This window comes from Terriglobales bacterium, assembly GCA_035487355.1.
Classification (GTDB): Bacteria; Acidobacteriota; Terriglobia; order Terriglobales; family Acidobacteriaceae; genus QIAW01.
Genome location: DATHMF010000104.1, coordinates 57,672 through 115,342, shown reverse-complemented (window position 1 = coordinate 115,342; position 57,671 = coordinate 57,672). Strand labels below are relative to the sequence as shown.

At 55.2% G+C, this 57,671-nt stretch carries 53 protein-coding genes (1 of these 53 only partly in view); 26 read left to right on the top strand and 27 right to left on the bottom strand.

The window, feature by feature from the left end; all coding sequences use genetic code 11:
- Window positions 1-597: the start of a TonB family protein gene (locus VK738_18835; GenBank protein HTD24720.1), read on the bottom strand. It extends 783 nt beyond the left edge of the window; 597 of the gene's 1,380 nt are visible here — the first part of the coding sequence; the start codon lies at window positions 595-597; its stop codon lies off the left edge, out of view.
- A 186-nt stretch (window positions 598-783) separates the two neighbouring features.
- On the opposite strand from VK738_18835, the gene VK738_18830 reads away from it, so the two are divergent.
- Window positions 784-1,182 (top strand): hypothetical protein, encoded by a 399-nt coding sequence (locus tag VK738_18830; protein HTD24719.1) that lies wholly within the window; start codon window positions 784-786, stop codon window positions 1,180-1,182.
- A gap of 31 nt (window positions 1,183-1,213) precedes the next feature.
- Here VK738_18830 and VK738_18825 read toward each other — a convergent pair whose 3' ends face one another.
- A complete protein-coding gene (locus VK738_18825) occupies window positions 1,214-4,018 on the bottom strand; it encodes a hypothetical protein (protein ID HTD24718.1) in 2,805 nt (934 codons plus the stop codon).
- A 108-nt stretch (window positions 4,019-4,126) separates the two neighbouring features.
- Here VK738_18825 and VK738_18820 point away from each other — a divergent pair, with 108 nt between their 5' ends.
- The gene (locus tag VK738_18820; protein ID HTD24717.1) at window positions 4,127-4,852 is read left to right on the top strand and encodes an MBL fold metallo-hydrolase; all 726 of its coding nucleotides are present in this window, start codon (window positions 4,127-4,129) and stop codon (window positions 4,850-4,852) included.
- Between the two features lie 232 nt (window positions 4,853-5,084).
- Here the strand turns inward: VK738_18820 and VK738_18815 are convergent, their stop codons facing one another.
- The 3 genes from VK738_18815 to VK738_18805 all read right to left on the bottom strand — a co-directional run bounded on the left by VK738_18815 (window position 5,085) and on the right by VK738_18805 (window position 7,535).
- Window positions 5,085-5,468, bottom strand: coding sequence for a hypothetical protein (locus tag VK738_18815; protein ID HTD24716.1), 384 nt, complete (start codon window positions 5,466-5,468; stop codon window positions 5,085-5,087).
- 30 nt (window positions 5,469-5,498) lie between these two features.
- Window positions 5,499-5,987: a hypothetical protein gene (locus VK738_18810; GenBank protein ID HTD24715.1), complete on the bottom strand. Its 489-nt coding sequence runs from the start codon at window positions 5,985-5,987 to the stop codon at window positions 5,499-5,501.
- Between the two features lie 117 nt (window positions 5,988-6,104).
- Entirely contained in the window at window positions 6,105-7,535 is a 1,431-nt protein-coding gene (locus VK738_18805; GenBank protein ID HTD24714.1) for a reverse transcriptase domain-containing protein, read from the bottom strand.
- 86 nt (window positions 7,536-7,621) lie between these two features.
- Here VK738_18805 and VK738_18800 point away from each other — a divergent pair, with 86 nt between their 5' ends.
- Window positions 7,622-8,203, top strand: a complete 582-nt coding sequence (locus tag VK738_18800; protein ID HTD24713.1) for a zeta toxin family protein — start codon at window positions 7,622-7,624, stop codon at window positions 8,201-8,203.
- Window positions 8,196-8,387, top strand: a complete 192-nt coding sequence (locus VK738_18795) for a hypothetical protein (GenBank protein ID HTD24712.1) — start codon at window positions 8,196-8,198, stop codon at window positions 8,385-8,387. Before VK738_18800 ends, VK738_18795 begins: the two co-directional genes overlap by 8 nt.
- Window positions 8,388-8,884: 497 nt before the next feature.
- Here VK738_18795 and VK738_18790 read toward each other — a convergent pair whose 3' ends face one another.
- Window positions 8,885-10,345, bottom strand: a complete 1,461-nt coding sequence (locus tag VK738_18790; protein ID HTD24711.1) for a CapA family protein — start codon at window positions 10,343-10,345, stop codon at window positions 8,885-8,887.
- A gap of 199 nt (window positions 10,346-10,544) precedes the next feature.
- Here VK738_18790 and VK738_18785 point away from each other — a divergent pair, with 199 nt between their 5' ends.
- The 3 genes from VK738_18785 to VK738_18775 all read left to right on the top strand — a co-directional run bounded on the left by VK738_18785 (window position 10,545) and on the right by VK738_18775 (window position 13,568).
- Window positions 10,545-11,435: a tetratricopeptide repeat protein gene (locus VK738_18785; protein HTD24710.1), complete on the top strand. Its 891-nt coding sequence runs from the start codon at window positions 10,545-10,547 to the stop codon at window positions 11,433-11,435.
- A gap of 109 nt (window positions 11,436-11,544) precedes the next feature.
- Window positions 11,545-12,402 carry a zinc metalloprotease HtpX gene (locus VK738_18780; protein HTD24709.1) on the top strand — a complete coding sequence of 286 codons (858 nt, stop codon included), beginning with the start codon at window positions 11,545-11,547 and terminating at the stop codon, window positions 12,400-12,402.
- A 197-nt stretch (window positions 12,403-12,599) separates the two neighbouring features.
- Window positions 12,600-13,568 (top strand): MoxR family ATPase, encoded by a 969-nt coding sequence (locus tag VK738_18775; GenBank protein HTD24708.1) that lies wholly within the window; start codon window positions 12,600-12,602, stop codon window positions 13,566-13,568.
- 144 nt (window positions 13,569-13,712) lie between these two features.
- Here VK738_18775 and VK738_18770 read toward each other — a convergent pair whose 3' ends face one another.
- A complete protein-coding gene (locus tag VK738_18770) occupies window positions 13,713-15,203 on the bottom strand; it encodes a sialidase family protein (GenBank protein ID HTD24707.1) in 1,491 nt (496 codons plus the stop codon).
- A gap of 243 nt (window positions 15,204-15,446) precedes the next feature.
- On the opposite strand from VK738_18770, the gene VK738_18765 reads away from it, so the two are divergent.
- From VK738_18765 to VK738_18755, 3 genes are all read left to right on the top strand, one after another.
- A complete protein-coding gene (locus VK738_18765) occupies window positions 15,447-15,881 on the top strand; it encodes a DUF4149 domain-containing protein (GenBank protein HTD24706.1) in 435 nt (144 codons plus the stop codon).
- A gap of 113 nt (window positions 15,882-15,994) precedes the next feature.
- Window positions 15,995-17,080 carry a redox-regulated ATPase YchF gene (ychF, locus tag VK738_18760; protein ID HTD24705.1) on the top strand — a complete coding sequence of 362 codons (1,086 nt, stop codon included), beginning with the start codon at window positions 15,995-15,997 and terminating at the stop codon, window positions 17,078-17,080.
- 47 nt (window positions 17,081-17,127) lie between these two features.
- Window positions 17,128-17,856, top strand: coding sequence for a ZIP family metal transporter (locus VK738_18755; protein ID HTD24704.1), 729 nt, complete (start codon window positions 17,128-17,130; stop codon window positions 17,854-17,856).
- A 39-nt stretch (window positions 17,857-17,895) separates the two neighbouring features.
- On the opposite strand, the gene VK738_18750 is transcribed toward VK738_18755, so the two are convergent.
- The gene (locus VK738_18750; GenBank protein HTD24703.1) at window positions 17,896-18,648 is read right to left on the bottom strand and encodes a DUF3800 domain-containing protein; all 753 of its coding nucleotides are present in this window, start codon (window positions 18,646-18,648) and stop codon (window positions 17,896-17,898) included.
- Window positions 18,649-18,706: 58 nt separating this feature from the next.
- Window positions 18,707-19,906, bottom strand: coding sequence for a VWA domain-containing protein (locus tag VK738_18745; protein HTD24702.1), 1,200 nt, complete (start codon window positions 19,904-19,906; stop codon window positions 18,707-18,709).
- Window positions 19,907-20,097: 191 nt separating this feature from the next.
- On the opposite strand from VK738_18745, the gene VK738_18740 reads away from it, so the two are divergent.
- The 10 genes from VK738_18740 (at window position 20,098) to VK738_18695 (ending at window position 31,905) form a co-directional block, all read left to right on the top strand.
- Window positions 20,098-21,918 (top strand): SpoIVB peptidase S55 domain-containing protein, encoded by a 1,821-nt coding sequence (locus VK738_18740; GenBank protein ID HTD24701.1) that lies wholly within the window; start codon window positions 20,098-20,100, stop codon window positions 21,916-21,918.
- Between the two features lie 93 nt (window positions 21,919-22,011).
- Window positions 22,012-24,309: a hypothetical protein gene (locus VK738_18735; protein ID HTD24700.1), complete on the top strand. Its 2,298-nt coding sequence runs from the start codon at window positions 22,012-22,014 to the stop codon at window positions 24,307-24,309.
- A 128-nt stretch (window positions 24,310-24,437) separates the two neighbouring features.
- Complete coding sequence (locus tag VK738_18730) at window positions 24,438-24,806, top strand: four helix bundle protein (GenBank protein HTD24699.1); 369 nt, start codon at window positions 24,438-24,440, stop codon at window positions 24,804-24,806.
- A gap of 106 nt (window positions 24,807-24,912) precedes the next feature.
- A complete protein-coding gene (locus tag VK738_18725; protein ID HTD24698.1) occupies window positions 24,913-26,154 on the top strand; it encodes a lipoprotein-releasing ABC transporter permease subunit in 1,242 nt (413 codons plus the stop codon).
- 102 nt (window positions 26,155-26,256) lie between these two features.
- Complete coding sequence (locus VK738_18720; GenBank protein ID HTD24697.1) at window positions 26,257-26,865, top strand: sigma-70 family RNA polymerase sigma factor; 609 nt, start codon at window positions 26,257-26,259, stop codon at window positions 26,863-26,865.
- The gene (locus tag VK738_18715) at window positions 26,843-27,373 is read left to right on the top strand and encodes a hypothetical protein (GenBank protein ID HTD24696.1); all 531 of its coding nucleotides are present in this window, start codon (window positions 26,843-26,845) and stop codon (window positions 27,371-27,373) included. The genes VK738_18720 and VK738_18715 overlap by 23 nt, the downstream gene beginning before the upstream one ends.
- A gap of 188 nt (window positions 27,374-27,561) precedes the next feature.
- Entirely contained in the window at window positions 27,562-27,987 is a 426-nt protein-coding gene (locus tag VK738_18710) for a periplasmic heavy metal sensor (protein ID HTD24695.1), read from the top strand.
- A gap of 287 nt (window positions 27,988-28,274) precedes the next feature.
- Window positions 28,275-28,970: an ATP-binding cassette domain-containing protein gene (locus VK738_18705; protein HTD24694.1), complete on the top strand. Its 696-nt coding sequence runs from the start codon at window positions 28,275-28,277 to the stop codon at window positions 28,968-28,970.
- 145 nt (window positions 28,971-29,115) lie between these two features.
- On the top strand, window positions 29,116-31,560 hold the full coding sequence (locus tag VK738_18700) for an ATP-dependent Clp protease ATP-binding subunit (GenBank protein ID HTD24693.1): 2,445 nt from the start codon (window positions 29,116-29,118) through the stop codon (window positions 31,558-31,560).
- Window positions 31,561-31,647: 87 nt separating this feature from the next.
- Window positions 31,648-31,905 carry a glutaredoxin family protein gene (locus VK738_18695; protein HTD24692.1) on the top strand — a complete coding sequence of 86 codons (258 nt, stop codon included), beginning with the start codon at window positions 31,648-31,650 and terminating at the stop codon, window positions 31,903-31,905.
- A gap of 72 nt (window positions 31,906-31,977) precedes the next feature.
- Here the strand turns inward: VK738_18695 and VK738_18690 are convergent, their stop codons facing one another.
- A complete protein-coding gene (locus tag VK738_18690) occupies window positions 31,978-33,870 on the bottom strand; it encodes a chloride channel protein (protein HTD24691.1) in 1,893 nt (630 codons plus the stop codon).
- 50 nt (window positions 33,871-33,920) lie between these two features.
- Window positions 33,921-34,355, bottom strand: a complete 435-nt coding sequence (locus VK738_18685; protein ID HTD24690.1) for a MarR family transcriptional regulator — start codon at window positions 34,353-34,355, stop codon at window positions 33,921-33,923.
- A gap of 131 nt (window positions 34,356-34,486) precedes the next feature.
- Here VK738_18685 and purB point away from each other — a divergent pair, with 131 nt between their 5' ends.
- Window positions 34,487-35,833, top strand: a complete 1,347-nt coding sequence (gene purB, locus VK738_18680; GenBank protein ID HTD24689.1) for an adenylosuccinate lyase — start codon at window positions 34,487-34,489, stop codon at window positions 35,831-35,833.
- A 27-nt stretch (window positions 35,834-35,860) separates the two neighbouring features.
- Window positions 35,861-36,460 carry a UbiX family flavin prenyltransferase gene (locus tag VK738_18675; GenBank protein HTD24688.1) on the top strand — a complete coding sequence of 200 codons (600 nt, stop codon included), beginning with the start codon at window positions 35,861-35,863 and terminating at the stop codon, window positions 36,458-36,460.
- A gap of 90 nt (window positions 36,461-36,550) precedes the next feature.
- Here VK738_18675 and VK738_18670 read toward each other — a convergent pair whose 3' ends face one another.
- From VK738_18670 to VK738_18655, 4 genes are read right to left on the bottom strand one after another with little or no spacing between them, the layout of a single operon-like run.
- Entirely contained in the window at window positions 36,551-36,994 is a 444-nt protein-coding gene (locus VK738_18670) for an NUDIX hydrolase (protein ID HTD24687.1), read from the bottom strand.
- Between the two features lie 11 nt (window positions 36,995-37,005).
- A complete protein-coding gene (locus VK738_18665; GenBank protein ID HTD24686.1) occupies window positions 37,006-37,569 on the bottom strand; it encodes a hypothetical protein in 564 nt (187 codons plus the stop codon).
- Window positions 37,566-38,255 (bottom strand): CoA transferase subunit B, encoded by a 690-nt coding sequence (locus tag VK738_18660; protein HTD24685.1) that lies wholly within the window; start codon window positions 38,253-38,255, stop codon window positions 37,566-37,568. The genes VK738_18665 and VK738_18660 overlap by 4 nt, the downstream gene beginning before the upstream one ends.
- Window positions 38,256-38,285: 30 nt before the next feature.
- Complete coding sequence (locus tag VK738_18655) at window positions 38,286-38,981, bottom strand: CoA transferase subunit A (protein ID HTD24684.1); 696 nt, start codon at window positions 38,979-38,981, stop codon at window positions 38,286-38,288.
- Window positions 38,982-39,501: 520 nt separating this feature from the next.
- On the opposite strand from VK738_18655, the gene VK738_18650 reads away from it, so the two are divergent.
- Window positions 39,502-40,347: a hypothetical protein gene (locus VK738_18650; GenBank protein ID HTD24683.1), complete on the top strand. Its 846-nt coding sequence runs from the start codon at window positions 39,502-39,504 to the stop codon at window positions 40,345-40,347.
- Between the two features lie 785 nt (window positions 40,348-41,132).
- Here VK738_18650 and VK738_18645 read toward each other — a convergent pair.
- The 8 genes from VK738_18645 to trpC all read right to left on the bottom strand — a co-directional run bounded on the left by VK738_18645 (window position 41,133) and on the right by trpC (window position 47,679).
- Window positions 41,133-42,008: a prephenate dehydrogenase/arogenate dehydrogenase family protein gene (locus tag VK738_18645; protein ID HTD24682.1), complete on the bottom strand. Its 876-nt coding sequence runs from the start codon at window positions 42,006-42,008 to the stop codon at window positions 41,133-41,135.
- A 141-nt stretch (window positions 42,009-42,149) separates the two neighbouring features.
- On the bottom strand, window positions 42,150-43,169 hold the full coding sequence (aroF, locus tag VK738_18640; protein ID HTD24681.1) for a 3-deoxy-7-phosphoheptulonate synthase: 1,020 nt from the start codon (window positions 43,167-43,169) through the stop codon (window positions 42,150-42,152).
- Window positions 43,170-43,185: 16 nt separating this feature from the next.
- Entirely contained in the window at window positions 43,186-43,506 is a 321-nt protein-coding gene (locus VK738_18635) for a chorismate mutase (protein ID HTD24680.1), read from the bottom strand.
- Between the two features lie 160 nt (window positions 43,507-43,666).
- Window positions 43,667-44,464 carry a tryptophan synthase subunit alpha gene (gene trpA / locus VK738_18630; protein ID HTD24679.1) on the bottom strand — a complete coding sequence of 266 codons (798 nt, stop codon included), beginning with the start codon at window positions 44,462-44,464 and terminating at the stop codon, window positions 43,667-43,669.
- Window positions 44,465-44,513: 49 nt separating this feature from the next.
- Window positions 44,514-44,876, bottom strand: a complete 363-nt coding sequence (locus tag VK738_18625; protein ID HTD24678.1) for a four helix bundle protein — start codon at window positions 44,874-44,876, stop codon at window positions 44,514-44,516.
- A 78-nt stretch (window positions 44,877-44,954) separates the two neighbouring features.
- Window positions 44,955-46,187 (bottom strand): tryptophan synthase subunit beta, encoded by a 1,233-nt coding sequence (gene trpB / locus VK738_18620; GenBank protein HTD24677.1) that lies wholly within the window; start codon window positions 46,185-46,187, stop codon window positions 44,955-44,957.
- Window positions 46,188-46,189: 2 nt separating this feature from the next.
- Window positions 46,190-46,846, bottom strand: a complete 657-nt coding sequence (locus VK738_18615; GenBank protein HTD24676.1) for a phosphoribosylanthranilate isomerase — start codon at window positions 46,844-46,846, stop codon at window positions 46,190-46,192.
- A complete protein-coding gene (gene trpC, locus VK738_18610) occupies window positions 46,843-47,679 on the bottom strand; it encodes an indole-3-glycerol phosphate synthase TrpC (GenBank protein ID HTD24675.1) in 837 nt (278 codons plus the stop codon). Before trpC ends, VK738_18615 begins: the two co-directional genes overlap by 4 nt.
- 73 nt (window positions 47,680-47,752) lie before the next feature.
- On the opposite strand from trpC, the gene VK738_18605 reads away from it, so the two are divergent.
- Entirely contained in the window at window positions 47,753-48,196 is a 444-nt protein-coding gene (locus VK738_18605) for a hypothetical protein (GenBank protein ID HTD24674.1), read from the top strand.
- Window positions 48,197-48,388: 192 nt separating this feature from the next.
- Here the strand turns inward: VK738_18605 and VK738_18600 are convergent, their stop codons facing one another.
- Window positions 48,389-48,676, bottom strand: a complete 288-nt coding sequence (locus VK738_18600) for a hypothetical protein (protein ID HTD24673.1) — start codon at window positions 48,674-48,676, stop codon at window positions 48,389-48,391.
- Window positions 48,677-48,881: 205 nt separating this feature from the next.
- On the opposite strand from VK738_18600, the gene VK738_18595 reads away from it, so the two are divergent.
- The gene (locus tag VK738_18595; protein ID HTD24672.1) at window positions 48,882-50,348 is read left to right on the top strand and encodes a DASS family sodium-coupled anion symporter; all 1,467 of its coding nucleotides are present in this window, start codon (window positions 48,882-48,884) and stop codon (window positions 50,346-50,348) included.
- Window positions 50,349-50,350: 2 nt separating this feature from the next.
- Here the strand turns inward: VK738_18595 and VK738_18590 are convergent, their stop codons facing one another.
- From VK738_18590 to VK738_18580, 3 genes are all read right to left on the bottom strand, one after another.
- On the bottom strand, window positions 50,351-51,517 hold the full coding sequence (locus VK738_18590) for a mandelate racemase/muconate lactonizing enzyme family protein (protein HTD24671.1): 1,167 nt from the start codon (window positions 51,515-51,517) through the stop codon (window positions 50,351-50,353).
- Window positions 51,518-51,524: 7 nt separating this feature from the next.
- Entirely contained in the window at window positions 51,525-52,583 is a 1,059-nt protein-coding gene (locus VK738_18585) for a tartrate dehydrogenase (GenBank protein HTD24670.1), read from the bottom strand.
- A gap of 114 nt (window positions 52,584-52,697) precedes the next feature.
- Window positions 52,698-53,783, bottom strand: coding sequence for an NAD(P)-dependent alcohol dehydrogenase (locus VK738_18580; GenBank protein HTD24669.1), 1,086 nt, complete (start codon window positions 53,781-53,783; stop codon window positions 52,698-52,700).
- Window positions 53,784-54,004: 221 nt separating this feature from the next.
- Between VK738_18580 and VK738_18575 the strand changes: the two genes are divergently transcribed.
- Complete coding sequence (locus VK738_18575) at window positions 54,005-57,562, top strand: CHAT domain-containing protein (GenBank protein HTD24668.1); 3,558 nt, start codon at window positions 54,005-54,007, stop codon at window positions 57,560-57,562.
- The last annotated feature ends 109 nt before the right edge of the window (window positions 57,563-57,671 follow it).

The window sequence follows — 57,671 nt, the reverse complement described above, 5'->3', positions numbered from 1 at the left end:
CATGCCAAGCGACCAGATGTCCGAAGCGGGGGAGAGCACGCCGCTTGCCTTCTCGGGTGGATCGTAGACGCTGCGTTTCTCTGAGTCGAGACTTGATTCACCTGCCCGACTTAGCCCGTCGCTTGAGAGTTTGAGTCGGTCCCCGATCGCCATTATGTTTGGGGGTTTCAAGTGACCGTGTACGAGCCCTTGGCCGTGAAGATAGGCGAGGGCCTCCAGAGTGGGCTTCACCGTGTCGCTGGTTTCTGAGGGTGTGAGCGGCCGCTCGGGAAGGATTTGAGCGAGGTTTTCTTCGGCAGACTCCATCACCACGAATAACAGATCCACGCCCCCCAACTGGCAGCGTCCCATGTGCAAGAGCCGGATCAGGTGAGGATGCGACAATCCCATAGCCAGCCTCCATTGGGAGAGCTGGAGTTCCGCATTCGATGGGTTCGACGTTCCCGCCGGAATCAGTTTGATCGCGGCTGGTTGAGGGTTCTGCCCCGGGAGCTCCGTGAGGAACACAGCGCTTTGCTCCGAACCGCCCAGGTACTTCTGCAGGCGAAACTCACCATTGATAACTTGGCCTTGCCACTGATTCCAGGCCTCGGTCATCTGCACATCTTCCTTCCCCTTACATCAGTCGGCCCTTTGGGGGCCGTCATACCCACGGCAGGATATCACCTCCTGCAAGGGAGCATCACGCCGCTATTCATGATGCCCAGGGTAGGGCTTTCATTCCTCCTATCATCTACACTGAAACCTGCCAAATCAAGGTGGCGATCGTGCGAACAGGCAATCATGGATATTGATCAACTGATTTTCGAAATAGCGGAGCACAAGCGAGACAGCGACTACGAGAGCTTTTTCAAATTGCTCAAGGGACGCCCGTTTTTCTGCCCGGTTGATCCCGCCACGATCGCAGGTATACCAAAAGGAAGCAGCTACCGCGTACAAGCCAACGACGCCATACGAATTCCGTTCGCCAACATAAACGGAGTGAAGTTGGTTCCCTTATTTACGTTTCAAGGCGACAAACGCCTGGCCAAAGGCTACTTCGAGATTGAAGGTCTTGAAGCACTGCGGATGGCGACCAAGGCCCCTGGCATAGACGGAGTGCTTTTTCAGAACAAAGACAACTCCTGGGTTGGTCTTGATCTGAAGAAAATCAAATGGATCCTGGCCACCTACGGCGCATGACCTCGATTGCAGCTGCTCCAGCAATCGAATGTCAGTGCGATTCCGTCTTCGGCCACATACCCACAGCATCGGTAATTGAAACCGGACCGTAGCCATTGATCGTGTCGTTAATCGTGACCGTGATCGGGTGTTCAGGAGGAAGTCTGTAAGTGTGGCTGCCGGTGACAACGTAGCCCCCTGTGATCGTTCCCGCGTTGCTGAAGCCGTCGCCCCAATCAATGTTTGCGGAAAGGCCGCTGGGCGACGGATTGGCCTCGTCCGTGAAATCGGCGACGATCAATAAGTTGAATGGTTTACCCAGGCGCACATGCAGGAATCTCGCCGTGCCGCTCAGATGTGCTACGTTGATGATGGATGTCGAGCCCATGATTGAACCCGTAACCGTATCAGCGGCAGTCACAGTCTGCGCCCCGATCGTATTCAAGGTCACGCCATTCACAAAATAGCGGGCCCCCTGATCGCCGGCAACGAAAGTATAGTCACCCGGTAAGGTATGTGCGGCATCACTTGTAGTGAAGTGAATAGTGCCGCGGTAGCCGGTGGCAACGTTGTTGAACTGGTCTTGCGCAATCACAGAAACGGTGAACGGCTTGGTGCGGGTTACGCTGGCCGGCGCACTCACCATTAGATGATCGGCTGCAGCGGGAGTCACGTTCACACTCATGTTGCCCATAACGCTTCCCGCAGACACTATGATGCTCTGAGATCCTGCCCGTTTCAAAGTTGCACTAAAGGTATGTGTCCCGTTATCCACGCCCGGGTTGAAGGTATAGTTTCCCGGTAGTACCGCTACGGAATCACTGCTGGAAAACTGTACCGTCCCGCTGTAGCTGGTTATGGTGTTCTGGAAAGAGTCCTGCGCCGTGACGGAAAAGCTGAACGGAGTTCCTGCAACCGTCGTGGCAGGGCCGCTTACTGCAAAAGTGCCGAGCGGACCAGGCACAACGGTAAAATTCAATGTAGCTTGAACTGAGTTTGCCACATCGGTAAGTGTGATGCTCTGCGGGCCCGCCTTGAAAAGCGTTACATTGGCGAAGTGATGCGTGCTGTTTTCCGAAGCTGAAAACGTGTAGTCGGGCATCGAGAACAAAGAGTCGCTGCTGGTGAAGTGCACCGTCCCTGTGTAATTCACCACTGGATGACCATGCGCATCAACAACTGTAACTGCCAAGTCCGTCAGCGGCACGCCGGCCGTAAGCGTCGTGTTAGATGGAGTCAGGCTGATCTGAAAAGCCGCGGGCGGCAGCACAACCTGCCCCCACCATGTTCCCCAGGTGCTGCTGGGTGAGGCCGCATACTCCTGGATGGTCCAGAAAGAAGTGTCGTCGGTTGGATCAACCGAAGTATTGCTGTAATCTCCCCAGCGATTGAGGCCGCTGCTGCCTCCCGTTCTCAAGTACGGAGCTTCGCCGGTTTTGAGCGCGGCTTCACCCTGAAGCACGCTGGGAGGATCGGTACCGGCGCGAAACGAATAAAATCCCCCGACATACTCATTCGGCGAGTAACGCGCATATCCAATGACTGCGTCGTTGTACTGGTTGACGGCGATCGAAGGATAAGAGCGGAAGTAGCTGCCGTCAGGATTGTCAATCAGCCCGCGCTGCAATACGTTGCCGCTGGTATCAATTTGCCACCACTGGACCGCGCTTCGATTGGGTGAGGTGCTGGGCAGGAATACTGGGTGCGTCGTCCAAAGGGTCCCGTTGCGATAAATCACGTTGCCGATGCGGGCGTCTCCTGTGTCAACGCCGGTGGCATTGCCTAACTGCGGTCCAAAATTATTTGTCCCATTCTCAGCCCAGGTAAGCGTCGTGGCCGGAAACGCGATCGATGGAGACAGCGTAGGCGATCCTGCCGAGCCGTTGATGCCCCATAGCCGCAGTAACCCCATTCCGCTTTGATTTCCGTTGTATTCTTCGACCAGATATTCGGTCGCAACACTGTTGTCATAGGTGATAGCTGGGGTTACGTTGCTGTCGCCACCGGTATCAAATACCGTGTGCGCGCCCGTCCCATGGTTGTAAAGGTCGAACTTGTCAAAGACATAAATACTTCCCGCAAAAGAGTTCGAGTTCGAGGCGTTGGCAAAGACATTGCACATCACCACAACCCACGTCTTGTTGAAACCCAGAGTGGGAAAATCGCAGAAATGCAAGCCGGTGCTGTCCACCGCAACTTTGTATAAATTCCAGTTGCCGGTAGGGTCACCGGTCTGCGAAACGCCTACCAGCACACCGGAGGTAGATAGCAGATAATCCCCCGAGGTGGAGATGATCCAGCGATCGTTAAAGGGATCGTAAACAACCCTGGGGTCGGTGGTGCGTGAGTTGTTGGTTGGTGCCCAAAAGTTGTCCAAAGACACGGTTTTGAGATTGTTGCCGGAGCGGTCCTGGACCACAATGTTGCTGTTCAGTGTTACCACCAGATGGTTCGGGCCGGCCGTACCTTGCGTATCGGGTGGAATTACCGTGCCATTATCAGCCTCAGCTAGAAAGCTGTTTGCCAGCTCGGCCGTGAGTTGACGGGGAGGCCCGACAGCTCCCGTCGCATTTGGCTTGGATATATTCGTCTCAAGTTTAATGACTGCGTCTGCGGGCAGCACCTTCGGAGGGGCATCGCGCTCAGGCGCCTCCACTTTTTGCACCGGAAGTTTATTTGGATGCAACGCCTCGCGCCGGGCCAGGTCAGAAAAATTCACCACACCTTGCGATGCAACCACGCCGGGCCTGCCGGAAATAGGCTTGGGTGCCGGTGTCTGCCAGGCAGACGCGCAGATGCTGGAACATACCAACACCCAAAGGGCGACCCGCCTGCCTGCCGCTTGCTGAACTTTCATAAAAAGCGTAATGAACAATTTGACGAAAATACTAAGCCAAGAGATTACATTACCATTGGGCGGGGGAGTCCGGCTTGAAATCACGCGATTACCCGTTATTCTTGGCCTATGGTGAGGTCCTATTCCATCGATTCGTCGGATTCGCCGTACCGGATCTATCCCATCCGTGGGCTTCTCGGCTATTTTCATCTTTTGTTGGATGCCTCGCGCCGCGAAGCGATAATTATTGACACCGGGCTCATCGGGGAAATGTCGCAACTGGCTCAAGCTCTTAAGGATAGCCGCCTCGACTGGCACGATATAAAAGCCATTCTTCTCACCCACGGACACCTCGATCACACCGGCCACCTCTTCCAAATCAAGCAACTCACCGGCGCTCCGGTGCTTGCCCATCCTTTGGAGCAGGCGCATATCAATGGAACGTTCCCCTACCGTGGTATCAGCCGCGTCTGCGGGGCGCTCGAAGCCTTCGGACGCTGGGTGCTCCGCTATCGGTCCGTTGCTATTGATGAACCACTACAGGCGGAAATGGAATTGCCGTACTGGGGCGGCCTTCGCGTCATTCATCTGCCGGGACACACGCTCGGTCACTGCGGATTTTACAGTCAGCGCTTTGATCTGCTTTTTAGTGGAGACCTGTTCGCCAGCTACAATTTCATCACCCATCTGCCGCCCGGATTTCTTAACAGTTGTCCTGAATATTTCGATGCCAGCCTTGACCGGGTGAAGCAGCTCTCACCCAAGCTGATGGTTCCCAATCACTACTTTAAGTTCGATGCAGCGATGCACCGCAGAAAGTTTGACGCTCTCGTTGCGCGGCGGAAACATGCTTAGCGTTGCGCTCTTTTCTTACACCTTTACTTGCACCTTTTAAGTCTTGCTGCATCTCGTTTCTGTCCATGCTCCGAGCGCTGGAAGCGCGACCAGAGGTTAGCCCACCGCGAAGCGGTGGGCTAAGCTGGAAGAGAGAACGCCAGCCCCAGCGGGGCGACACCAACTACGAGATACAGCCGTCCTTAAAATCGTCTAGCCCCTGCGGTCCTTGCCCTGTCAAAACCCTGGCCCCTTACTGTTTCCTCAAACGATAAATATGCGCAATGAACAGAGCAGCAACGGCCAGCGAAAGAACCGCCGGCATCACTACGTGTGAAGCTCCGAACTTTGAAATCGAGAGGGCTTTAACGACCACTGTCATGACGCCCGCCAACGTCACCAGCGTCAGCAGCGGAGCGTAATGACAAAAGATGGCGAGATCGCGGCCAAGGTACAGGCCGGCAAGGATCCAAACCACCAGCAAGGGCCGCAGCATGGGATGAGGCCAGCAAAGCATGAAGCCAATGAAAATGCTGGCGGCAAGCAGCGGAATGTGCACCACCACGCCGGGCATGCGATACGCAGAGAAGCCCTTGGCCGACGGAAAGGGTGCCCGGAAATATGAGAATACAGACAATGATTGATCTCAGGTCCACTTCATTCCGAATCACCAGTTCGGATACTTAGCGCGAATCTGTTCGTAGAGCGGCGAAGTGGTCTTGTGTTTCCTGTGATAGCCCAGCACCTGCCACTCGCGCGGGCTGGGTCCGGAGGATACAGGCTCAGCCAGTCGCGGCACGGCTTGCTCTACCTCGCGCAAATTCTGGATGCGGTCGCGGGAGAGCGAGATTCTCAATCCGGTAGGAGCTACGCACGCGCTAATGTGATTTTTCCGGCGTCGAAGAGACCCGGCGTCGACGGTAAAAATCTTTTGCTGGCCTTGAAAATTGTTGTAGTGAATCGCAAGCGGCTTCGCTGGCGAATAATCAAAGGACCTGCGGAAGCTGGTGGCCCAACTCCCTCCCAGGGTTGCGTCGTAGTATTGGCATGAGGGATTGGGGCAACGGATCGGAACCTCCGATGTCCGCGCGCCTTTGGTCCCACACGCGGGGCATAACGCTTTGCTCTTGCCGAAGAGAAAATCCAGGAATCCCATGTTCAACCTCCTTATGATGCGATCCAGAGCACTCAGGGGGACGGTTGATGAAAACGACCACTGCGCTTCAGCGTCAGTGATATTCCATAACCCCCATCTACAGGCAGCCACCCTCTCTCACGGGCGTTTGCCGGCTGCTGCTTCTGGGAACGAAGAGAAAGCTGCTTCGCTTTTTGGGCGGTGCAGCCTGGCAACCGTCCCCCTGAATGCTCTGATGGTCTTTTCTTTCTGCCAAATAAAAAACGGCGACTCAATGCACCCCCGGCAAATCAAGCGGCGCCGGTGCACGAGTGAAGGCAGCCCCATGCCCCGAAGCTGCTCAAAGCTGATCCGACGAAAATGGCCTTTCTTATGTCCACCGAAAACCAGGCTCAGTATCTCTTCCGCCAGCCACCGGTCCAGGATGCGCAGTTGTTCTTCATCATCCACATGCTTGAGGTAGTAGTCGAGAATGGCGACATTACGAACGCCCTTTTCGATCGTTTCTGCAGCCACAGTTACTAGGGCCTGTGCCTTTGCCTTTGGATCAGAGATTTTCTTCCAACGGCGCCGGCCTCGGCGAAAAGCAAAGCTGAACAAATTTTGGATTTTGTGCAATTTGTCACGCGAAAGCGCAACCCCGCCCCCGGCGCGGAACAACAGACCTAGGTGCCGGAAATCACGCACCGCGGTAAAGTGCGCATCGGGTATAGGTGTGCTGGTTAATAACAGGTCGGCACTATGGCTGGCCTTCATTTTTAATTTCAGTTCAGCCAGCGTCAGCTCCAGATGTTGCTCTGCTCGCATTGCCGTCTCGCGAGAAGGCGAAAGCAGCAGGATGTCATCGGCATAACGAAAATAATCAACCTGCGCAATGCTTTCGATGTGGCGATCTAAATCCGTAAGGTAGACGTTCGCCAGCAGGCAGGCAATCGCTGTGCCGAAGGGAATGCCAACCGTCGCCTTTTGCGTGCACCCGTCCTCTTGATAAAGAAAGTGAACACGCTGAGTCAAAAGCTGGAAAAGATAATCAGCAGGATCTACGAGTAAAGCCAATTTTGCCAGCAACCGTTCATGATTGACCGTGGCAAAGTAGTCGGCAATATCGCGTTTGATGGCGTAAAGCGGACTCGTTGCCGAGCTGATTCGTGCTGCGATCCGCGTTTGACAGGAATCCAACCCGTAGCTGCGGTCGCGATAGGCATAAGAATTTACTGAGAACCAGGCATGAAGCTTGCGGTTCAGAACACGGTAGAGCAGCAGATCAACCATGCGCTCTTCCCAGGGCGGAATATAAAGAGTGCGATGTTTTCCGTTGAAGTTATAGCGCAGCGCCACCGCCGGACGAAACTCGAATTCTTCCCGCCGCAGTGAACGATGGATATCATCCAAACGGCGCAGCCCATGCGCCGCGAAGTCGTAGAGCGTCTTTCCATCCGTGGAAGCGCACAGCGCCTTGCGCCACTGGAACACCGGCTTGGTATAGACACGAACCGCCGCCTTGTAGAGTTCGGCTTCGCTGTAGATGTCTCTCCAGCGCAAAAGGCGTGTTGCTTGAGCGATGAGCATTTTCGGCAAAAACCTGCGCGGCCATTATAATCAACGAACTTGCATGAGCTGCCACAGAGTTCTGCCGCCATCCCTTGAGACCTATTGTGAGCCCTAACGCCTACATCATTGCGGGACCTAACGGCGTCGGCAAGACCACCTTCGCAAGGAAATTTCTGCCCAATTACGCTGACTGCAAAAACTTCGTTAATGCGGATTTGATTGCCCAGGGCATGTCGCCATTTTCACCGGAAACTGCAGCCTTTCGTGCCGGCAGGGTCATGCTCAGCGAGATCAATTTACTGGCGCAGCACCGCGCCGATTTTGGCTTCGAGACAACGCTCGCTGGCCGGAGCTACCTGAACTTGATCCGCAACCTGAAAGGTCAGGGGTATGCGGTGCATTTTTTCTTTCTTTGGGTGCCGGGTGTTGACCTTGCCCTATCAAGAATTAAAGACCGGGTTTCAGAAGGTGGCCATGACGTGCCTGAAGCTGACGTCCGCCGCCGGTTTGACCGGTCAATTAGAAACTTCTTCGTCCACTATCGCCCTCTGGCAGATTCGTGGATTTTATTTAATAGCTCGGACAAACCGCCTTCTATTACTGCCTTTGAGAGGCAAGGAAAGCTTCGTATAATTGAACCTGGAGCATACGACAGGTTGGTTACACAATATGGGAAACATGACTAAACCATCCGCAGACATCCTCAATTTGCCGTTGGAAGTTCGGGCCGAGATGGCCATGAAGGCAGCCTTCGAGAAAGTCGTAGAGGAACACATCCGCGACGGGCGGCCGCTCTACATCTGGCGCGATGGCAAGGTGGTTGCGCTATCGCCACAGGAACTGCGGGAATCCTCTCCTAAGCCGCACTAATCCTTCAGTTCGTCATATTGGGCTTTGGCCCAAGGTACCATTCTGGTATCAAATTCTTAACTTCTAAGAAAATGTGGATTATCATTTTGCTGGAAGCGTATCCGCATCCCAGGATGCAGGGCTTCGGCCCCAAAAGATCTTTGAAAAATTCTAGAAAAGCAGTTTTGCGTTTGCTCGAAACTGGAAACTCGAAACTTCTTTTACCAAAGAGTAAATAGCAAGCCATTTTGGCGCCCATTGAAAAATAAAGGGTTGTCGTTCACGCCCCCAAGCGCGCAAGGGGGAGGGGGCCACATTGCAAAGGTCGAAATACAAGTGCCGGAATTTACTACAAGGTAAACGGGAATGCGGCGCTGGGGACCGGAACTCTCGGGTTAAGCCTCTGCGTAACTCAGCGGCCTCTGCTGTGAGGCTTTTGTTTTCGCTTGCAGCTTGGAGCTGTTTTAAAAGACCTAAGCGAGCAGGGGGAGGGGTGCCTTCACTGAGTTCTCATGAATTCACGGGCTTGGTGGTGCAATCAGATATTCATCCCCGGTCCGCGCCAGCAGCAGTTCCCGGCGATGTTTCAGCAGCTCAAGCTGGCTGGAGATCTGCATCAGCTCTTTCTTTTGCTCTGCCGAGAGCTGGTCGCCCAGACGAGTCAGCTCGTCTACCCTGGCTTGCAGGCGCGGGATCTCCCGGTCCATCAACACCGGACGAATGCACGCAATCTTGGTTGCGCCGCTTTGCACTTGCAGGTGATTGTTCTCTCCCCACGCCGGTAAAATCCCCATTTGACCTAACTCAACCTGGACTCCTGCCGGACCATAATCTTTTTTGACCACGGCAAATTTCACCATCAGGGAATCGCGCGGGTCACCGGTCTTGTCGGGCATCAGGCCCTCCACATAGTTGCGCGACTGGTTGGAGAGAAAGTTCCCCAGCGAATAAATGATGACCGTGTTGCGCTGGTCCTGGGTGCGGTAGGTTTCAATGGGCTGCAGCACATGCGGATGGTGCCCAATCACAGCGCCGGCGCCGGCCTCAAGCATGTTATGCGCCAGCTCGACATCCTGCGGCAGCGGCGCGGTGGCATACTCGACCCCCCAATGAATCGAGACCAGAAGCAAATCGCATTGCGCGCGCGCCGCTTTGATGGCCTCCAGCACTCCGGCTTCATCCCGTGCCGGGGCCCCTTTCGATTCGCCCGTATCGCCCGGATAGGGATAAAAAGCCACGTGGGGCTCCTCGTTTTTATCCGGATTGCGACGTCCGTTCAAGTGGCGGGTCATGCCCAGCCAGCCGACTTTGATTCCATTCTTTTCCAGGATAAGCGGCTTCCAGGCGTCTTCCTCGGTCGCGCCCGATCCGACGAAGAGAATGCCTTCCTCGCGCAAGTGATCGAGGCTCTCCGCAAACCCAGCCTGCCCCTGGTCGAGGACGTGATTGTTGGCAAACGAAACCACTTTGACGCCGCTGAATTTCAGCGCCTGCAACAGGGCAATAGGAGCGTCAAACTGAAAGGCCTTGGTTCCTTGCGAATGTTTCGGGGCTACCGGGGTCTCTAAATTCACAAAACCGAAATCGGCTTGGCGGAAAATGTCGGCAACACTCGAAAACAGAAGGTCCCACCCGCCATGATCGTCCGCAGAAGCGGTTTGCGCAGAGGCTGTCTGAGACGCCGCGGCATCTTTTGCTTCTAGAGGAGCTGGCTCGGCAGGTGGGCTAGCTTGAACCACTTTTGGCGTCTGAGCTTTTTCTTGCGCGGCGGCTGCTTCCACCACCGATTGATGAGGAATCACATCGCCGGCCACCACAAAAGTAATTTTGCTGATCTCTTGCGGATAAGAAACCGCAGCCTTGGCTTTGCTTTTCGTCGTATCCTGCGCCCGAAGAATGCAAAGAAGCAACAGAACGAGCGCACACCCCGCAAGTACCCGCTTTCGTGGGGCAATATGATCCAGAATTATTTTTTTCATTCCCAACGGTCCTAAAGTGTTTCTCCGATGTTAATCCCGAAGTGCTGCCGTGGCAAAATTACGGTCTTGCATGTGGGTGGTAGAGGCGTTGTTTTAACTATTTCGCCCGAGTTTTCCACATTTGACACACTGATTTCACTTGCTATTTACCGTCAGGATTCCCCATAATAAGTTGAGAGGATTAGACATACACAGCACCGTGAACCGATATCACCGTTCAGATGTACTGCGTATTCTTCGCATCTCAGGACGCCAACTGGCAGAATGGCAACGCGCCGGGCTGGTTACTGAATCCGCTGACTATTCTTTTGTCGATCTCCTGCAACTGAAAAAAGTACGCGACCTGCGCGCCAAACGCGTGCGCTCGGCGGTGATCCGCCAGTCGCTCGAAGCCATGCAGAAGCAGGTGGCGGGCATGGAAAACCCGCTGCTCGAAGCCGGCGTCTACTCCAGCGGCTCGCGCGTGGTCTTCCGCCATCAAGGCAGGTCAGTCGAGCCGATTGCCGGCCAGTTTGTCATGGATTTCGCCCCGCGCCAGTTGGTCCAGCCGGTGAAGGTGCGCGCTATCCGGCCTGAGGAAACTGCGGCAGATCTGTTCGCCAAAGGCATTGGCCTCGAGGAAGATCCTGCAACCCAGGAAAATGCCATTGCAGCGTACAAGAAGACACTGGAGCTTGACCCCGAGCACGCCGCCGCCCATATCAATCTGGGCACGCTATACTATAATCGCCGCGATTACGCCGGCGCGGAACGCCACTATCGTCAGGCCATCGAAGTTGACTCGCGCTACGCCTTGGCTTATTTCGATCTGGGCAACGTCCTCGATGAAACCGGACGCCTTCCCGAGGCAATCAAATCCTACTGTTCGGCAATCATGCTGGCACCCACGTATGCCGATGCGCATTACAATCTCGCCCTGGCCTATGAAAAGCTCAAGCAGCCCCGCCGCGCGCTGCGCCATTGGCGGGCCTATGTAAAGCTCGACAGCATCGGTCCCTGGGCCATCCATGCCCGCACCCAAATCCAGAAAATTCTGGATGGTGACAAGCTGCGCATGGTCTTTCAGAAAAACCAGAGCACCCAGGAATAAAAGTTTTAAGCCTGCGACGTCTAACCTCTTCAGTTGTAAAGTTTTGTACAAACTGCCGCAGGATCTTCCCGCCTGAATCTTTACCCCAAAATCTATCGTCTAATGCAGTATGGGCAATACATTAAAAACCGCGTTTCTGCTTACCTTCATGACTTTGTTTCTCATGTTTGTGGGCCAGGTGCTCGGCGGTCAAAATGGCTTGATATGGGCGCTGATCATTGCCAGCGTCATGAACTTTGTCGCTTATTTCTTTTCCGACAAGATTGCCCTGGCCATGTATCGTGCCCAGCCAATTACGCGCGAGCAGTTTCCGCGGGTTTACAACGTGGTGGAGCGTCTGACCCAGCGCATCGGCCTGCCCATGCCAAAGATTTACCTGATCCCAACACCCTCTCCCAATGCATTTGCCACAGGCCGCAACCCCAAGCACGCGTCAGTGGCGGTGACGCAGGGCATCCTGGAACTGTTGGACGATGAAGAACTGGAAGGCGTACTGGCGCACGAGCTTGGACACGTGCGCAACCGTGACATCCTGACCTCAAGCATCGCTGCCACTCTGGCGGGAGCTGTCACGTTGCTGGCGCGCTCTGCGTACTGGGCGTCTCTGTTTGGCGGATACGGCGGGAGCCGTGACGATCGCAATCGCGGCAGCAACCCGATTGTCATGCTGCTGATGCTGATCTTCGCGCCGCTTGCGGCCATGCTGATCCAATTGTGGGTTTCACGCACTCGTGAGTATGCCGCCGACGAAACCGGCGCACACTTTACCGGCAATCCTGAGGCACTGGCGCGGGCGCTGCAGAAGCTGGACGCCTATTCCAAGCGCATGCCCCTGGTTGCTTCGCCCTCCACGGCGCATCTTTTCATCGTAAAACCCTACGTTAGCGACCTGTTCTCCAGCCTATTCTCCACTCACCCGCCAATTCCCAAGCGGATTGAGCGGCTTACCGGGAGATTGACGATTTGAGACTTGCGTAAGATTTACGATTTGAGATTTACGATTGACGATTGAAGTGGCTTAATTGAGGTCACTAACGCATCGTCAGGGACCTTCGAAGTTCTTCTTAAATCGTAAATCGAAAATTGCGAACCTTCTTTAGTTCCCAAATTGTCGTTCTTGGAATCTAAACTGCTATATTATTTTTAGGCTACAATCCATATTTCATGGCCCTGGAAACGACAACGGCTGCCGCAACCCTCTCCCAACGGGCAGCTCAACTGGAATCGGCGCTGCACAATGTAATCCGCGGCAATAATGAAGTGGTGCGCATGGCGCTGGTCGCAGTCTTTGCGCGCGGACACCTGTTGATTGAAGGCGTCCCGGGCGTAGGCAAAACTACGCTGGCACACGGCCTGGCGCGCAGCCTCGATTGCGGCTTTCAGCGCATCCAGTTCACCAGCGATATGCTGCCCAGCGACGTGCTGGGAATTTCCATCTACTCCGCCATTGAGCAGAAGTTCGAGTTCAAGCCCGGCCCGGTTTTTACCAACGTGCTGCTGGCCGACGAGATCAACCGCACCACGCCCAAAACGCAGTCGGCGTTACTCGAAGCTATGAACGAGCATCAGGTCACAGTGGATCGCGCCTCGTATCCGCTCCCCGAACCATTTCTGGTGATCGCTACCCAGAACCCGGTGGAACACCACGGGACGTATCCTCTGCCCGAGTCGCAGATGGACCGCTTCCTGCTGCGGGTTGCCATGGGATACCCCGAAGCCGGCAGTGAGCGCGCAATTATCCGCTCTGAAGTTGGCTTTGCTCGACTGGATGAGGTCCGCCCAGTGCTCAACGCCGCCGACGTAGTGGCCATGCAAAACGAGGTCATGCGCGTCCGCGTGGATGACGCCCTCGCTGAGTATGCGCTGGCCATGGTCCGCAAGACGCGCAACTCCGAACATTTGGCACTTGGCGTCTCACCGCGCGGCTCGCAAATGCTCTACCGCGCCTCCCAGGCCATGGCCTTCCTCGAGGGCCGCACCTTCACCACCCCGGAAGACTTCAAACGCCTGGCCGTACTCTGTTTCTCGCACCGCGTAGTCGTTAACGCGCGCTATGCCTCGACCTCGAAAAAATCACAGCAGGCGGAAGAAATATTGCGCGAGATCGTGGAAAAAGTGCCGGTGCCGGTGTAGAGAAACAGTTCTCAGTTGTCAGCTCTCTGCTTCTCAGGCAGCGGCCAGAATCCTAATGATAGAAATTCTGTTTGAACTTCGCACCCCGATGGAAAGGTGACGAAGTTTTAACGTGTCCCGCCGAAGAGAGGATCCTTTGTCGGCTCAGCGTAATCGTGCCGGTGGAAGGCGATGCTTCCGGTTGAGATTCAACACAGGGAAAGAAACGTCGCGGCTGAAGAAGATGTTCCACACGGGCGGGTTTTGGTGTGGGGAATCGTCTCGCCAAACGAAATACGCGTCAGCGAGAGAATCCACGGCCATGACTGGGGTCACGGAGTTACCCTGATCGTGGGAAATGTTTTGGGGAGACGAGAAGGTAGAACCGCCATCGCTGGAACGACTGAACAGGATGTCAAAAAACTGGCCGGTGTTTTGATCCCAGACGACGTTGATGTTGCCGCCGGGGTCCGCGATGATTTGCGGGTTTTCTATGTAGCCGAAACTGTCGTTCGAGACGTTCACAGGGTCAGAGAACGTAGCGCCCCCATCGGTTGAGCGCCGGTAGAAAATTTGCAATTGCGTAGGCTCCACCCAGACAACATTGACATTTCCAGCGGAGTCCAGCGCGATCTGTCCCTGAGTTGGACCGTTGGAGCCTGGGTTGTTGGAAATATTGGTCATCGAAAAGGTCGTGCCGCCATCGCTGGAATAGGCGAGCCAGACGTCACGGTCCACACCATTCTGAGTTGGGTCGAGGTTCTCGACAACATAAATATTGCCCTGTGAATCTACCGTCATCTGTTGCTCCGGTGGGAAAAACGTGTCCCCGGAGACGGTGATCGGCGTGGAGAAAGTAGCGCCTCGGTCGCTGGATTGGCTGAAGAAAACCGGATCGTGACCTCCACCGCCGTTCACTGACTCATACCAGACAACGTCAATGTTGCCGCTGGCATCGACTGCCACCTGCGCGCGTTGCGTCTGGTCGTTTGAAACCTGGACCGGGGGAGAGAAAGTTGCGCCACCATCGCTGGACAGGCTGAAGAAGACCGGACCATAGGTCAGACTGTTATTATCAAAAGAACCTGACCACACAAGGTACACGTTGCCGCCCGAATCCAGGATCATAGACTGACCAGATGCTCCTACTGCGGGCTGAGGGCCGGAGACATTCACAGGCGTTGAGAAGGTGCTGCCTCCGTCCGTCGAGCGGGTGAAAAAAATCGCCGTGGCCCCGTTAGCGAAGTTGGCAACTCCTGACCATGCCACGTAGATGTTGCCGCTTGCATCCAGCGCCAGGGAGGGCCCAATCGCGCCGCTTGGGTTGTTGGAGAGATTGATGGGCGTCGAGAAGGTCAGGCCACCGTCGATAGAACGGCTGAACATGACATTGGCGCTATTCGTTGATTCCAACCACACGATGTTGATGTTGCCCAGTGCATCGACGGCGATCAACTGCTCCCCGGCAAAGTGCGAACTGGCTGAATTGCTCGAGAGTTTCTGTGGCGGAGTGAAAAGCAATTGCGCCTGGACAACCGGCGCGATCATGACCATGGCCACAATCACGCCCAGGAATACCGCACGTTTCCTGGCTTGGTCAACAAGGGTGTTGAACTGAATCACGATCACCTCCCGCTCAATGGCCTTCGCGTCCACGGGGTTTACGATTTAGACTCGAACTTGTTTGCCTGCCTCATTACCACGGGTATGTTTATCGGTCTCTGCGTCACTCTTTGCAATCCGGTGAATTCTGGAAATGACCTGGGCAATAACATTGGGATTGGGCAGGGGTTGAATACTGATTGCGCCGGGAACAAAGCGCTACACTAGCAATGGCGTTGATAAGATTCTTGTTTTGCGGAATAAGCTGCAAAGAAAATGCGCTTCCTAAGATTCCTAATGTTGCTCGCTCTCTCCCTCTGGCTGGGCGGAATCATCTTCTTTACCGCCGTCGAAGCTCCAGTCATTTTGAATCATGTCCATGACAAGACCTTGGGCGGAGAGATCATCAACCAGTCGCTCGCGAAGCTGCACTGGCTAGGAATTGTCTGTGGGCTGGTATTTCTGTTGGCATCGTTGTTGCGTGGCTTCTTCTCCTCAGAGAACAGAAAACTGCTCACACTTCCCCACCTTCTTGTCGTTCTGATGCTCGCTGCTACAGCCGTCTCGCAGCATTTCATCTTGCCTGCCATCGCCCAACTCCGTGAAGCGCAAGCCAACTCCGCCGCTGAGATGCAGTTTCAGCATTTGCACAATTGGTCGGTAGGATTGGAAGGTGCCGTCCTGCTGCTGGGGCTCGTACTTTTGTATTCCCAGGCCGGTGAGTCACACTGAGCATCAAGAGTTGGGAACAGCAGCTCTCGTCGTTTGCTCATTACATCAATGCTCTTTATTATCTGTAAGGGCACGAACCCGATCACGAAATTACCCGATTACCCAATTACACAATGAAAACTGGCATTATCGGCCTGCCACAGGTAGGCAAAACGTCGCTGTTCAAAATTCTGACCAAGTCCAAGCTGGAAGCCGGGGGCTACTCCAACCCGCGCGAGGCCCATATCGGTGTGGCCAAGGTACCCGATGAGCGCCTGGACAAGCTGGCTGCTCTCTACAACCCCAAGAAGCTGGTGCATGCATCCGTCGAGTACGTGGACGTGGCCGCCATCGGCGCCGAGGCGCTGAAGGAAACCGCCTTCACCGCCAGCCTGCGCGAAGTGGACGCGCTGGCGCATGTCATCCGCGCCTTCGACGATCCTGCCATTGCGCACGTTGGCCCCATTGACCCGCTGCGTGACATCCGAAACGTTGATTTCGATCTCATGGTCAGCGACCTCGGCCAGGTGGAAAAGCGCCTGGAACGTCTGGAAAAAGACCTGAAGAAGCAGAAGACTGCCGAGATTGAGAAGGAATTTGATTTGATCAAACGCGCGAAAGCACACCTGGAGACGGAAAAACCATTGCGCGAGATGGAAATGTCTGCGGAAGACAAGAAGCGTGTGCGCGGCTTTATGTTCCTGAGCGAAAAACCCATTCTCTATGTGCTCAACGTAAACGAGAGCAGTGAACTGGGGCGCGACCTGGAGAACGCCGTGCAGAAGTTCGGTTTGAGTGAGATTGCATCCCGCCCGAATGCCGGGGCAACCGCCATCTGTGGCAAAGTGGAGGCCGAACTCGCTGAGATGAGCGACGCTGAAGCCGCCGAATTTCTCTCCAGTTATGGATTGCAGGAGAGCGGCCTGGCGCGTCTGATCCGCAAGACTTATGAGTTGCTGGGAATGATCTCTTTCTTCACCGTTGGCGAAGACGAATGCCGCGCCTGGACGGTGGAGCGCAACTCACGCGCACAGACCGCGGCTGGTGCAATTCACTCTGACCTGGAAAAACATTTCATCCGCGCCGAGACCATTCACTGGGATACCCTGCTCGAGGCCGGCTCCGAGGCCAACGCCAAGGCCCACGGCACATTGCGGCTCGAGGGCAAGGATTACATCGTGAAGGACGGGGACGTGATGCATATCCGTCACTCTGGATGACAAGGTACTCAGCACTGAGGACGTGAATTGAGAACCGAGAGCTTCGAATGAACATTCTTACCATCACGCTCCTTCTCGGCCTCACCGCCGCCGCGGCCAACGCGTTTGGCGGCGCGATTATTGTTCACCGGGATTGGGAGCGCCGCTATCTGCGCTACTTCGTGGCCCTGGGTGCGGGCTTCATGCTGGCGGTTGCGCTGGTGGAGATGGCGCCCGAGAGCTGGCGGCGCAATCCACCATTGGCGCCGGTATTTATTTTGGCCGGATATCTCCTCGTGCATTTCTTTGAGCACACGCTGGCCCCTCATTTCCACTTTGGGGAAGAAACCCATACCCACGAGTTTGCCCATTCTCATCGCACCTACTCGGTGCTGCTCGGTCTGATGATTCATACCTTCTTCGATGGAATTGCCATCGCATCCGGATTCATCGTCTCCTCGCGGCTGGGCTGGCTGATTTTCTTTGCCGTTATCCTGCACAAAATTCCTGAGGGATTCACGGTAGCTTCCGTGATGCTGGCCGCAGGACGCAGCAAGGCGGCCGCCTGGGGAGCTTCTGGCCTGCTGGGTGCAGCAACCTTCGCTGGGGTTGTCACCATGGTCTTTCTGAAAGGTTCCGTCAACGTAGGACTCCCGCTGGCCGCAGGAGTAACGGTTTACGTAGCTGCCTCTGATTTGATTCCCGAGGTCAACCGCGAGCCCGGCATGAAGATGGCACTGCTGGTGTTTGTGGGGGTTGCGGTGTTTTTACTGCTGGATCACTTTTTTCAAGTTTAGTACTCGGTACTCAGTACTCAGAAAAACTATCACTTTACGCTATGGCCTGTATATCAGCGGTCTGTACTTTCTTCTGAGAAGATCTTCATCCCAGAATGCTATGTGTGATGGCGACAGGCGAGTCAGCGCAAGCGCCAAGGATTCGTACCTCTGTCCTTTTTTTGTTTCTTCTCTGTTTCTCGCCCACGCCAACATATCAGCAACCTGGATTCCTATAGTCGAGCGCATTTGCGCTGTGCCAATATGCTTGATGTGATGCCATTTATTGTAAGCACCGGGTACTTCGCAGCCTTCAAGCTCTCTCTCCCATCTCGCTTTGATGATCGGCTCGAAAGGTTCATCCATATCGAAATAATAGTGCGCCTCTAAATCCATGCCCTTATATTCAAGAAAGTACCAAGACATGATGCGGTCAGTACAGCTTGTGACCAAAATGTCAGCGGGGGAATCCATCTGATAACTTTCTGCTTGCAATTTCCTATAGGCATTCATGTCAATCATGCAGACAAACTGACAGTATTTATCTTTTGGGGTCTGGGTTATATCGCTCAACAAAGCATTAATTAGGCCGTAAACCTTATCGTCAGTCCAGCCCTTGTCTGGGCTGAATTCACGATTCAGGTGGACAGCTTCAACCATGTGCATATATGAAGCTTTGGGGGTTCCAGTTTGAAGGCGACAGTTCCAATTTGCCTCTATCTCTCCCCAGATGACATCGTTCGTCGCAATCCCAGAAAGAGTTATGAACGGCGCATCATCTTTACCGCTACAGTCAAAATAAGATTTCAGCACAGTGAGAAATGTTCCTCGGTGTACAGATGCTCTGAGTACTGAGTACCGAGTACTTGTTTTATTCCACTTCATGCTTCGCGACGTAACCCTCGCGCGCAATGATGTTGTATTTAGCTGGTTTGCCGTTCACGTGCAGGTCAATCGGTCCGCCCGCAGGGTCTATCAGTTCAACTTTGATCTTGCGGTAGCTTCCATCTTCTCTGGGATTGGTGGAGTGATACGAGAGCAGATACTCATTGCGAATGGAGTAGCTGATATCGCTCATCACCTCGGGGAACTGCCCTTCAAAACGTGGAAAATAAGCTTTGCCGCCTGTGATCTGAGCGTAGGTCTTCATTTCATTATCGGCCTGCAGGTAGTCCATCAGGTCCTGGGTTCCCGGCATGGTGTTGCCGGGGGTGATTGCTCCATGGCTTTCAAGGTATTCGCGCAGCAGCCATCCGGTGCTGACCGTGTAGATGGTGGTGTTACGCGTGGCTTTGACCTTCTTCAGGATCTTGTCATAGTTCAGCTTGCTGAAAGTATCCACGCCGCTGGAGATCAGGATGACATACTTGTGGCCCTCAATACGCTCCAGCCGGTCGAGCGTGTCGTAGAGCGCGTCAAACAAGTTGGTCTCACGGAAACCGGGGATACGCATGTGGTTGAGTGCCCCCATGACCTTCATCTTGTCTTGTGTGAAGTCCTGCTGGATTTCGGGCCGCATGTCGTAGGAAATCACCGCCACCCAATCGTCACGCTTTAGAGTGCTGGCAAAGGTGTAGGCATTGGTCAGCATGTCATTGATGAAGGCGTAGTGATTGGCGGCAAACTCCAGCAACATCACGACCGTGACCGGCTTCTCCGCCTGCGAGAACTTGACGACCTGCTGAGGAACGCCATCTTCCAGAACCTTGAAGTTCTCTTTCTTGAGCCCAGGAATAAACTCTCCATTTTTGGTGGTAACAATCACATCAACGTCCACCTCTGGAACGTTCACATGCAGGGTGTAGTCCGGCATTCCTTCGGGGTTCTTGACCGTGCGCTTGGGTGGTTCAGGAGGGGCTTCTGTTTTCTTGGGCACCGCCACCGGGCTCACTTCGCCTTGTGGACCGCCGGCTTCCGGCGGGGCCTCTTGTGAGGGCGGCTTTTGTTGAGAACCGGTCTGTGTGTTATTGGAGGAAGAAGAGCTCGTCTGTCCGAGAAGCAGAGAATTAACCGGCAGGAATAAAACTGCCATCAGCAGAAAAAGGACGCTCCTGGCCGCCAGCTCCTTCACCGAAAAACACCTTACAAACCTGGAAAAACTTTCTGAATATGCCGAAATTCTATACACAGACATGCTTACTCCTCCGCCTATTGGGCCCAAAATCGAGTGGCTTGATGCTAATATAGATGCACCAAAGCCCTTCTTTGGATAGTTCTTTGCGAGGTCGGTTTGCACCTGCGCAAGGAAAAAGTGTGGTTTGCATGAAATATTCCGTCGTTGCGCTTCGTTTTATTTTACTCTTCCTGCTCTCAGTCTGTTGTTTCGCCCAAACACCGGTTTCTCAGCCCGGACCAAAGTCCGGACAGCATACACCTATTATGCCTCTCTCCGAGGTCCGTGCGGGCATGCATGGCACTGCCTACACGGTTTTCGAAGGGGTCAAGCCGGAGCCTATGGATTTAGAGATTCTCGGGGTCCTGAAAAATGTCAACGGCCCCAGGACTGATCTCATTCTGGTGCGCTTGCTGGGTTCAAAGCCCGAGTACACCGGTGTGGTGGCAGGCATGAGCGGCAGCCCGGTCTATGTGGATGGCAAACTCGTAGGCGCGCTCTCTTACCGCATCGGAGCTTTTTCCAAGGAACCTATCGGCGGAGTCACTCCCATCGAGCAGATGCTTGAAATTAACGAGTTTGATCGCAGCCAGCCGGCAAGAGGTGTGGCGCCAGCAACTTCTGCGCAACCTGCAGCCAGCACCACGTCAGCTCCCGGCCAAGCAGATTCCAGTCTGGGCAGCAACGACATTACCAGAATCCTCAAGCCCATTGAGGCGCCCCTGGTTTTCAGCGGATTCTCAGAAGAAGCGGTCCGCCAGTTTAGCCCGCAGTTCGCAGCTTTGGGGTTGACTCCCGTTATGGGCGCCGGTTCTGTAACCGATGAAAAACAGCCTGAGCCCATCGAACCCGGATCAGCCGTGAGCATGGTGCTTGTCCGCGGAGATTTGGATATCGCCGCCACCTGCACGGTGACCTACACAGATGACGATCGCCTCCTGGCCTGTGGACATCCGGTGCTGCAATTCGGCGCAGTGGATATCCCCATGAACAAGGCGCGGGTGATTGCAACCCTGGCCTCGCCTCTGAACTCTTTCAAAATCATTAATACCACCGAGCCGGTGGGATCATTCGTGCAGGACCGCCATACTGGAATCCTGGGACGCTTCGGCCAGAACCCGGAGATGATTCCGGTCACGCTTTCCGTTCACGGCACTCCACAACCTCGCGAGTATCACTATGAAGTCCTGAATAATCCCCAGCTCACGCCGCTGGCCATGATGGCTACGCTCTTCAGCGCGCTGCAGAACGCTAATGACTACGGCTCAGAGGTGACCTACCACATCAACGGCAAAATCCATGTGGATGGGTACCCCGACATTTCCCTGCAAAACATGTTTGCTCCCGCCGACGGTGGTTCGCCGGCTGCTTTGGGCGCGGCGCTGCTGCTGGGTGATCGCTTTAACCGCATTTTCGATAATCCTTTCTCGCGCCCCAAGGTCGAGGGCGTGAATCTGGAATTTGACGTCGTTCCCGACCGTCGTACCGCACACCTGGAGACCGCCCGCACAGATGTGACCGAGGCGCGGCCGGGCGATGAGATTGTCGTAGAAGCCGTGTTGCGTCCTTATCGTGGCGAGCGCATCGTACGGCGTATCCCGATTAAAGTCCCGACCTCGGCCCCGCAGGGCACGTTGCGGATTCTGGTCAGCGACAGCGAAGCGCTGGACCGCATGCGTCGCATCTATTCCAGTTTTTCGCAGCGACTCGATCTGGGCTCGACCATTGCGTTGTTGAACAAAGAACACGCCAATAACCATCTGTACGTTTCCATTTTGGAACCCAATCCGCAGGCCATGATTGACGATAAAGTCATGCCCAGCCTGCCGCTCTCGGTGATGAACGTCATGGAAGGCCTGCGCGGTACGCAGGACATGTTGGTGGTGGGAGAATCGGCGGTCAGCGAAGCCTCCACGCCACTCGATTACGTGGTTTCAGGCTCGCAGGTTATCAGCGTGACGATTAAGTAAGATTACCTTCCGCACGAATAGTTTTCCGCTGGCGGGAATCAATTCGTTAATTGGCGTACACTAATTGATTATTGTTCCAGTCCTCTTATACCCATGAAACTTTACATCTCGTGCTTTCTTCTTCTCTCAACTCTGTGTGCCTTTGCTGAAGGCACACAAACCTGGGAGCAAACCAAATTTGACGAATTTGAAAAGGGTACGGCCCGAGGCGTGGCCATACGCAGCGTAGGCACACTGGAGCTTGCGCCCCAATTCAAGCCTCTTTACACCTCTCCTTCCACGTATCTGTGGGCCATCACAACCGATGGCGCTGGCAATGTATATGCTGCCGCCGGCTCGCCTGCCCGGGTCTATCGCATCACCCCAGACGGCAAATCGCAGGTGATCTTTGAACCCAAGGAGTTGCAGGTACAGGCGCTGGCCGAGCGCGACGGCGTGCTCTATGCCGCTACTTCTCCCGATGGCAAGGTGTATAAAATTCAGCTCACGCCGGCACCGCCCGACCAGAAAGAAGAAAAAAAGAAGAAGAGTACCTCTGCTTCGAAATCCGCAGAAGCTGGAGCCAAGGAATCCTCCGGCGATAAAAGTTCTTCTGACAATACGGCTGCAAAGGTATTCTTTGATCCACAAACCAAATATATCTGGGACCTCGCTATTGATAAAAGCGGCCAACTCTACGTGGCCACCGGCGATAACGGCCAGATTTTCCGCGTAAGCCAGAATGGTGAAGGCTCAGTCTTTTTCAAAAGCGACGAGGCCCATATCCGTGTGCTCGCATTTGACCATCAAGGCAATCTGCTGGCCGGCTCCGACGGCAGCGGACTCATCTATCGCATCTCGCCCTCAGGAGAAGCGTTTGTTCTGTACAGCGCCTCCAAAAAAGAAATCACCGCTCTGGCAGTGGATGAAGACAACAACATCTACGCCGCTGGAATCGGAGAAAAGCGCCCTCCTGCGCCAACTCCCCTCCCTGGGGCTGCGCCTGCCGCCAATCCGTCTGCTTTGACAGCCGGAACTGCCACGATCACGATTGTGCCTAATCCGCAGCCGACAGGCTCCGCGTCTTCGATTTTGGGTGCAGCATCGAGCGGCGGCTCGGGGGTTTATAAAATTGCCGCGGATGGCTCGCCCACCGAGCTATGGAATTCGCGCGACGAGTTGGTGTATGCCCTGGCATTCGAACGTATTGCCGGAAAACAGAACCTGGTGGCCGGCACCGGCAATAAAGGGCGCATCTTTGCCATTCGTGGCAGCGGCGAATATACCGATTTGGTGAAAGCCAGCGCCAACCAGGTGACCGCAATGGCGAATGGGACCGACGGCGCGCTCTTTGCGGCCACCAGCAACCTGGGCAAAATTTTTACGCTGGGCCCATCGCTCGACGCGGAAGGAAATTACGAGAGCGACGTCTTCGATGCTCATCTGTTCTCGCAATGGGGACGGCTCGAAGTACGCGGCCAGGGCAACTTTGATCTTCTGGCGCGCAGCGGAAACGTTGATAACCCCGACCGCAATTGGAGCCCATGGGAAAAAATAAACTTCAGCTCTCCCGAAGGTCCTCTGGTGCAGGCTCCACCGGCACGCTTTATCCAGTGGAAAGCGGTTCTGCATAGCGGGCAGAAGACTCCACAAATTGAGAGCGTGATTTTGAATTACCGCTCCAAGAATGCCGCTCCTGTGATTGACGAAGTTGCGGTGCAGGTGGGTGCGCGCTTTCCTCCCAGCATCAAGTCTTCTTCGGAAAACACGCCCATCATTGTAGGCGGCGAGAGCAATTCGCAGCAACCTAAACAACGCATGGAAAGCTTTGCTACAGCCATGCGCGACAAGGATTCCATCGCTGTACGCTGGACGGCGCATGATGATAACAACGACGACTTGGTCTATTCCCTCTACTATCGCGGCGATGGCGAGACCCAATGGAAACCGCTGACCAAAGAGAAGCTAACCGATAAGTTCTATTCATTCGATAGCGACTTGTTGCCTGACGGAGGTTACACCATCAAAGTGATTGTCTCCGACGCGCCCTCACATTCCCCTGAAGACGCCCTGACCGCGGAAAAAGAAAGCACGCGCTTTGAGGTGGATAACACTCCTCCTCAGGTCGAAGACTTGAATGCTGCCTTCCTGGCCGATAACGGCGGAGAAATCCATGTGACCTTCCGCGCCCGCGACGGCTTCTCTCCTATCCGGCGGGCGGAGTATTCCTTGGACGCTAGTGACTGGCAGTTTCTCGAGCCTGTGGGGAAAATTTCCGATTCTAAAACCGAAAACTACGACTTCAACATTCCTCTGCCCGCCAGTTCTGCGGCAGGGGAGCATGTAGTCGTGGTCCGCGCCTACGACCAGTATGACAACGTGGGCAGCGCGAAAACGGTCATCAGGAAATAAGAAGGGATTTGTAATTTGTGATTTACGATTTTCGATTTACGATTTAAGAATTTGAGATTTAGGAAGTGGTTTTTAGGAATTGAGCGGCATGATTAAAATCTTCTCTTTGTGATTAAATCCTTCTCATAATGATTACGTCGGAGGAGCTACGCCAAAGAACAAAAGCTTTTGCCCTTCGAATCATCAAGCTATCCGAATCAATGCCCAAATCGCAGGCAAGCTATGTCATTGCCAAACAAGTGCTCCGAGCAGGAACTTCGGTAGCAGCCAATTATCGTGCTGCGTGTCGCGCACGTTCACGGGCAGAGTTCATCTCCAAACTTGGGGTTGTGAAACTTGGGGTTGTGGTTGAAGAGATTGACGAAACGTTATTCTGGCTTGAACTGATTGTTGATGCCCACCTTCTACCATCGAGCCGAATGAAAGCCATAATCGATGAAGCCAATCAACTGACCTCTATTTTCGTTGCAGCAAGAAAAACATCGCGCAGCCGCTAAAGCTCAAATTGCTAGAAGTACTTCCCAAATCGAAAATCATAAATCATATAAACTGTCATATTGGCTGCAAATCGTAAATCGAAATTCGTAAATCGTAAATTTCAACATGCGCTTTGAATTTTTCATTGCCGCCCGTTATCTCCGCGCCAAGCGCCGTCAGGCCGTCATTGGCGTGATTACTGTCATCTCGATTATCGGGGTGACGGCGGGAGTGGCTTCTCTCATTATTGCGTTGGCCATCACCAATGGATTCAGCCAGGATTTGCAGGAACGTCTGACTTCATCCACCGCAGACGTCAACCTGATGCGCGTCGCCAACGACGGCATCCGCGATTGGCGCGATTTGCTGGCGCGTATGGAAAAGCAGCCCCACGTGGTTGCCGCCTCTCCTGTGCTTTACGAGGAGGTGTTGGTCTCGCGCGGCGCGCGCTCCACCGGTGCTGTTGTCAAAGGTGTGCAGCCGGAATATGAAAACAAAGTCAGCAAGCTGCTTAAGTCGGTCGAACTGGGAACGGCCGACTCGCTCAATGCCGACGTTCGCCGTGCTGAAGGCGAACTTCCGCCGATTGTCCTCGGCAAAGAGATGGCCGATGATGTCGGCGCATCCCTCGGCTCAACCGTGCTGGTGGTCAGCCCCCAAGGTGAACTGACCCCCTTTGGCCTGGTGCCCAAGTACGTTCGCTTCAAGGTAGTTGGGATTTTCCACTCTGGATTTTATGAATACGACAAGACTTGGGGCTTCATCCGTCTCGATGATGCGCAACAGTTGTTCGGGCTGGGTGACATGATCTCAGTGATCGAATTCAAGCTTGACGATCTTTACCGTGCTGCCGAAGTCGGCCAGCAGTTGGAGCGCGCCGCCGGCACGGGCTTCATGTCCACCAACTGGATGGAACTCAACAAAGAGCTGTTCCGCGCGCTGCGCCTCGAACGCGTGGTCACGTTTATTACGATTGGGTTGATTGTGCTGGTTGCGGCCCTGAACATCCTGATCTCGCTCATCATGATGGTGATGGAAAAGACGCGCGATATTGCCGTGCTGCGTTCCATGGGCGTACGTAAGGCGCAAGTTCGTGGAATTTTTATCACGCAGGGATTGTTGATTGGCGTCATCGGCACTGTGCTTGGTCTGGTGATAGGCTACGGCGTTGCCTGGGCCGGCGGTCATTACCATTTCATCTCGCTCTCCGCCGAAGTTTATTCGATTGACTACGTTCCCTTCGCACCCCGCGTATCTGATGGCATTCTGGTGGCGGCCATGGCCCTGGTGGTGTCCCTGATTGCCACCCTTTATCCATCATGGTCAGCCTCGCACATTGCCCCAGCGGAGGCGTTGCGCTACGAATAACAGTTGCCACCTAATCACCTCAACGGATCAATTTCCTCAAAAAATCTTTATTAAGGACGTAAACTCAGGATAGCTTTCCCCCGTCCATATCAATGCCGGCCTATGGAAGAGACATTAGATAAGCCCGCAGCCTTCGCTGCTGCCGCCCAGGAGCACAGCTCCGAGGGTATCAGCCATGAAGAGTTCGATGAGATTGTGCGGCTGAATCAGCGGCGCATTTACCGTGTCCTGCTAGGCATTGTGCGGGACAGCGATCTGGCAGATACTCTCACGCAAGAGTGTTTTCTGCGGGCTTACAGGAACCGCAGCCGCTTTCGCGGTGAGGCCAAGGTTGGCACCTGGCTCTTCCGCATCGCGATCAACCTGGCGCGCGATCATTTGCGCAACCGGCGGCTGGCCTTCTGGAAGAAGTTTTCCAGCAGCGAGGAATATGACCTGGACTTGGCCGAAACCGTAGCCGATGAGCGCGCTACACCCGAGCGCCATCTTCTTGTCCAGGAGCAGTTGCGCCGGGTTTGGCAGGCCCTGGAAGAGCTTTCTGTCCGCCAGCGCGAAGTTTTTCTTCTGCGATTTATAGAAGAGATGAGCATCGAAGAAATTGCCGGAACCACAAGATTAAAGCCGGGCACGGTCAAAGCCCACTTGTTTCGTGCTATGAGCACGGTTCGCCGGAGAGTGAAGGAGCAGTATGCAGACCAAGCAGCATTGTAACGAAGACGCAATTACCGCCTATCTTCTGGGCATGGCCGACAGAGAAGACGCAAATCATGTGGATGCCTGCCTCGATTGCTATGCGCGGGTGGAGCGAGCACGCATTGAGATGGAGCAGCTGCGCGCCGCCACACAGAATCTGGCCTCGCGTCCTGAGCAGTTTTGGGACCGGCAGCGGCGCGCCATCATGGAGCGCGTGACGCCTGTGCAGCGCACACCTTTTCGCCGCTGGCTATGGGTGCCTGGTGTTGTCCTCGGAATGCTTGTGTTGGTTTTCCTGCTGCATCTGCTGCCAATTCTGCATCCTCGTCCAGAGCCGGGTGATATTGTAAAAACCCAACCTCAGCAACTGCAGCAGGATGCTGACGACCTCCTCCTCGTAGAGATCCAAAATGACTTGCAGCGGCCGGTGCCCCGTGCGCTGGAGCCTGCCACTTTGCTGGTTCAGGCCCGCAACAATATTGCTCAATCCAATAAACGACATACTTCGGGAGGAGTACAGGAATGAAATATAGAATTTTTATCTTGTCTGTCATGGCCTTGTTGCTTTCAGCAATAGCCTATGGACAATCTCCGCAACCGCCATCCGACCAACCACCGCCGCCGCCACCAGGGCAAGGAGAGGATCCAAGCGATCACGTAAGAGCACACCGTGTTCATCGTATGGAAATGCACCCAATGCCCTTTGGAGCGCCTATGGACGGAATACCGATGGGTAAATGGTGGAAGAACGCCGAGCTCGTGCAGAAATTGCAGATCAGCGACACCCAATTGCAGCAGCTTGAGCAGGTCTTCCAGGAGAGCCGTCTCCATCTGATTGACCTGCATGCTACTCTGGAAAAACAAGAGGCATTGCTCGAACCTCTAACCGAAGCTGACAATCCTGATGAATCTCAGGTTTACGCCCAAATTGATAAAGTGGCCTCTGCGCGTGCTGAACTGGAAAAAGCCCATACTCGCATGCTGCTCAATATCCGCAAGATACTGACCACCGACCAGTGGAAGAAGCTGCAGTCTTACCAGCCGCCTTTTGGGCCATTCCCGAGGATGCATTCCCCTGAGATGCAGCCTGAGCTTCCCGCCCCGCCGCCACCGGGAAAGCCTTCTGCACCTCAACCGTAGATTTCTTTCTACTCTCCTAGCTAAGCACTGTGCTTTAAGGGCCAGATTTTTTGGCCCTTTTTTATTTCCAAAAAGCAATGCCTAAAATCACAGATGTTTAAAACTTTAGTAACCTGAGAGTTTGGGAACCCTGGAAGCAGCATCGTGTTCTAATATGTAAGACACTGGCAACAGTCCTGAAATGAGCTTTTTAGGCCCTTTTCAAGCTGTTGTGTGCCAGGTTGTCAGGTTGACGGGTCGAAAAACAGAGACTTTGGAGATGCTAATTGCATCTAAAATGATACAGCATGGAGATTTTGCGGGTAGAAGGTCTCAAGAAGTCTTTTCGCTCCGGAAGCTCCGAGCTTGTGGTCTTTGAAAACTTGTCCTTCCAGGTGAAGAAGGGGGAAATGCTGGCCATTGTGGGCGAATCGGGGGCGGGCAAGAGCACCTTACTACACATCCTCTGTGCTCTTGATAGCGCTTCCGAAGGTGACGTATACTGCGCGCAGATGCGTCTCCAAGCGCTTTCCGATGATGCTGCTGCGGAATTCCGTAACCGCGAGATCGGGTTTGTCTGGCAGTTTCACTACCTGCTGCCGGAGTTTACCGCGGTCGAGAACGTCGCCATGCCGCTTTTGTTGCGTGGCATGCCGGCCCAGCAGGCGCGAACCGAAGCGTTGCAGTGGTTGAAAGAAGTGGGCCTGTCCGATCGTGCCGAGCATCGCTCCGGTGAGCTCTCCGGTGGGGAGCAACAACGCGTGGCCCTGGCACGGGCCTTGATCACGCGGCCGAAGATTTTAATGGCCGATGAGCCGACGGGAGATTTAGACGCACGCACCGCCGACTCGGTTTTTGAGCTGATTGACCGTTTGCATCGGGAATATCAGCTTACCTCCCTCATCGTCACCCACAACCTGGAGTTTGCGCGCCGCTGTGGACGCGTGTTGCGGCTCCAGCGCGGGAGGGCGGAAGAAATTCAGCCGGCGGCATTGCCGGCATAGGGCAGAGTTTGCGGGGCAGTTGGCTCCGCTTGAGGGTTTTACCTGAATGACAGCGGCACTCAAAAGCTGCGAGGATTCAGGTAAAGGGTGGGAGGTCCGGTGATGGACAATAAAGTCTGCACTGAGATTCCCAAATTGAGGGAACATGTTCGAACGGTACACGGAAAAAGCGAGACGCGTAATTTTCTTTGCGCGCTATGAAGCCAGCCAGTTTGGCTCGCCATATATTGAAACGGAACACCTGTTGCTGGGTCTTCTGCGCGAAGACAAGGCATTGACCAACCGTTTCCTGCGTTCGCACGCCTCCGTGGAATCGATCCGCAAGCAGATCGAGGGCCACACTACCATCCGCGAGAAGGTCTCCACCTCCGTGGATCTGCCTTTGAGCAACGAGTGTAAGCGCGTGCTGGCTTACGCCGCGGAAGAGGCCGAACGGCTTTCTCACAAGCACATTGGCACCGAACACCTGCTGCTCGGCCTGCTGCGCGAAGAAAAATGCTTTGCCGCCGAGATCCTGCACGAGCGTGGCTTGCGGCTCTCCAGCATCCGTGAGGAACTGGCACGTACCACGCAGGAAAAGGCGCAACCCCAGCGGCAGCGTGAGTCTTCCCTGCTCTCAGAGTTTTCCCGCGATCTTACCCAGGCGGCCATGGATAGCCAACTCGATCCGCTAGTCGGGCGCGAATCCGAACTGGAGCGCGTGGTGCAGATTCTGTGCCGCCGCACCAAGAACAATCCCGTACTGATTGGCGAACCCGGTGTAGGTAAGACCGCCATCGTCGAAGGCCTGGCGCAGCGCATTGCCGATGGTGAAGTGCCGTCGTTTCTCTCGGAAAAACGCATCCTGGCGCTCGACCTCTCTTTGATCGTCGCCGGCACTAAGTACCGCGGACAATTTGAGGAGCGGCTGAAAACCATCATGAAAGAATTGATGGATAATCAGAACGCCATCATCTTCATTGATGAGTTGCATACCTTGGTCGGGGCTGGCTCCGCTGAAGGTTCGCTTGATGCTGCCAACATTCTCAAGCCGGCGCTGTCACGCGGAGAGATTCAGTGCATCGGCGCAACCACACCCGGCGAATACCGTAAATCCATCGAGAAAGACCGCTCTCTCGAGCGCCGCTTCCAATCCGTGAAAGTACCGCCGCCCAATGAAATAGAGGCGGTCAAGGTAATCCAGGGCATTAAGGACCGCTATGAAAAATTCCATGCTGTCACTTATACCCCCGAAGCGGTAGAGTTTGCCGTTGCGCACTCTCATCGCTATATTCCCGACCGTTTCCTGCCCGATAAGGCCATTGACCTCATTGATGAAGCCGGCGCGCGTGTGAAGCTGCGTCAGACCACTCTTCCCGAGGAGATCACTGAAGTACAGAAGCGGATCAAATTCATCGTGCATCGCATGGAAAATGCCATTGCCAACCATGAATTTGAAAAGGCCCGTTTCTATTCGGATGAGGAACGCAAAGAGCGCGAGAACCTGCGCGCCCTGCGCGAAAAATATCATCTGGATGATTCCTCCACCGGCGTCGTAGGCCGCGAGGACATTGAAGACGTGGTTTCGCGGTGGACTGGCGTTCCCATCACTTCCATCAAGGAAGAAGAATCGCAGAAGCTCCTGCGCATCGAGGAAGAGCTGCATAAGCGCGTGATCTCGCAGGATCGCGCTATTATCGCGCTGGCCCGGGCCATTCGCCGCTCACGTGCCGGATTAAAGTCTCCTCAGCGGCCCATCGGCTCGTTCCTGTTCCTGGGACCAACCGGTGTCGGCAAAACTGAAGTCGCGCGTACCTTGGCGCATTTCCTGTTCGGAAGCGAGAAGTCGCTGATTCGCTTCGATATGTCCGAGTTCATGGAAAAGCACTCGGTCTCCAAGCTCATCGGCTCGCCTCCGGGATACGTGGGCTATGAAGAGGGCGGTCAGCTTACCGAGCGCGTGAAGCGTGCGCCTTACTCCGTGGTTTTGCTCGATGAAATCGAGAAAGCCCATCCTGATGTCTTCAATATCCTGTTGCAGGTCTTTGAAGACGGCCAGCTTACCGATGGCCTGGGCAACACCGTTGATTTCAAGAACGCGATTCTGATCATGACCTCGAACATCGGCGCCCGTCACCTGCAGAAGCGCTCCGGCATGGGCTTCCAGTCCGGTGAGGAAGAGTCCATCTCCACCAAGGTCGAGGACATGGTGAAGAACGAGGTGAAGCGCACCTTCAACCCTGAGTTCCTCAACCGTCTGGACGAAATCATCATCTTCAACGCGTTGAGCGAAGCCGACCTCATCCAGATCGTGGAGTTGATGGTGCAGCAGTTGAACCAGAACCTGGCGCAACGGCACATCACCATCACCGTGACCGAAGAGGCCAAGAAGTGGATCCTTGAAAAGACGCTCACCGACCGCAACTACGGCGCGCGTCCCTTGCGCCGTGCTTTGCAGCGCTACATCGAAGATCCGCTGTCGGAGGCGCTCATCCAGGGCACCATCCAGACACGGCCTGCGTTCATTGAAGTCTTCCTCGAAGGCGATAAGCTCTTCTACCGCCCGGTGGACTCCAAAGCGCAAGACGGTGTTCTGCTCTACAGCAATTAGATTGCTAGAGATGTATTACAAAGGACCGCCAGCTAAACTGGCGGTTCTTTATGTTCGCAGCTAGATTGATATATTTGAGACATAACTATGGAACTTATTGTTTATTCGTCCCCGTGGTGCGGTGATTGCCGCGAAGCCAAGAGATTTTTGGCCAAACATAACATTTCTTACAAAGAGATTAATATCGAAGAGGTCCCCGACGCCGCCCAGGAAGTGATTGCCCGGACCGGCAAGCGCGCCATCCCCCAATTCGTAATTGATGGCAAATGGGTGCAGCCCTACACACCAGGAAAAGGCTTCCACTACGAAGAAATGAGCAAACTGTTGGGCGTAACTGCCGATTGAGTATCGATTGATTTCCACGACAAAATTACGCAATTCTACAATTACCGATTACACAATGATTCAATGACCCAATCACTCAATGACCCGATTCTTAAAGATCCGTATCGGCAACACGCGTTCCCTCTTACGCTCGGCCTGTAAATTCAGGACCCGGGCTTTGAGCAAGTCATTCAAGGTAACCACCCCCACCAATTTAGGCACACCGGTTTGGGTACCGCGCTGCTGTTTGCTTCCATGCGCACGGTTCACACGGCGCTCTACCACCGGGAGACGCGTCAACCCGGTCTCGGCCATGCGATACACCACCGCACGCAGGGGCTCATCGGGATAAGTCACTACCGGCTGAGATTTTTTCGTGACAATGTCGGCGAGTTCAACATCACGCAGAGTTTTATCTGGCGGGCTCTGACCGATCAGGTTTTGCAGCTCCTTGCGCGTAATCACTCCTACCAGCGATTGGTCGCCCTCGACTACCGGGTAGAGCCATTGCCCGCTACGTCCGTGCTCAACGCGCAGTGATTGTGTCAGCTCCTGAATAGAAACGGTTCCCGGCAGCGCAATGATATTGCTGCGCATCACCTCCCGAACGAGCACGTTTTCCAGTGGATCGGTGGAGTATTCCCGGCTCAGGTGGTAACCACGCCGGCTGAGCTTTTCGGTCACGATGGAACGCGGCAGAGTAAGCGCAATAAAAGCATGCGAAAGGGTCACAGCCACCAGCAGCGGCAAAAGCATGTCGACGTCATGGGTCAGTTCCACAGCGAAGACCAGTGCCGTCAACGGAGAGCCTATAGCCCCGGTAAGCACCGCGGCCATGCCCAACAGCGGCCAGAATCCCGCGCCCTGGTAGGGCAGAAAGTATCCCAGCGCCGCTCCCAGCCCTCCTCCCATCATCAGCAAGGGAGCCAGAATGCCTCCTGAGTTACCCGAACCGAGCGAGATTACCCACATCGTGGATTTCACCAGCAGAATGCCAATGATCACGTAGCGAGTCGCGTCTCCATGCAACAGGCTCCCGATCACGTCATAGCCCACGCCCAACGCCGGAGGAAATATGTAGCCGCCAACACCGATAGCCACCGCGCCGATGGCCGGCCACCACATCGAGTGCACGCGCAGGCGGGGAAACATATCTTCGACGCTATAAAGACACTTGCTCAGCAACGCCACCAGCGCCGCCCCCAGCAGTCCCACAAGCGCGCAACCGGCAAGCGCCTTGGCTCCTACAAAAGTATTGTGTGCCGCCAAAGGCCCATCCATAGGAAAGATGGGGCCGGTGCCCAGCAATCCCCTGCGGGCGGCTGCGGCAGTCGCGCTCGCCAGGGCGACTGGAATCAAGCTGCGCGGCTTCCACTCGAAAAGTAAAAGCTCCACCGCCAGCAGCACCGCTGCCACCGGGGAAGCAAATATCGCTGACATGCCGGCTGCGGCGCCGGCGACCATGAGAGTCTTACGTTCTGTGTCGGTGAGGTGGAAGAATTGTGCGATCAGCGATCCCACCGCGCCGCCGGTCATAATGATCGGGCCCTCAGCGCCAAAAGGACCTCCCGATCCAATGGCAATGGCAGCAGAAACCGGCTTGTAGAGCGCCACCTTCGGCTCTACGCGCGCTCCCTTCAGCAGGATGGCCTCAATGGCCTCCGGAATGCCGTGCCCGCGGATACGCTCTGACCCATAGCGCCCCATCAAGCCTACGATCACCGCGCCGATAATCGGCACGACGAGCACCCAGGCCCCTAAGTGATTGCCGGCGGGAGAGGTCATGCTCGTGTCCAATCGCTGGTAGAAAAAAAGATTGGTGAACAGGCCGATCAGCTTGAGCAAACCCACGGCAACATAGGCACACACAACGCCGATCCCCACGGCCAGCAGTGCAATAGGAATTACTCGAGGTGTAGTGGTGAAATCACCCAGCCGGCCCGAGGTTTCCTTCTCTGTAAAAACTCTGTCTAAAAAATTGCGCATTTGAATGTTTTTCAAAGATCGATGACTCAATGACAAAATGACTCAATCACTCAATGGTGTCTGGTCAGTGCCTGCAATGCCTTCAGCAGATGTGGCGCAGCCGCCGCTATTTCTGCGCGGTGCTCGCGTGCAAGTTTTTTCAGCAGGCTCTCCCCTTTGGAAGTGAGGTGCACGATGACCTGCCGCCGGTCGTGGTGGTCACCCGTTCGCATCACCAGCCCGCTTTGCACAGCGCGGTCAATCAGTTCGACCGCGCTGTGCTGCTCAAGCTGAAGCCGCTCTGCCAGGTTGCCCACCCTGGCCTCCTGCCCCGGGGGCAAGCCGCGAATCGCCAGCAAAAGCTGGTATTGCTGGGGATGCAGTCCCGCCCGTCGTGCTGCTTCCTCGCTGAAGCGCAGGAAGCGGCGTATCTGATAGCGAAATTCCGCCTGGGCGATAAACGTTCTATCAAGCGCGGTTAAAGATTTTATTTTATATCGTGACACGATATAATTTTAGTCGAAAGACTTACCCGAGTCAAAATACACTTCTCGCTGGCTCATACCCAAGCCTGCCATTTACAATTCAAGGTTTGCACATACGCCAGCCGGACGTGCCAGTAGTGGAGGGCAGAAAAGTGATCTCACGTTATACGCGTCCCGAGATGGGGCGCATCTGGAGCGACGAAAATAAGTTCCGCATGTGGCTGAAGGTGGAAATCGCCGCCAGCCTGGTATTGGCGGAAGCCGGCATTGTACCGCCCGAGGCGGCCGCCGCAATTCGCGACAAAGGCGATTTTCATGTGGAGCGCATTCAAGCCATCGAAGCCGAAATCCGGCACGATGTCATTGCCTTTACCACCGCCGTCGCTGAAAAAATCGGGCCGCACTCGCGCTGGCTGCATTACGGGCTGACCTCCAATGATGTCGTGGATACCGCCCAGGCACTGCAGGTCCGTGATGCTTCCACCCTCATCCTCGCCGACCTGGAGCTGTTCGCCGAAGTTCTGAAGAAGCGTGCGCACGAGTTCAAGCACACTCCCATGATCGGACGCACCCATGGCATCCACGCCGAGCCCATCACCTTCGGTCTCAAACTCGCCAACTGGTATTCGGAAACGCAGCGCAACATTGCGCGCATGAAGTCTGCCGCCGAGCAGATGCGCGTAGGCAAGCTCTCCGGTGCGGTGGGGACGTTCGCCCATCTCGAGCCGGAGCTGGAAGAAAAAATTTGCCACCAGCTTGGGCTGGAGCCTGCCACCATCTCTTCGCAGGTCATCCAGCGCGACCGTCACGCCTATTACGTGACTACGCTGGCCGTGATTGCTTCGACTTTGGATAAGATTGCCACCGAGATCCGCCATTTGCAGCGCACCGAAGTGCGCGAGGCTGAAGAATTTTTCAGCGAGAAGCAAAAAGGGTCCTCGGCCATGCCCCACAAGCGCAACCCGATTACCAGCGAACAGATCAGCGGACTTGCCCGCGTGGTGCGTGGCAACGCGCAAGCCGCGCTCGAGAATGTGGCGCTCTGGCATGAGCGCGATATCTCGCATTCCTCGGTGGAGCGGGTCATCCTGCCCGATTCCACCATCCTGGTGGATTATCTGCTTAACAAGACCACCAACCTGATTGAAAAGATGTTCGTCTACCCCGGGCGCATGAAAGAGAACCTGGAAAGCACCGGCGGTCTGGTCTTCAGCGGGCAGCTTCTGCTCGACCTCGCCGAGAGCGGCATGTTGCGCGAGGATGCCTACCGCGTGGTGCAAAAAAATGCCATGCGCGCCTGGCAGCATGGGCTGAACTTTCGTGCCCTGGTGCGAAAAGATAAGCAGATCACCTCGCGCCTGACGCGCAAACAGCTTGATCACGCCTTCGATCTCAACCGGCAGTTGCGCAATGTAGATAAAATTTTTGATCGGGTCTTCAGCCCTAAGCACCACAAGAAGAAAGAACCGGCACAAAGTAAGGTGCCAATTCAAAACTGACAACCGCGATGTTGTGAAATTGGCGCGATGAAAACAACTCCTGAAAACCTGACCGTTGCCGTGACCGGCGCCAGTGGAGTGCTCTTCGCTCGTCATCTTTTAAAGACCGCCGAGGCCGACGCGCGCGTGAAGACCATCAACTTTATCGCCTCTGAAAATGCTCTGCGTGTGCTGGCGGAAGAGGTCGGCATCGGCGGGCGCGCCAATCTGGTTGAGCAATTGCTGGGAAAGAAGTCACGCAAAATCCAGCAACAAAATAACGATGATATCGGCGCCAACGTGGCCAGCGGCTCCTACCCGACCGATGCCATGATCGTGATTCCCTGCAGCATGGGCACCCTCGCCCGAATCGCCAACGGACTGGCCATCAAACTGACCGAGCGCGCCGCCGACGTTTGCCTTAAAGAACAACGTCCGTTGATACTCTGCGTGCGTGAAACCCCTTTGAACAAGATTCATATCCGCAACATGTATCGCGCCGCCGATGCCGGGGCCGTGATCTTTCCCTTGATTCCGACCTTCTATAACAAGCCAGCCTCCCAGGACGACATGGCCCGCCAGTTCGCCAACCGCGTCCTGGCCCATATTGGGCTGGAACAACCGAACGCCTACAGGTGGAAAGGTTAGGATAGCCTTGCTCTTAGCTTCGGCTCTCGTCGCTTACGTTGCATTAGCAAATTCGGCAATGAATCCACAATGAATCAATGACCCGATGATTCAATGACTCAATCTTTCAAACGCCTTTGCAATCACCTCGGCCCCGGGCTCAGTAACCTGCAATTCTTCCAACTGATCGAGCTTCACCCAACGGGCTTCCAGCGCATCGCCTCCGGCGCGTAGCTCGCCTGACTTCAGCCGGCAGAGAATATCAATGATGATGAAGTGAAAGCGCGCGCGGTCCGCATCGGGTCCCGTTCCGGGAATAATGCTCTCAACCACTTCCACTATCTCGCCGGCTTCGACCTCGAGCCCGGTTTCTTCGCGGGCTTCGCGGGCGGCGGCCTGGCGCAGGCTCTCTCCCAGTTCCACTACCCCGCCGGGGATGGCCCACCGGCCGCGGAACGGCTCAGCGCCGCGGCGGACCAATACGACCTGGTCATTTTCAATGATTACGGCTCCTACGCCGACAATAGGCAGGTCGGGATAGTCTCGCTTGAGCATAGGAGAAAGAATCAGTACTCAAAAAAGAAGCGCTCAGGATCCATGGCAACAATCCGCCACAGATTGCCGTGCTCGGAAGGAATCCGCTCGACTTCCAGGTGTAGCCGGGCGTGCTGGCGGTGCGGCACCAGGTCGGTTTGCTGAGGTCGCGACTCCAGATCGAAATCCGCGACGATGGTTCCCTTTTGCTCGCCCTCGCCGGTCAACTGAATGGTTTTATAGTAGAGATGAAAACTGTCGTAATAATTGAAAGCCGCTACCATGCGATCTTCAAAGCCAGAATCGAAGCGCGACTCCAGAAACATGGATTGCGTCTGCGGCAGATTGTGCCCTTGCATTCCCTGGATCAACCGGCGCAGCATGGCATCGGCAACCGCCGGGCTGAAGGTGGTCTGTTGCAGCGCTGATTCATCCGCCATATTGGGACGTGGAATCTTCTGGATGCTCGGTGCCTTCGTGCCTTGCGCAGGTGTGGCCGGTGCTGTATCGGGAGCCGGGGTGTTTTGCCCCAGGACCAAAGCCGAAGCTACAAGTAGAAGAACAGCAATGAATAGCGCCCGCAGGAAAATTCTCATAGTTCCATCCCCCTCAGGTTAGGACTCACGATCAACCGCGCTTCCGTCGCGCGCTGCACATCTTCCGCCTTCAGGCCGGGAGCAACTTCCTCCAGCACCAGGCCTTGCGCAGTCACGCGTATGTAGGCCATCTCTGTGACGATAGTATCTACTACTTTCACGCCGGTCAGCGGCAGCGCACATTTTTTTAAAATCTTGGGAGCGCCCTCGCGGTTGGTGTGCTCCATGGCCACGATCACGCGGCGCGCACCCGCAACCAGGTCCATGGCCCCGCCCATGCCCTTGACCATCTTGCCGGGGATCATCCAATTCGCCAGGTCGCCCTGCTCATCCACTTCCATCGCGCCCAGCACGCTCAGGTCAATGTGTCCGCCGCGGATCATGGCGAAAGAATCGGCGCTGGAAAAATACACCGTGCCGGGGACCTCCGTGATTGTCTCTTTGCCGGCGTTAATCAGGTCGGGATCTTCACACCCGGCAACCGGATACGGCCCCACACCCAGCATCCCGTTCTCACTCTGCAAGATAACATGCATGCCCGCCGGAACATAATTGGCCACCAGCGTCGGCATGCCGATGCCCAGGTTGACGTAGTATCCATCGCGCAGCTCGCGGGCGATGCGCTTAACGATGCGCTCGCGCTTGTCCGCGTCTTTCTGTTTGTCGGCTTTGGGTAATTTCGCCATTTTTTTCTGCGGTGCTTTGTTCTGCAGTGCTTAGGCCTGCCTTACCGTGCGCCGCTCAATTCTCTTCTCATATTTTTCACCCTGCAGGATGCGCTTGACATAAATGCTTGGGGTAATGATCTGCTCGCCGTCGAGTTCACCCACCTCCACCAGCTCTTCCACTTCGGCAATGGTCACGCGCGCCGCCGTTGCCATCATAGGATTAAAATTGCGCGCCGTCTTGCGGTAAATCAGGTTCCCCCACTTGTCACCCTTCCAGGCTTTAATCAGGGCAAAATCGGCCTTCAAAGCGCTTTCGAGGATATGCGGCCGTCCGTTAAACTCGCGGACTTCTTTCTTTTCCCCAATCACCGTGCCGTAACCAGCGGGCGTAAAGAATGCCGGAATCCCCGCCCCACCGGCGCGAATGCGCTCGGCAAACGTGCCCTGCGGATTTAGTTCCAGGTCAATTTTTCCGTTCAGTACCATTTCTTCCAGAAGTCTGTTCTCTCCGACGTAGCTGCCAATATGTTTCTTGATCTGGTGGTTGGCGAGCAGCAGGCCCAGGCCAAAATCATCAATGCCTACATTATTGGAGATGGTGGTAAGGTTTTTGACGTTCTTGTGCAGCAGTGCGCGAATCAGGTTTTCGGGGATGCCACACAACCCAAAGCCGCCGAGCATGATCGTCGCCCCGTCGGGGATGTCTTTGACCGCTTCATCGGGATTGGGGACTACTTTGTTCATCCGCTCCAATTTAACCACAAATTTGAAAACTTGCATTTTAATCAAGTTTTTTCAAGTCGGGATAAGGTGTTTAACCGCAGAGGACGCAGAGGAACGCAGAGAGGAATGAAGCGTATTCCGCGAGGAACAATTTTGGAACAAGGGATGTGAAAACCGTGTTCTGTTTGTGTCCTTTGTGGTTAGACTTTTTGTTCTTGCTGTTTGAATAAGCAGGGTCTAGACTGGATTCAATCTCCCCGATTCTTAAGGTGGCTAACTGTACGTGTAGCCATGCAACCTTAAGTATTCTTTTCTGCAAGGTTTCTATCTACACCCACCGGTGGATTCTCGACCCCGATTTGTTATCTCTAAGAAAAAACGAGTTGCTGTCCAAAACGAATGGGATTGCAATAAACATTCTGCAGTAATTTGGCTTTACGCTCCATGATGGACCAGGCTCTGTTTGTAGGGAAAAGCGAATGTACACAGAAGCGCAAGCTGGTTTCTGGTGCAGAGGCGCACCCCAAGAACGGAGGAAGCGATGAACGAGGATGAAAACAGTCAGGCGACCTTGGACACGGTAGCAGAAGAATTAAACGAGCGTGCAATCAACATGCGGGTTCGCAATCCCGAGGCCAACAAACTATCCCGGGAAGAGGCAGCCCTGCAGTTAACCACCGTACTGATTGGAGAGATGAAAGAGCGCGGGCAGAAGATCCCCTATACGACGGAGTACTATGCCCAGCGCATCTTGCATTTATTGCGTTGGAGTGGCTCCAACATTGGGGGTGGCGTGATGATCGAGTATCTCATTGATCATGGCGGCGATGAACTGCATTTGTACCTGCAGCGGTTACTCGATCAGACGGGATACCAGGAGGGCGAACGCCTGCCCGGAGAAATGCACACGGCGATTCAGCACCTGCGAGAACAAGGGCGTGATCCAATCAAAAGCTACAAGCTCGGCGACAACCAGCGCAGAGGAATCTGGCACTGCACCGTGGAACAGATGCTCCTGCTGGATGAGCTCGACCCCAGGGCATGGCCCGAGATGGTTGCCCTGGTAAAAGAAATGGAAGCCCGATACCCGCACTTGCGGAACCGGGAAATGCTGGTTGAGGAGCTAACCACGAGGTTTATCCATGCCCTCCAGGCAAGCAATCTTGCCACGCCTCACCATCACGACTGGTATCGCAGCCGTATCGCAACCTTGATGTTCCATTATGCGCATCCCTTGTTTGCCGGGATCATTGGCTGTCTTCTGCTGGACAGGTCAGAAGGCGCAATCATGAGCGAAGAAGCAATCGTGGGCGAACCAGAAGATAAACACACCACCAGTGTGCTCGATGACATTCTGTCGCTCTCGGATTTGCAAACTCCGCGTTGATACGCCACCACCTGGCGCTCACCCAAGAGCTTCGCGGCATTGAAATGAGGCGTGGTTCTTCATCCCTCCCCTGCGGGGAGAGGTCCATCGCCGCTTGCAGTTTGGAACTCTGTGCAGCCGCAAAGTGGCACCAAGTTGGTATCAAAACCTTCATTCCCTGGAAGCCATAGGTCATAATTGTGCCAGACGTGTGTTTACGTCATGCATTCAAGAATGCGGGGCATGTGCCCTTTAGATCTTTGAAAATCTGCTGCCTGGCGATTTATCAAAATCCGCCACCGATGAAAACCGATTGATCTGGGTTAACTCCTTTCCTCTGGCAACTGGTCACAGGAAACCGGCAACTGACTACCCAGCTAGTCCCGCAACCTGGCTCGATTCTCGCCAATAACGACGCGGGGCAGACGCGATTTGGGGCACTTCAACCACAAGCTAGCAAGTGGGGGCTGCCAAATCCTCTGAAAATCCGCGTTGATCTGCATCCATCTGCGGCGAAAGCCTTTGCGGTTGCTTTTCTGTGTGCTGAGTACTGACAGCTAAGTACTGTATTGCAACCCGGAGCTGTTTTTAGACTACTCCGTCCTTAGTCGTAAGAAATTGATTGCTAAGGACTTAGAGCGGCGTCCACTACTCCAAGTAATGGGGGGGAGTAATAAGTAATGAGGGACCTACGTGGAACAAGGGATTAAAAGCAATACTCAGTTATGAGACAGCTCTGCTTGGCATACCGGACGCGCACTGAAGGATCTCCCTTCGAGCTTGGAGCTTGCAACTTGGAGCTGTTTTTAACTATCCGTTCCCTTCTCTGTCTTAGGCGAATTGAACTTATTCGCGAGGTCAAACTCGTCGCGCAGGCCCGGCGTCCGCAGGTTTTCGCGGATATAGGCCAGCCGCTGCTCCAGTTGCAGCAACGCCTCCTGGATATTTTCTGTGTTGGTATGGGCAATGTCGCGCCACATGGAATAAGAACTGGAAGAGATGCGGGTCATCTCGCGCAGGGCGCGTCCGCCAATGCTGTGCAGTTCGGGATCGTCGCCGAATTCTTCTTCCAGCGTCGCCGCCAGCGCGGTAGAGATCATCTGCGGAAGGTGGCTGATCCAGGCGCACAGGCGGTCGTGGCGGTCGACATCCATCTGCAGCGGGCGCGCGCCAATCATCTCCACCAGCTCGCGCAACTCCTGCGTCTTTCCGGTCAGCGGGCTGGCCGGGTCGCCAGCGGGAATCAGAAACCACACCGCGTTGTCGAACAGGGTGGCGTCGGCAAATTCGACTCCGCTGTTCTCTTTGCCGGCCATAGGATGTCCGCCAAGAAAGCGCTGCGCGGCCTGCGCGCCAAAAACCGCTTTCGCGCGCGACACGATTTCAGCTTTGGTGCTGCCGGTATCGGAAAGCAAAGTGTCGGGTGGAAGCAGCGGGCCGATGCGCTCAATGAGATCCACGATGGCGCCCACGGGCGCGGCCAGCAGCACGAGATCGCTGCCGGAAATAGCTTCTTCAGGGCGGGCGACGGCACGGTCCACCGCGCCCTTGGCCAGGGCGCGTTGTAGAACAGCTTCGCGGTCGCTGCCGACGATGGTGCCCTTGTAGCCGTGCTTCTTCAGGGCAAGCGCAAAGGAGCCCCCTATCAATCCTACGCCGATGATGGTGATCTGCCGGATCATGAGTCTTGTTCCGTGAGAAATCCACAATAATTACGATTTGTGATTTTCGATGTACGAATTAAAAACGCAAGGCAAGCGTAATTGCCGGCATCTCTCTGGCTTCTTACAGAATCAGAAATCGTAAATCATCAATCGTAAATTCTACGCGATACTGCGTCCCACGGCCGACGCAATCAAGCGCAACTCCTGCATCAGCTTGGTGAATTGCTCGGGATAAAGTGATTGCGCGCCATCCGAGAGCGCCTTATCCGGGTTGTGATGCACCTCGATCAGCAGAGCGTCGGCTCCGGCGGCGACTGCGGCCCGTCCCATGGGAGGAACTTTGTCGCGGCGTCCGGTGCCATGCGAAGGATCGGCGGTCATGGGCAGGTGTGAAAGTTTTTTGATAATGGGAATCGCGGAGATATCCATCGTGTTGCGCGTGTAGGTCTCAAAGGTGCGAATGCCGCGCTCGCACAGGATCACCTCGTAGTTCCCGCCCGCCATGATGTACTCGGCCGAGAGCAGCAGCTCTTCAAACGTGGCTGCAATGCCGCGCTTGAGCAGCACCGGCGTGCGCACCTTGCCCAGCTCGCGCAGCAGGTTAAAGTTCTGCATGTTGCGCGCGCCCACCTGGAAGATATCAATGTAGGGCTGCATGAGCGGGATCTGGGAGATCTCCATGACCTCGCTGATGACCAGGAGCTTGAATTTGTCTCCGGCTTCGCGCAGGATCTCAAGCCCCTGCTTGCCCATGCCCTGGAACGAATATGGAGAGGAACGCGGCTTGAAGGCGCCCCCGCGCAGCACACGGGCGCCAGCGGTGGCCACCTGCTCGGCTACGGTGAGAAGCTGCTCGCGCGACTCGACCGAGCACGGCCCGGCCATGATGACAATCTCGTTGCCGCCGACCGCGAGGCCATTGGGGAACTTGATGATGGTGCCGTCGGGGCGAAAGCTCCGCCCTGCGAGCTTGTAGGGCGCACTGATGCGGTGCACCTCGCCTACGCCGGTAAGCACTTCAATATCGCGGACATCGAAATCGCTGCGCGCCCCCACCGCCCCCAGCACGGTTTGCCGCGCTCCGGTGCTGCGGTGCACCTCGAAGCCCATCTCCACCAGGCGCTCGATCACCTGCTGGATCTGCTCTTCACTTGCAGACTCCTGCATTGCAACAATCATAAAAAGTTCTCAGTTCTCAGTCGTTTACTTCTATATCGAATTCGGTCTCGCCCTTGGGTGCTTCGGTTTTGGGCTGAATTTCTTCTTTTTGCAGTGCGCGCATCACGTCAATAATGCGCTCGAAAATATGCTGCAACTCGTGGCTGGGCAGCGGCCCGCGATTCAGGGCGCGCACATTCTCAAAAACCTGCTTCTCCCGGTCCGGTTCGTAGATTGGCAATTTCGTGTTGCGTTTCAACCGGCCAATCTCCTGCGCCGCGCTTGCACGCTGGTTCAACAGCTCAACCATCTGACGGTCAAGCTCGTCAATTTTCTTTCGCCAGTCTGCGATGTCCATGGGTGATGTCCGAAACCTTAAAGTGGACAGGCAAGTTCCCTGTCCTCAACCTGCAATGAACACAAAGTATTTATTGTAAGCTGAAACCCATTCCCGTGTGTGGGCAAGATGCCCACACGACAGCCGGCGGGATGCCGGCGCTGCGTCAGATCTGCATTCTTTATTTTGCCGAATGCTGAGCGCTGACTGCTGATTGCTTTTTTAACCCACGAATAAACTCACCGACCGCCTTTGCGGCATGACCGGTGGAAGCATTCTGCTCGATGGTCTGCACAATGGCACTGCCCACTACGATGCCGTCGGCGAATTTGCCGGCGGCGTGGAATTGCTCGGAATTGGAGATGCCGAACCCGACCGCAACCGGCAGCTTCGTGAACTTTTTTACCCTTCGGACCAGTTCGCCCGCATCCTCTGCCAGCTTGTGCTGGGTCCCGGTAACTCCAGTGCGCGAAACCGCATAAACAAAGCCGCGCGAGGCTGCGGCAATGCGTTTCAAGCGGGGATCAGTGCTGGTGGGCGCGGCCAAAAATACTGTGGCCAAATCGCGTTTGCGCATGGCGGCAATGTAGTCGCCGGCCTCTTCGACGGTGAGGTCGGTGATCAAAGCGCCATCCACGCCTGCGGCCCGGGCGTCGTCACAAAAACGCTCCAGCCCGTAGCGCAGTACAGGGTTGTAGTAAGAAAAAACAATCAGCCCCACCCGGCTCTCGGCATTCCTGATCTCTTCCGCGAGCTGCAAGACATCACTCAGCTTCGTGTGGTTGGCCAGGGCACGCTCGCTGGCGCGCTGAATCACCGGTCCGTCGGCGACGGGGTCGGAAAACGGGACACCTAGTTCGATGACGTCCGCTCCGGCGCTAATGGCCGACAAGATAATCTCTTTGCTGGCCGCCAGACTAGGATCGCCACAAGTAACGTAGACAACCAGGAATGGGTTTGATGTGAAATTAAGAGGCATGATTTTCTTAGAATTGAGTCATTGGGTCATCGGATCATTGAGTCATTGCTCAGGACCTTAGATTCTTGGCAGTCCGATGCGATGCAGCAAAGATCGCCAGCAATTCGTTGGCTTCCGATAATAAATCATTCATTTTGTCGCCGGAAACAATTGAAGCGTCAACTAGTAACTCTAACCAAAATACGGTTTCATCTGCTTCTTCAACTACAATGCCCATCTTGGCAATAAATTCAGGTTTTGAACGCGCTCGGCAAACAGCACGGTAGTTAGCAGCGACCGACGTTCCTGAACGGAGCGCCTGTTTTTCGATGACTTGCGCATCGGTTGATTTCGGCAAAGATCTGTAAAGCCTGATAATACGCAACGCAAATTGTTTTGTCCGTTGCTTTAGCTCTTCAGGCTTACTTTGCATTTCTATTTTTCCCCAACCTCTGCAATGACACAATGATTAAAATGATCCGATGATCCGATGATTCAATGACCCAATGATTCAATGTTTCAGTTCTTTCTGCAGAATTCCCATGTCCTTGTCGCCGCGGCCGGAGACATTCACAATCACAATGTCTGATTTTTTCATTTTGGGGACGCGGCGGATGCACTCTGCGATGGCGTGGGAAGACTCCAGCGCCGGAATGATTCCTTCGGTGCGGGCGAGCAACCGGCAGGCGGCCAGCGCTTCGGTGTCGTCGGCGGAGACATACTCGGCGCGGCCAATATCATGCAGCCAGGCATGCTCCGGTCCTACACCGGGATAATCTAATCCCGCAGAAACCGAATGCGTACCTGCAATTTGTCCGGCATCGTCTTGTAAGAGATACGAAAACGTCCCTTGCAGAACTCCGGGTGAGCCACCGTGAAAGCGGGCTGCATGCTCGCCCAGCTTCGTTCCGCGGCCGCCGGCTTCTACTCCGATCATCTCAACTTTCTTATCGGCGAGGAAGGCATGAAAAAGGCCCATGGCATTGGAACCGCCGCCCACACAGGCGATCAACGCCGTGGGAAGTTTCTTTTCAAATTTCAGGATCTGGGCGCGCGCCTCGCGTCCGATGACAATGTGGAAGTCGCGTACCATCAGCGGATAAGGATGCGCCCCCAGCACACTGCCCAGCAGATAATGCGTCGTGCGCACATTGGTGACCCAATCGCGCATGGCTTCGTTGATGGCGTCTTTTAGCGTCTTGGATCCGGAATCAACTCCGCGAACTTCCGCTCCCAGAAGGCGCATGCGAAAGACATTCAGCTCCTGGCGCTGCATGTCTTCGGTCCCCATATAAATCACGCATTCGAGGCCCAGCAAAGCGCAGACGGTAGCCGTGGCAACGCCGTGCTGTCCGGCGCCGGTCTCGGCGATAATGCGGCGCTTACCCATGCGGACTGCCAGCAACGCCTGGCCTAACGCGTTGTTGATCTTATGGGCCCCGGTGTGCAGCAGATCTTCGCGCTTGAGATAAACCTTCGCGCCGCCGAGCTGTTTTGTAAGCCGACGCGCAAAAAACAAGGGCGTGGGACGGCCGGCATAGTTTTTCCTGAGATCATCGAGTTCCTGCTGGAAGCTGCGGTCGTTGCGCGCCTTGGTGTAGGCCTTCTCCAGCTCTTCCAGGGCAGCCATTAAAGTTTCAGGAACGTAGCTTCCACCATATGGGCCAAAGCGTCCGTGGGCTGCGCTGCTCGAGGTGCTTTTTAAACGTGTGCTGACTGTATCTATATTCAATACGGGAGCCATAGTTAAGTTTTCTCTTCTGCCGCTCTCACCGCGGAGACGAAGTTCTTTATTTTGCCTGCATCTTTCTTGCCTAAACGGGATTCCACCCCAGAAACCACATCAACGCCCCAGGGCCTGAACAATTTGAGGGCCGCGCCGACATTTTCCGGGTTTAGGCCTCCGGCAATAATCAAGCGCAACTTCAACCCGCTCTGCGTGATGGCCCCTTGAGCCTCCTGCCAGTCAAAGACCTTGCCTGTACCGCCACGCTGCGCTGCCGAGCCGGAATCCAGAAGAATGCTATCCATACGAATCGAGCCGTTCAGCGCATGAAGAGATTCCCGCAAATGCTCATTAGCTTGTATCGTCTTCGTAAGACGTAGCAGCGGCAGACTCTCTCCAACCGCGCGGACGAAAGCTTCCTCCTCATCGCCTTGCAATTGAATTCGGGTTATGCCCGTCTGCTGCGCGATTTGACAAACATACTCGAGCGATGGATTCACAAAGACCCCGACCTTTTCAATTTTAGCGGGAAGTTTGGCAATGATCTCGCGCGCCTGCTCCGGAGCGATTCGCCTGGGGCTTTCGGCAAAAATAAAACCCAGAGCATCAGCTCCGGCCTGTGCTGCCACCAATGCATCTTCCAGGTTGGTGGTGCCGCAGATTTTGATCCAGGTCACTTTTTGCCTCGGGAGCGTACTGGCTCTACGCCCGACGATGGCGAATCAGCCAGGGAGAGCAGAATTCTCAGCTTCTCTCCGGGCGCATCGGCACGCATGAGCGATTCGCCGATTAAAAATGCCTGGTAGCCCGCATCCCGCAACTCGCGAAGCTGGGCTGCAGTTTGAATGCCGCTTTCCGCTATCCGCAAGACGTTGCGCGGCAATTTTGCCGCCAGACGCAGCGGGGCTTGGGCATCCACCTGAAAGGTCCGCAAATCGCGGCTGTTCACCCCAATGATGTCAAAGCCTATACTCATGGCGCGCTCCAGCTCGCGCTCATCGTGAATTTCGCACAACACATCGAGAGCGAGCCCGCGGGCCTTTTCAAATAACAGGAACATCTCGTCATCTCGCAAAGCGGCTGCAATCAACAGCACGGCATCGGCGCCATGGGCACGGGCTTCGAGCAATTGCACTTCGTGCACTATAAAATCCTTGCGCAAGCATGGAATTCGCGTTGCGGTGGAAGCCTCCTGCAAATTCGACAATGACCCCTGAAAGTATTTCTCATCGGTGAGCACGGAAAGCGCAGCCGCGCCCGCCTGCTCCAGTTCGCGGGCGAGGCGCACTGCTGAAAAATGCTGGCGTATGACTCCCCTGGAGGGCGATGCTTTCTTCAACTCGGCGATGACGGCCGCACCCTGCGCCGCCTTTTCCAGCAGATTTCTTTTGAAACCACGCGGGACATGCTGGCGGGCCTGCTCCTCCAGGACCTGAGCGGCGGGAGACTGCAACAGGGCTTCTACTCGCAGCCGGGTGTTGGCAATAATCTGGTTTAAGGTTACAGGCATGGACTTTTTGAGTATAATCCCCCGACTTCAATAAAGCCCGGGTACACTACCCGAATATTAAGGGGGAAACACTATGGCAAGGCCTGTTGGCGTCACGATTATTGCCATTCTTGAGTTTCTGGGCGCAGGTGTTTTTATTGCGATCGGTCTCTTTTGTTTGTTGGGTATGAGTTTTTTGGCTTCTCTCCTGAGTCAGATGAGTCAGACTCGCGATCTCGGAGGAGCGGTTTTTACCGCCCTCGCTGGCCTCGGGGTTGTTTTTGCCGTGGGCTTCTTTATTCTGGCCGCGATTGTCATGCTCATTGCCTGGGGGATGTGGAAGCTGAAGAACTGGGCGCGCATTATCACGATTATTCTCTGTGGCGTCGGAATTCTCTTTGGCATATTTGGCATACTCTGGGCGCTGCTTCATTTCAATCTGTTCGTAATCATGGTGGGTGGGATTCGTCTGGCCATCAATCTCCTGATCGTTTGGTACCTGCTGCAACCAAACGTGAAACGGGCATTTGGTGCCTGAAGCCTACAAGCTCCCCGGCGGCGCAACCTTCCAGATGACATTGTCGAGTGGATGCATAACCGCAAGTCTATGACCCGGCGTTCTACGGAGCTATCCGAAAGTTGCGCCCAAATTGGGCCGGCGAACGCCGGGCCTGAGGACTTTTCCGAGCGCGCTCCCGCTGCTATCTTTAGGCTCGGGAGTTCCTTCGAATTAAGCCGCTTCTTCTATTCCGGTTTTCTCCAGATGCCCTTGCTCGTTGCGCGTCCAGCCAAATTTTGACAGGACTGAGCTGAAAACGTGGTCTGTCATTTCGTTGACCTGCCGCTCATCCACGGTGTTTTCCAACCCTTCAATAGCCTGCCACTCCACGCGGAACTCCTTTTCTTTCTTACTAGAAGCAAGCTTAGGCCGGGGCGCTTGATCAGGAGCCTTGGCTTCAAGATTAGTGGCTTTTACCTCAAGTTTCTTTTGCTTTTTCGATGTCGTTTTCTTGGTCATGGCATTTAACCATTAGACGAAAAAAAACGCCGCAGGTTGCAAATTTTAGCTTTAAAAAACTCCGCACTTTTTGGCTCGAATTGTATTTTTCTTGAAATACAAAGCAGGCAGCTTGGTATCATTTGCGGGCCTGAAAACTTCGCAACCCCGGTGATCGAATCGCCGCGCACGCGGAAGAGGCCGTAACGAGGTTGTAAGCAACAAGATGGTCGACCGCAACTGGCAAACCGATTTGATGACGGCGACCGCTGAGGTACGGGCTGTGAAGGCTCCCACCAACAAATTGTTCCGCTGGATCTTCGTGCTGGTTCCGGGACTGTTGCTGTATTTCCTGCCGCTCGGGGGGCTCACTCCCACCCAGCGTCACCTGCTGGCCATCTTCATTGCAACCGTGGTTGCCCTGGTGGTGCAGCCGGTTCCAATGGGGGTGAGCACCATGGTTGCGATCACGCTTCTGGCGTTGACCAAGACCATCGCTCCGAACCAGATTTTTTCTGGTTACAGCAATCCCACGGTCTGGCTGATTTTCACCGCCTTTTTGTTTTCCAGGGCGGTGACACTCGCAGGATTTGGAATGCGCGTGGCCTATAATTTCATCCGCCGGTTTGGCCACAGCTCACTCACGCTGAGTTATTCGATAGCGGCTTCTGACCTGGTGCTCGCGCCTTTCATTCCTTCCGACACGGCCCGCGGAGGCGGGATTATTTGTCCTGTTGTTCACAGTATTGCTCGCGCGCTTGGATCAGAGCCCGGATCGCCGGCGGTTGAACTCGGCGCCTTCCTCATGCTGGTTGGGTTTCATTCCACATACACTGCTTCCGCCATGTTCCTGACCGGGATGGCGTCGAATCCGCTGATGGCCGACTTTGCCCATCAAATCGCACACGTGGAGCTGACTTGGCTCAAGTGGGCCATCGGCGCGAGTGTTCCAGGTTTGACGGCGCTGATCGTTGTGCCGTTGTTGATTTATCGGTTGCGCCCGCCCAGCATAAGGAATACCGAATCCGCTCGTGTGCACGCGCGCGAGGAGCTGAAAAAAATGGGCCCCATGAGTTCCAAAGAGTGGCGGCTGGTGGTAATCCTGTTGCTGGTGATGGCCGGCTGGGTAACTTCGCCCTGGCATGGAATGCCCAACGCGGTGGCTGCGCTGTTTGGAATCTCTGCTCTGCTGGTGACCGGGGTCATCTCCTGGGATGATCTCCTCGGCGAGCGCCGCGCCTGGGAGGCCCTCATCTGGTTTGGGGCCCTGATCATGATGGCGGATAGTTTATTGCAGGCCGGAGTTGTCGGTGTGCTCTCTAAGAGCGCCTTTCATTACATACAAGGCTGGCCCTGGATCGTGGCGCTCATGGTGCTCATAACCTTGTACCTCTATATCCACTACGGCTTTGCCAGCATGACGGCGCAGGTCACGGCGCTCTATCCGGGATTTCTCACCGCTGCTTTAGCCAGTGGAATTAATCCGCTGGTCGCTGCTCTGTCTTTGGCATACTTCTCAAATTTGAATGCTGCCATGACCCATTATGGAACCGGCTCAGCACCGGTCTATTTTGGAACCGGATACGTTTCTCAGGGAACCTGGTGGAGAATCGGGTTCATCGTTTCGCTGGTCAACCTGGCACTGTGGATGGGACTGGGAATGCTTTGGTGGAAGCTGCTGCGCTGGTGGTAAATTCACCCGACCATCGTCTTCATGATTGAGAACAGCTCGTTTTTCGCTTCAAACCCAATCCCTGGCAGATCGGGAAGAGTGACAAAACTGTCTTGCACGGGTACTCCGTCCGCGAATCCGTTGAAGGGTTTGAACACGCTAGGATAGGATTCGTTGCCGCCCAAACCTAATCCGGCGGCGATGTTGAGCGACATCTGATGCCCTCCGTGGGGAATGCAGCGGCGCGCTGACCAGCCGTGCTCTTTGAGCATCTCTAGTATCCGGAGATACTCAACCAAACCATAGCTCAGCGCGCAGTCAAACTGAAGGATGTCACGGTCAGCCCGCATGCCCGCGTAACGAATTAAATTACGCGCATCCTGCATTGAAAAAAGATTTTCTCCCGTTGCCATCGCCCCGGCGTAAATCTTAGAGAGCTCCGACTGCAGCGCGTAGTCGAGTGGATCCCCAGGCTCCTCGTACCAACGTAGCCCGTAGGGAGCAAGCGCGCGGGCATACTCGATGGCTTTGGCGAGATCAAATCGTCCGTTGGCATCTACGGCAAGCTGGCTGGGGCGCTTCAGCAGCTTCAGGACTGCTTCAATTCTCTCGAGGTCCTGGGCGAGTGGCACTCCGCCAATCTTGATCTTGACCGATGAGTAGCCCTGGTCGAGATAACTCTGTATCTCCGCTTTCAGCGCTGCAATGTCTTTGCCCGGATAGTAGTACCCGCCGGCCGCATAGACGAATATTTTTCGGTCCACTTCGCCGTTGCGAAAGCGATTGGCCAGAAGCTGATAGAGCGGCTCATCTGCGATCTTGGCAGCCGCATCCCAGACCGCCATATCAATCACACCAACGGCTACCGAGCGCTCGCCATGGCCGCCCGGTTTTTCGTTGGTCATGAGGACGTCCCAAATCCGGAAGGGATCAAGGTTCTCTCCGCTCTCATCGAGAAGCTTGCCCGGGTCCGCGGACTTAAGACGCGGAATAAAACGTTCGCGTAGCAATCCACTGGGAGCATAGCGGCCATTGGAATTGAAACCAAACCCGACGATGGGTTTGCCCTCACGGATGACATCGGTAATCAGCGCGACGACGCTGACCGTCATCTGGCTGAAATCCACATAGGCGTTGCGGATCTCTGATTTTATGGGGACAACGATTTCACGCAGGTCAACGATTTTCATGATCGTTTCAAATGGAAGAAGCCACGGCTTTCCCCACCTCGACCGTCGTTGCCTTTCCGCCCATGTCGGGCGTGCGCGGGCCTTCGGCCAGAACCATCTCAATGGCCCGCATGACTGCGGCCGCCGCCTCGGGATGTCCCAAATGGTCGAGCATCATCGCGCCCGACCAAATCTGGCCGATGGGGTTGGCAATTCCCTTCCCGAAAATGTCGGGGGCTGAGCCGTGCACCGGTTCGAACAGCGATGGAAACTCGCCTTCCGGGTTCAGGTTTCCCGAGGGTGCAATGCCGATGGTGCCCGTGCACGCCGGGCCGAGGTCGGAAAGAATGTCGCCGAACAAGTTGGACGCCACAACTACATCAAACCAATCAGGATGCTGCACGAAATGGGCAGTCAGGATATCAATATGAAATTTATCTACCCGCACGGCCGGATACTTTGTGGAAAACTCGGCAACGCGCTCATCCCAAAAAGGCATTGAGATGGAAATGCCGTTCGATTTCGTGGCTGAGGTCAGGTGCTTTTTGGGGCGCTTCTGCGCCAGTTCAAAGGCAAATTTCAGGACGCGGTCCGTGCCCCGGCGCGTGAATATGCTTTCTTGGACCACGACTTCATGGCTGGTTCCGGAAAAAATCCGGCCACCGATGCTGGAGTATTCGCCTTCGGTGTTTTCCCGCACGACGTAGAAGTCAATTTCACCCGGTTTGCGGTTTGCCAGAGGCGAGGGTACTCCCTGGAAAAGGCGCACGGGGCGCAGGTTCACATATTGATCAAATTCCCGGCGGATCTTGAGCAGCATGCCCCACAGCGAGATGTGGTCGGGGACCAGCGTAGGCCAGCCCACGGCGCCGAAGAAGATCGCTTCATGCCGGCCGATCTGCTCTTTCCAATCCGCCGGCATCATGGCACCGTTTTTGAGGTAATAATCGCAGCTCCAGTCAAAGTGCTGCCACTCGAAAGCCACATTGAATTTTGTGGCCGCCGCGTCGAGCACGCGCAAGCCCTCGGGCACAACCTCTTTGCCGATGCCGTCGCCGGGAATTACCGCAATTTTGTGCCTGGTCACGAGTTTATTCACTTGTTCCGAGGGCGTGGATTGGGTTTATCAATTTTCGGAAGTCAATGATAAGGAATTGCCCCCCTTCTCCACAAGCACTGTAACACTGCGGACGCCCCGGTACTATTTCGCCAGCGATGCCATGTCAATGACGAAGCGGTATTTCACGTCACTCTTCAGCATGCGCTCGTACGCCTGGTTGATCTGCTGAATGGGTATCACTTCAACATCGGCGGTGAGCGAGTGTTTAGCGCAGAAATCCAGCATCTCCTGGGTCTCAGCAATGCCGCCAATAAGCGAGCCGGCAAAGCTCCGGCGCTTGAAAACCAGGCTGAATGCCTGCACCGCAGGCGGCTCGGGAGGAGCGCCCACCAACGTCAACGTTGCATCGCGTTTGAGCAGAGCCAGATAGGCGTTGATATCGTGCTGGGCCGAAACCGTGTCGAGAATGAAGTCGAAGCTGTTGAGATGCTTATCCATCTCATTTTGGTTCTTTGATACCACCACCTCTTGAGCACCCAGACGCAATCCATCTTCCTTCTTGTTGGGCGAGGTGGTAAAGAGCACCACATAGGCTCCCATAGCGTTGGCTATCTTTACGCCCATGTGGCCCAGACCTCCGAGTCCCACGATTCCCACTTTTTGTCCCTTGCCCACCTTCCAGTGCCGGAGCGGCGAGTACGTAGTGATGCCGGCACACAGCAGAGGCGCCACACCGGCAAGGTTCTGCTTGTCTGGAATGTGCAGCACAAAGTGTTCATCGACCACGATGCGATTGGAGTAGCCCCCGTAGGTCATTCCCCCCAGGTGCTTGTCTTCACTGTTGTAGGTGCCGGTGAAGCCGACTTCGCAGTATTGCTCCAAGCCTTGTTTGCAACTTGGGCAGGTGCGGCAGGAATCAACCATACAGCCGACCGCGGCCAAGTCGCCCAGCTTGAACTTTTTGACCTCAGAGCCAACGTTCGTGACGCGCCCTACAATCTCGTGGCCTGGCACACAGGGATAAACCGTGTTCTGCCATTCATTGCGGACGGTATGCAAATCCGAGTGGCACACGCCACAGTAGAGAATTTCAAGCTGTACGTCGCGAGGCAAGGGCTCGCGTCGCTGAAAAGAAAACGGTGACAGCGCACTCTGTGCTGACTCCGCAGCGTAACCAAGAGCTTGAACCGTCGCCGGAGTTGAAGTGGCATAAGTGGCAGATTTCATGTTGAATCTCCTTCATTCGGGTTATGCATGATCTTAGAATGCGGTAAGGTTACTGTAATTCCACAGAAAATGGCACGCAAGCGCCTGACGCTTTGCCTTGATTTTAGATGTGAGATCGCCACCGGCGGATGTAAAAACCGCGTTAATCCTGCTTCAGTGGGAAACGGGAATTTATGCGGTTATAATGCGTGGAACTTCAGCGACGACGTAAGGGATGCACCGTGAAGCTGCGCAACCTGACTATTTCAACCACAAAATTCTTATTGCTGACTCTTTTGGCCATCGGCCAGACTACGGCCGGCCAGCAACAAACCGCCGCTTCGCCAGGCTATAAGCCAGGAGCAGTGGTTGAAAAAGTCACGGCGAACTATGCGGCCGAAAAAGCAGGATTGCTGGAGGGAGATGTCCTTCTGAGTTGGGTCCGGGGCGATGCCAAAGGTCAAATTGAATCGCCGTTCGATGTTTCCCAGATCGAGATCGAGCAGGGACCGCGTGGTGCGGTTACGCTCGAAGGGCTGCGCGGCCCGGAGAAGCGGACATGGACATTTACGCCTGGTGATTGGGGCCTCAAGACCCGGCCGAATCTTCCACCCGATCTTCTTTCGCTTTACCAGGAAGGCCAGGAGCAAGCCAAAGCTGGCAACCTGACGCAAGCCGCTGAGCATTGGCACACTGCTGCCGGCAAGATAGATGGTGCGGCCCCGGCATGGTTGCGCTTGTGGTTGCTCTCTCACGCTGCGGATATATTGGCAGAAGGCCGCCAGTGGAAAGACGCCGATGCCGCTTATCAAGAGGTAATTGCACAGTGCACAGGGGCTGGACAGGAGTTAAAAGCGCAACTGCTGCGAGGATGGGCCGATACATTCCGGCAACGGGCCGATTGGGTCAATGCGGACAAGTACTACCAGCAGGCGGCCGAAGAAAGTCAAAAACTAAGCGCTACCAGTTTGACCTTCGCAGATACCCTGGATCGCACTGGTTATTCCGTCACCTCGCGTGGTGACTTGACGACTGCTGAAAAGTATTTTCTACAGGCCATTGAGATCCAGCAAAAACTGGCCCCAGCCAGCCTTCCCCTGGCGAAGAGCTTCAACGGTCTTGGCAATGTTGCAAAGGCTCGAGGCGATCTGGCTAAAGCAGAGGACTTCTTTCGTCAGGCCTTCGTGATCCGCGAGAAGCTTGCTCCCGGCAGCCTCGATCTCGCGGGAAGCCTGATTAACCTGGGCAACGTGGCGCAAAGCCGCGGGGAGATCGATAAAGCGGAGCAATTCTACCTCCAGTCCCTGGCTATACGGGAGAAATTGTCGCCCGAAAGCCTGGATGTTTCCGCAAATCTCGATAACCTCGGTCTGGTGGCCTGGAATCGCGGCGATCTGGCGAAGGCGGAGGAATACCACAGCAAAGCTTTGGCGATCGAAGAGAAACTTGCTCCCGGCAGCCTCGAGGTTGCACGAAGCCTCAGCAACCTGGCGATCGTGGCCTCAGTCCGCCGCGATCTGGTCAAAGCGGAGGAGTATAACCTGCAAGCGCTGGCCATCCGGGAAAAGCTGGCCCCGGATAGTCTCCTGGTTGCTTCTAGCCTTAATAACCTGGCAATTGTGGCCGAGAATCGCGGTGAATTGGCGAAGGCGGAGAAATACAGCCAGCGTGCTCTGGCTATCAAGCAGAAGCAGGCTCCCAACAGCCTGACTTTGTCATCAACCTTCAATAGCCTTGGCAATATAGCCTACAGATCAGGAGATCTGGCCAAGTCAGAGGATTACCACCGCCAATCCCTTGCCATCAAGGAGAAGCTGGCCCCGGGAAGTCTCGATTTCGCCGTCTCTCTCAGCGATCTGGGCGTTGTGGTTCGAGCTCGCGGCGATGTTAAGAAGGCTGAGGAGTACTATCGCCAGTCCCTGGAAATCAGGCAAAAACTTGCCCCCGGTAGCCTCGATGTTGCCGATGGCCTCAATAATCTTGCGGATCTGCTTCGCGATCGAGGTGATCTCACCCAGGCGGAGGATGACTACCGCCAAGTGCGCGCCATCGAGGCAAAGCTGGCTCCCGAAAGCAAAGAGTACGCCGCGGTATTGGCGGACCTGGCCGGGATCATGCTGCGCAAAGGCGAACTCGATGCGGCCGCACCACTGTTCGAACAGGCCTTGAATGCGCTGGAAGGTCAGACGGCTCATCTTGGAGGTTCAGAGGATGTCCGCTCAAACTTCCGCGCTAAATATCTCAGCTACTATCAGGATTACATTGATCTGCTCATCCGCCAGAAGCGGCCCGAAATGGCTTTTCAGGTGCTCGAGCGCTCCCGGGCTCGGACTCTGCTCGAAATGCTGGCCGAGACCCACATTGATGTTCACAAAGGCGTGGATGCCGCGCTGCTCGAACGAGCACGTTCGCTCCAGGGCGACATCTCGGCCAAATATGATCGCCGCATCCGGCTGCTGGGTTACAAACATACTGACCAGCAGATAGCAGCCATCAGCCAGGAAATTGAAAAACTTCTCGCCGCGCAGAAAGATCTGGAAGAACAGATCCTGGTCAGCAGTCCCAGCTATGCCGCCCTGACTCAGCCACAACCTCTCAGCGCTACACAAGCTCAGCAGTTACTCGATGATGACACGCTGTTGTTGGCCTACTCTCTCGGCCAGGAGCGCAGTTACTTATTTGCGCTGACGCGAGACTCGCTCGACGCTTATCCTCTGCCGAAGCGTTCCCAAATTGAAACAGCTGCCCGCCTCGCCTATAAGGAATTAAGCATCAATAATCCGGTGGCGAGTCATAAATCCACGACGGCCCTCAGCCGCATGTTACTGGATGCCGCCGCTGAGCGCCTGGGCAAAAAACGCCTGGTGATTGTGGCCGATGGGGCACTGCAATACGTCCCCTTTGGCGCGCTGCGGACTCCTCAGGGAGGGCTGCTGATTGCCGGCCACGAGATCGTAAATCTGCCTTCGGCATCTACGCTGGCAGTGTTGCGCAAAGAAACCGAGACGCGTGCACCAGCGCCCAAACAGGTTGCCGTATTGGCTGATCCGGTCTTCGACAGCAACGACGAGCGCCTGAAGCCTGGAACACCCAACGATCCCCAGAAAAAAGATTCTTCACAAAACGAAAGCAACGCTGCAGCAGCAGCCGATGATTCCGCAACCGACCTGTTGACCCGCTCGGCCACTGATATGGGCCTGATGACGAAGGGCGTAATTTATCTTCCTCGGCTGCTCAGCACAAGACAAGAGGCGAAAAGCATTCTGGCGGCAGCACCACCCGGCCAAGGCTTGGCAGCGCTGGATTTTGATGCCAGCCGCGCAACCGCGATCAGTCCGACTCTGGCGCAATATCGAATCGTGCACTTTGCCACGCACGGACTGTTGAACAGCACGCATCCCGAGCTATCAGGCCTGGTGTTGTCGCTCGTGAATCAGCAGGGAAAGCCGCAGAACGGTTTTCTCGACCTGCAGGATATCTACAATTTGAATTTGCCGGCAGATTTGGTAGTGCTCAGCGCCTGCGAGACCGGCCTGGGACAGCAGATCCAGGGAGAAGGCCTGGTAGGTATGACACGCGCATTCATGTATGCCGGCGCGCCTCGCGTGGTAGCAAGTTTGTGGCGGGTACCGGACCGCGCCACATCCGAACTGATGAAACAGTTCTATGCGGCAATGCTGGGCGAGGGCCTGCGGCCGGCCGCCGCCCTGCGTAAAGCCCAGGTAACTTTGTCAAAAGAAAAGCGCTGGTCAGCGCCGTACTACTGGGCCGGGTTCACGTTGCAGGGCGAGTGGAAATAACGTCCACGAACACCTTCCACAAGCGCTTCCATTTCATAGCAGTTAGCACTTGTGCTTGCCGAGGAACCCGGGATTCTTTGCAGGTATAATATTGTTCTCCTGGCCAATC

Bases quoted from the DNA above. Each gene is read 5' to 3' on its own strand.
- VK738_18655 (HTD24684.1), bottom strand. From the start codon at position 38,981: ATGAACAAAGTAGTCCCCAATCCCGATGAAGCGGTCAAAGACATCCCC.
- VK738_18595 (HTD24672.1), top strand. From the start codon at position 48,882: ATGGTCGACCGCAACTGGCAAACCGATTTGATGACGGCGACCGCTGAG.
- VK738_18590 (HTD24671.1), bottom strand. From the start codon at position 51,517: ATGAAAATCGTTGACCTGCGTGAAATCGTTGTCCCCATAAAATCAGAG.
- trpA (HTD24679.1), bottom strand. From the start codon at position 44,464: ATGCCTCTTAATTTCACATCAAACCCATTCCTGGTTGTCTACGTTACT.
- VK738_18675 (HTD24688.1), top strand. From the start codon at position 35,861: ATGAAAACAACTCCTGAAAACCTGACCGTTGCCGTGACCGGCGCCAGT.
- VK738_18755 (HTD24704.1), top strand. From the start codon at position 17,128: ATGAACATTCTTACCATCACGCTCCTTCTCGGCCTCACCGCCGCCGCG.
- VK738_18645 (HTD24682.1), bottom strand. From the start codon at position 42,008: ATGATCCGGCAGATCACCATCATCGGCGTAGGATTGATAGGGGGCTCC.
- VK738_18600 (HTD24673.1), bottom strand. From the start codon at position 48,676: ATGACCAAGAAAACGACATCGAAAAAGCAAAAGAAACTTGAGGTAAAA.
- VK738_18830 (HTD24719.1), top strand. From the start codon at position 784: ATGGATATTGATCAACTGATTTTCGAAATAGCGGAGCACAAGCGAGAC.
- VK738_18665 (HTD24686.1), bottom strand. From the start codon at position 37,569: ATGAGAATTTTCCTGCGGGCGCTATTCATTGCTGTTCTTCTACTTGTA.
- VK738_18700 (HTD24693.1), top strand. From the start codon at position 29,116: ATGTTCGAACGGTACACGGAAAAAGCGAGACGCGTAATTTTCTTTGCG.
- VK738_18740 (HTD24701.1), top strand. From the start codon at position 20,098: ATGAAATATTCCGTCGTTGCGCTTCGTTTTATTTTACTCTTCCTGCTC.
- aroF (HTD24681.1), bottom strand. From the start codon at position 43,169: ATGATTGTTGCAATGCAGGAGTCTGCAAGTGAAGAGCAGATCCAGCAG.
- VK738_18690 (HTD24691.1), bottom strand. From the start codon at position 33,870: ATGCGCAATTTTTTAGACAGAGTTTTTACAGAGAAGGAAACCTCGGGC.
- VK738_18695 (HTD24692.1), top strand. From the start codon at position 31,648: ATGGAACTTATTGTTTATTCGTCCCCGTGGTGCGGTGATTGCCGCGAA.
- VK738_18735 (HTD24700.1), top strand. From the start codon at position 22,012: ATGAAACTTTACATCTCGTGCTTTCTTCTTCTCTCAACTCTGTGTGCC.
- VK738_18790 (HTD24711.1), bottom strand. From the start codon at position 10,345: ATGAAAAAAATAATTCTGGATCATATTGCCCCACGAAAGCGGGTACTT.
- VK738_18625 (HTD24678.1), bottom strand. From the start codon at position 44,876: ATGCAAAGTAAGCCTGAAGAGCTAAAGCAACGGACAAAACAATTTGCG.
- ychF (HTD24705.1), top strand. From the start codon at position 15,995: ATGAAAACTGGCATTATCGGCCTGCCACAGGTAGGCAAAACGTCGCTG.
- VK738_18650 (HTD24683.1), top strand. From the start codon at position 39,502: ATGAACGAGGATGAAAACAGTCAGGCGACCTTGGACACGGTAGCAGAA.
- VK738_18715 (HTD24696.1), top strand. From the start codon at position 26,843: ATGCAGACCAAGCAGCATTGTAACGAAGACGCAATTACCGCCTATCTT.
- VK738_18820 (HTD24717.1), top strand. From the start codon at position 4,127: ATGGTGAGGTCCTATTCCATCGATTCGTCGGATTCGCCGTACCGGATC.
- VK738_18670 (HTD24687.1), bottom strand. From the start codon at position 36,994: ATGCTCAAGCGAGACTATCCCGACCTGCCTATTGTCGGCGTAGGAGCC.
- VK738_18635 (HTD24680.1), bottom strand. From the start codon at position 43,506: ATGGACATCGCAGACTGGCGAAAGAAAATTGACGAGCTTGACCGTCAG.
- VK738_18765 (HTD24706.1), top strand. From the start codon at position 15,447: ATGTTGCTCGCTCTCTCCCTCTGGCTGGGCGGAATCATCTTCTTTACC.
- VK738_18720 (HTD24697.1), top strand. From the start codon at position 26,257: ATGGAAGAGACATTAGATAAGCCCGCAGCCTTCGCTGCTGCCGCCCAG.
- VK738_18775 (HTD24708.1), top strand. From the start codon at position 12,600: ATGGCCCTGGAAACGACAACGGCTGCCGCAACCCTCTCCCAACGGGCA.
- VK738_18580 (HTD24669.1), bottom strand. From the start codon at position 53,783: ATGAAATCTGCCACTTATGCCACTTCAACTCCGGCGACGGTTCAAGCT.
- VK738_18605 (HTD24674.1), top strand. From the start codon at position 47,753: ATGGCAAGGCCTGTTGGCGTCACGATTATTGCCATTCTTGAGTTTCTG.
- VK738_18725 (HTD24698.1), top strand. From the start codon at position 24,913: ATGCGCTTTGAATTTTTCATTGCCGCCCGTTATCTCCGCGCCAAGCGC.
- VK738_18710 (HTD24695.1), top strand. From the start codon at position 27,562: ATGGACGGAATACCGATGGGTAAATGGTGGAAGAACGCCGAGCTCGTG.
- VK738_18795 (HTD24712.1), top strand. From the start codon at position 8,196: ATGACTAAACCATCCGCAGACATCCTCAATTTGCCGTTGGAAGTTCGG.
- VK738_18825 (HTD24718.1), bottom strand. From the start codon at position 4,018: ATGAAAGTTCAGCAAGCGGCAGGCAGGCGGGTCGCCCTTTGGGTGTTG.
- VK738_18660 (HTD24685.1), bottom strand. From the start codon at position 38,255: ATGGCGAAATTACCCAAAGCCGACAAACAGAAAGACGCGGACAAGCGC.
- trpC (HTD24675.1), bottom strand. From the start codon at position 47,679: ATGCCTGTAACCTTAAACCAGATTATTGCCAACACCCGGCTGCGAGTA.
- VK738_18730 (HTD24699.1), top strand. From the start codon at position 24,438: ATGATTACGTCGGAGGAGCTACGCCAAAGAACAAAAGCTTTTGCCCTT.
- VK738_18705 (HTD24694.1), top strand. From the start codon at position 28,275: ATGGAGATTTTGCGGGTAGAAGGTCTCAAGAAGTCTTTTCGCTCCGGA.
- VK738_18810 (HTD24715.1), bottom strand. From the start codon at position 5,987: ATGGGATTCCTGGATTTTCTCTTCGGCAAGAGCAAAGCGTTATGCCCC.
- VK738_18805 (HTD24714.1), bottom strand. From the start codon at position 7,535: ATGCTCATCGCTCAAGCAACACGCCTTTTGCGCTGGAGAGACATCTAC.
- trpB (HTD24677.1), bottom strand. From the start codon at position 46,187: ATGGCTCCCGTATTGAATATAGATACAGTCAGCACACGTTTAAAAAGC.
- VK738_18780 (HTD24709.1), top strand. From the start codon at position 11,545: ATGGGCAATACATTAAAAACCGCGTTTCTGCTTACCTTCATGACTTTG.